The organism is Paenibacillus sp. DMB20 (assembly GCF_000987955.1).
Lineage (GTDB): Bacteria > Bacillota > Bacilli > Paenibacillales > Paenibacillaceae > Paenibacillus_AQ.
This window is the reverse complement of sequence record NZ_LAZU01000037.1, coordinates 461,374-519,044: the sequence shown is the minus strand read 5'-3', so window position 1 is coordinate 519,044 and position 57,671 is coordinate 461,374. Positions and strand designations below refer to the sequence as shown.

Sequence of the window (57,671 nt, the reverse complement as noted above, 5' to 3'; positions counted from 1 at the left end):
CGACCGTCTGCTTGCTTTCCTTATGCCGATGAAAGACAGCCTGTGTTCGGACTGCCAATCCCGCATGGAGCGGAACCCGCTGCGCGTGCTGGACTGCAAAAAAGACCAGGACAAGTTTGGCGGAGCGCCTTCCATCCTGGACAGCTTGGATGAAGAGTGCAGCACCCATTTTGAGAAGGTCAAGGCGTACCTGGATGCCATGGAAGTTGAATACGAAGTAAATCCGCGCCTTGTCAGAGGTTTGGACTATTACACGCACACTGCCTTTGAATTTAAGGCCCAGGGCATCGGAGCAATCGATACCGTTGGCGGCGGGGGCCGTTTTAACGGCCTCGTGGGCGAGATTGGCGGGCCGGATCAGCCGGGCATCGGTTTCGGTATCGGGATGGAGCGGATCATGCTTATTCTGGAGCACCAAAACATCGAACTGAACGCCGTGAAACCGCTGGATGTCTATCTGGTGGGCTTGGGCGAGGCAGCCGATCGGGAAATCACGAAAATCCTCTTCAAGCTGCGTTCCGAAGGTTTCTCCGCGGAGCGGGACTACCTTGGCCGCAAAATGAAAGCCCAGATGAAATCGGCGGATCGCCTTCAGGCACGCTATACGGCGATTCTCGGAGACGATGAGCTGGCTCGCGGAGAAATCGCCTTGAAATCGATGGAAACCGGCGAGCAGCGCACGGTAAGACTGGATGACTTGGCGAAGGAATTGGGTTTATAGGCCGGATCGGCTGAATAGAGACTAATAATAACAAAGGGGTATGATGAAACCATGAAAAGGACGCATCATTGCGGTCAACTCACGACCGCCAACATTGGAGACACCGTAACGCTGAACGGATGGGTGCAGACCCGCCGCGACCTGGGAGGCGTGCTTTTTATTGATCTGCGCGACCGGAGCGGCATCATGCAGGTCGTATTCAACCCGGATTTTTCCGGCGAGGCGCTGGCTGTTGCGGACAAAGTCCGGAGCGAATATGTCATCGCGGTATCCGGCCAAGTGGTGCAGCGCGCCCCGGAAACGGTCAACCCTAACCTGCCGACCGGCGACATCGAGGTCCGCGTAACCGAGATCGAAGTGCTGAACGGAGCAAAGACGCCTCCATTCTTCATCGAGGACGGGGTAGAGGTGGATGAGCAGCTGCGCTTGAAATACCGCTATCTGGACCTTCGCCGTCCGGAAATGCAGAAGACGCTGATGCTCCGCTCCAAAGCGTCCAAAATCTTCCGTGACTTCCTTGACGGGGAAGGCTTCGTGGATGTGGAAACCCCGATCTTGACGAAAAGCTCGCCGGAGGGAGCCCGCGATTATCTGGTGCCGAGCCGCGTCCATCCGGGCGAATTCTTCGCTCTGCCGCAGTCTCCGCAAATTTACAAGCAGCTGCTGATGGTCAGCGGTCTGGAGCGTTACTACCAAATTGCGCGCTGCTTCCGCGACGAAGACCTTCGCGCCGACCGCCAGCCGGAATTTACGCAAGTCGACATCGAGACTTCCTTTATGGACCGGGACGATCTGTTGTCCATGATGGAGCAGTTGATGGTGCGGCTCTTCAAGGAAACGATCGGCGTCGAGCTGGCAACGCCGTTCCAGCGTATCAGTTATGCGGATGCCATGGGCAAATACGGCTCGGACAAGCCGGACCTTCGCTTCGGTCTGGAACTGATCGAGATGAACGACATCGTGGCCAACAGCGGCGTTAAAGTGTTTGCTTCCGTCATTGAAAAGGGCGGCGAGGTGAAATGCTTGAACGCTAAGGGCTGCGGTACCTGGACCCGTAAGGAAATCGATGACCTGGGACCTTACGCGGCGCGTTACGGCGCAAAAGGCCTGGCATGGATTCAGGTGAAGGAAGGCGAGTTCAAAGGACCTATCGTCAAATTTTTCACCGAGCAGGAAATCGAAGCGATCAAGGAACGCACCGGAGCCGAAGAAGGCGACCTGCTGCTGTTCTCCGCGGACAACAAAAAGGTTGTCGCTGACGTGCTTGGTGCGCTTCGCCTTAAAATCGGACGCCAGCTTGGCTTGATCGATGACAAGGAGTACAAATTCGCGTGGGTGATTGACTTCCCGCTGCTGAGCTATGACGAGGAAGCCAAACGTTATGTGGCGGAGCACCATCCGTTCACCCGTCCGAAGGACGAAGATGTGGAGCTGCTGGACACCGATCCGCTTGCCGTACGCGCTCAAGCTTATGACCTTGTACTGAACGGTTATGAAGTCGGCGGAGGCTCCATGCGTATCTATAAACGCGAAATTCAGGAAAAAATGTTTGCGGCGCTCGGCCTGTCTCCGGAAGAAGCCTATAACAATTTCGGCTACCTGCTGGATGCATTCGAATACGGCACGCCACCGCATGGCGGAATGGCCTTCGGCTTTGACCGTCTGGTGATGCTGCTGTCCGGCCGTACCAATCTGAGAGAGACGATTGCCTTCCCGAAAACGGCAAGCGCAACCGACCTAATGATGGATGCGCCAGCGAGGTGGACGGCGATCAGCTGGAGCAATTGCATATCAAGCTGGCGAAAAAACCTGCCGACGAGAAGAAGTAACTTTTAGAAGATATTTAAGACATAACATTTTCCAAAGAAACGGCGAACCATATCTTGAGACATGGAAAGCCGTTTCTCTCTTCGAAAGGAGGCATTTTTCCAAATGCTGCATCAGTTTTCCCGCACGGAACTGGCCATCGGGCCCGAGGGCCTCGAGGTGATGAAGAACAGCACGGTAGCGGTGCTCGGCATCGGCGGAGTCGGCTCCATCGCGGTCGAGGCGCTCGCGCGTACCGGCGTCGGCCGGATTATCCTGATCGACAAAGACGTGGTGGATATCACGAACATCAACCGCCAAATCCATGCCTTGACGACGACCGTCGGCCAGAAAAAGGCGGATTTGATGGTGGAGCGCGTGAAGCTCATCAACCCGGAATGCGAAGCGATTGCGCTTAATATGTTTTACACGGAAGAGACGTATGAAGAGCTGTTCAAGTATGAACTGGATTATGTACTTGATGCTTCGGATACCATCATGTACAAGATCCATTTGATCAAGGAATGCTTAAAGCGCGGGATTCCGATGATTTCGAGCATGGGAGCCGCCAACAAAATGGATCCGACGAAGTTTCAGGTGGCGGACATATCGAAAACGACCATGGATCCGATCGCAAGGGTTATCCGAACGAAGCTGCGGAAGGAAGGCATCAAAAAGGGCGTGAAGGTTGTGTTTTCCACCGAAGAGCCGATGAAGCCGCGTCAGGATGTAACGGATAAAATCGTGCCGGGGAACGCGCCGGATATCCGCAAGGCAAAGCAGCCGCCGGCAAGCAACGCTTTTGTTCCGCCGGTGGCCGGACTGATCATGGTGTCGGTTGCCGTGCGCGAACTGCTTGAAAAGGCGGGCCTCTCCTCATAAAACCGGGACAAGGGCCCGGAATGGATTACACGTGAGGACATCGGAAGGACCCGGATGTCAAAACGTTTGAAAAACTAGAGCTTGGTTAAAAACACCTTCCGTAAAAGTTCAAATCTTTCAAGACGCAAAACCGGATAGTAGCCGGGGCTGCGTCTTTTTGTGCTGTATATAAATTCCAGTTTATTATATTTGTAGTTTTTGGAAGCGTGTGCTACAATGGATATCCTTTTTGTTTCTCGGATGCTCTATATATGACGGCGGCGAGGCAGAAAAATAATTCTTAGGAGGTAACTGAAATTGATGGATTCTTTTCAAAGTGCCTATCAAGAAGAAGAACAACGGTTAAACGAAACGATTGCCGAAATCGACCGGCAGCTGGAGCGGCTTCGAAGCATACCGGTATACACGGGGCATGATTTCACGGAGCAAGTGCTGGAGGCAGGAAGAGAGGAAAGGCGCCAGGCATTGATCAAAGGCCAGCCCGAGCCTTACTTTGGAAGACTCGATTTCCAGGAAAACGGGAAAGCGGACCGGACGCCGCTGTATATCGGCAAGGTGGGTTTCGACCGCGAGGAAGCCGGAGAGCATCCGATGGTGATCGATTGGCGTGCTCCGATAGCCAGCTTGTTCTACTCTTTCACAGGCGGTGCAGATCCCGCTTCCTATGAGGCTCCCGAGGGGCTGGTCGAAGGCCTGGTTTATTTAAAAAGGAACGTGGTGATCCGAAAGCGGATCTTGGAGCGGGTATCGGATACGTACAACCGGGATAGCGGCGGCCCCGCCGTATCGGACGAATTTCTCGTCTACCGGCTTGGCGAGAATAAGGACAACCGGCTGAGGGATATCGTATCGACGATCCAGGCGGAGCAGGACAAAATCATCCGTGCCGCCAAAAATACGGCTTTGATCATCCAGGGGGTGGCAGGAAGCGGTAAAACGACCGTGGCGCTGCACCGGCTGGCTTTTTTGCTGTATCAATACAAGGAACAGGTATCGGCGGAGAAAATGATCATTTTTGCCCCGAACCACATGTTTTTGGACTATATCTCCGATGTGCTGCCTGAGCTCGGCGTGGGGGACATTCAGCAGAGGACGTTTGCCGACTGGGCGGCGAAGAAATTGGACATCAGCCTGACGCAGAACGATGCGGCGGAAACCTTGGCTTACTGGTTCGAGAACGAGCCGGGCCGGGGAACGCCGGATATTCATGATGATGTCAGCGGGCGGTACAAGGGTTCCCTAAGATTGATGAACGTGATCACGCGGTGCGTCGGGCTGCTGGAGCAATCCGCACTGCCGGAAGGGGACTTTTCTCCTTGGGATGGTGCGGTTCTGTCCAGGGAAACGATAGCCGAATGGTTCAACCAGGAATACAAGCCTTATCCTTTGGCGAAGCGGAAGGAGCGGGTTCTGGCTAGGCTGCACCGGTGGGTCGAAATGGAGCTGAAAAAAGTCGCCGTCCCAGGCCGCGTTAAAGGACAGAAAGAAAAAAAGCGGCACAGCGGGAAAAATCCTATGCGGGCAAATGGCCGAAGTTCGAGCCGGTGACGCTGTATAAACAGCTGTTCGGAGCCGTGAAGGGAAGCGGGATTTGGCCGGATGAGCTCACGGCGGAAATACCGAAAGCGGTGCTGCTTTCTACTCGCAAGGATTTGAAAAAAGGCATGATCCGGGAAGAGGATCTAACCCCGATCCTTTATTTTTATTGCTTGCTGAATGAAATTACGGGCGAGGAAAAGTTCGATCATATCGTGATCGACGAGGCGCAGGACTTTTCCCCGTTCCAGGTGGCGCTGCTGGACCGGTTTGTCAGGGGACATTCATTTACGATATTGGGCGACTTGTCTCAAGGCATTCATGCCTATCGGGGGGTTCATGCCTGGGAAGAGATGAGCTCGCTTTTTGAGGAGGAAAATCGTGCCTATTTCGCGCTCACGCGAAGCTATCGTTCCACGATGGAGATTATCGAATTTGCCAACGGCATATTGGAAAAGGGTGTTGGCAGCGATCTTCTGGCCGTTCCGGTATTCCGCAGCGGGGATGCGGTTCGCCTGATCCCATACGAAGTCCCCGCGAAGCGGGAACGGGATCTGCGCCGGGCCCTTCGCCATCTTCAGTCCAACGGAAACTACCGGACGTTATCCATATTGACGCGGACGCTACGGGAAGCTGCCGAACTTCATGCGTCGCTCTCCGCGGAATGGCCGGATCTCCATCTGATCGACGGCAGCAAGCAGACGTATCAGGGAGGTTTGTCCATACTGCCGGTGTACCTGTCGAAGGGCCTCGAATTTGATGCGGTCATCGTTGCCGATGCGGACCGAAACCATTACGCGGAAAAAAATTGGGACGCCAAGCTGATGTATGTCGGCTGTACCCGGGCTCTTCACGAGTTATGGCTGCTGTATGACGGAGCGCTGCCTTCCTATGCCGTTACCTATCAGCAGGAGGTTGCCGTACAGGGGTGGCCGGAAGGGGCAAACCAATAATTGATCATTATTGTACTCGACATCAAGATGATTTGGAAAAAGATGACGAAGGCAGTTTTTGCAAAGGAGCCGTGGCATATGCCACCGGCTCCATTTGTTTATCCCAGCCGATCTGCCGATGCGATTGGTTAAGATTTTGAACGAAGCGATATACCGTTATCCCGATCAAAAGGACCATTGCAACAAGGACGAATACAATCACTAACCGTCTATTCATGTAATTTATTTTTCCTCCTTGTGAAACATCCGGACTTTAAGATGTGTTTTTTTGTTTGCTCCTTTTCATTATCAACACTTTAAAAGGTCATAAAGTTGTGCTCGTTTCGACAATTTTTTTTCAAAATATAAGAAATTTTAAAAATTTTCCTCAAAACTTGGCTTGTATTTTTTTCGCTAGAAAGCCATTGCTTTTTGGGAAGGGAGGCGTATCTTTCAACGTTCGCGTTCCGCATTACAGTCCGGCAGATGCGAAGTGAGCGGCGGAATGTGATATGATAGAAGCTGCAAAAAGGATTATATCTTTGACGACGATGCAAGGAAGTGTAACGATGGATTTATTTTCTTTTGGCCAAGAAGAGGAACGCGATTCCCGGCTGTTGGCAGACCGGATGCGCCCCCAGAGCCTGGACGAATATATCGGACAAGAGCATATCGTAGGTCCAGGGAAGCTGCTCCGCCGGGCCATTGAAGGAGACCAGGTATCCTCCATTTTGTTATATGGTCCGCCCGGCTGCGGAAAAAACGACGTTGGCCCACATCATATCCAAACAAACGCAAGGAGCCTTTGTCAGATTGAATGCGGTGGATGCGTCGGTTAAGGATGTCCGCGAAGTCATCGAACAGGCGAAGAGCAACAAATCCCTGTACGGGACCAAAACGATTCTGTTTCTGGACGAGGTTCACCGGTTCAACAGCTCCCGCCAGGATGCGCTGCTGCCGGCGGTGGAGAAGGGGACGATCATTTTTATCGGGGCAACTACCGAAAATCCCTTCCATTACGTGAACGGGGCTCTTATGAGCCGTTCAACCTTATTCCAGCTGCAGCCGCTGACGAAAGAGCATTCCATGACAGCCATGAAAAGGGCGCTGCTCGATGAGGAGAAGGGTCTCGGATTCATGCAGCTGCAGGTGGAAGAGGAGGCGTTGGACCATATCGCCACCATGGCGAACGGCGATATCCGCCGGGCTTTGAATGCCCTGGAGCTTGCCGCCATGACGACGCCTCCGGAGAGTGACGGAACCGTTCATATCACGCTGGAGGTAGCTGAGGAATCGATCCGGCGGCCTACGGTACGCGCGGATGAATCCACGCAGTACGATGTGTTGTCCGCCTTTCACAAAAGCATACGGGGCTCCAGCGACGCGGCGTTATTCTGGTTTTTGTATGCGGTGGAGAAGCTCGGCATGGATCCGATGGTGTTCATCCGGCGTCTGATCGCCGCAAGCAGCGAAGATATCGGCCTCGCGAACCCACAAGCGATGGTACAGGCCGTCAGCGCTTTGGAGGCATACCGGAACAACGGCTGGCCCGAAGCAAAGCTGAACATTGCGCAAGCCATACTATTTGCAGTGGAAAGCCCGAAATCGAATGCGGTCTATACGGCGATATCCCGGGCTATGTCGGCCATGGACGATATCAAGTCGGCTGAAGTACCGCTTCATCTGCGCGATACGCATTATCAGGGAGCCGTGAAGCTGGGACACGCGGGATACAAGTATCCTCACGATTTCCCCGGGCATTACGTCAAGCAGGATTATTTGCCGAAAGAGCTGTCGCGCCGTTCATTCTATCAGGCAACGGAGCAGGGAAACGAAGCGAAAATCGCCCATAACCAGCGTCTCCGCAGGGAAGAGTAGGAGCGGGTGAGGCGATGGGAAAGAATCTATTATACGTAGGCGCGGGAGGGTTTGCCGGTACGATAAGCCGGTATGGCCTGGACGCCGTCATACCTTATCCGGAAAGCGGGCTGCCTGTGGGCATATTGATCATCAATCTTTTGGGATGTTTGTTTTTAGCCTGGTTCTTGACCGGCGGGGCAGGTTTGCTTAAGCTTTCCGCGGAAGCGCGGCTCCTCGTCGGAACCGGATTTACGGGTTCCTTTACAACGATGTCGACGTTTACCGTGGGTACCTTAAAATTGATCGACAGCGGTCAGACCGGCACAGCCGTGCTTTACGTGCTGCTCAGCGTGGCCGGCGGCCTGCTGATGTCCTGCGTTGGGGTGTGGCTGGGCCGCCGCCGGGCTTCGGAGCAGGAAGGTGAAGCATCATGATCACGTGGATCGGTCTCGGCGGCGTGATGGGGGGCCATGTCCCGCTATGCTATCGGGTGGTGGCTTGGCAAGAAGAGCGGGCATTTTCCTTGGGCGACCCTGCTGGTGAATGCGTCAGGCTCCTTCCTGCTCGGCTGGCTGTCATCTCAGCAGAGCCAGCTTCCGGCATCGGTTTACGAGATCTTGGGCATCGGCTTTTGCGGGGCTTTCACGACCTTTTCGACATTCGGTTACGAGTCGATCGCTTTAGCCGGGAATAAGCGGTACCTTCATGCTTTTTTTATATATAATGATAACGCTAGCGCTTGGTTTTGCAGGCGCATGGGCAGGATTTTATATGTCGGAGCTGATGAAATAGCAATTTCCGCGAGCGAAAAAAAAGGAACATTAATGGGGAGGTAACGGATGATGGGAAAAGGAAGGTTTGCCGTATTATTATTGTCCGCCGGTCTGCTGCTCGGCGGCTGCGGAGCCGAAAAGGCGGAAGAGCCCCCTGCCGGGGGAACCGGCGCGGGAGCGGCCCATGTGCATGACTCGCAGAAACAGCTTGCCAATGGGGATCTGCGGGAGGTCACGGCTTCGGCAGACGTGTTGCCTACGTTTTTAGACGGACAAACCAAGGAAATACGCACGGTATATGCCCTGGCTGCCCAGGTAAGCGATGTGCTGCCCTGGATTCCATGCTACTGCGGCTGCGGGGAAAGCGCCGGGCATAAAAGCAACCTGAACTGCTTCATCAACGAGGTTCGGGAGGATGGAAGCATCGAATGGGACGATCACGGCACCCGCTGCGGGGTATGCCTGGATATCGCGGTGGAATCCGCCAAAATGAAAAGCGAAGGCAAAAGTTTGACCGAAATTCGTCAAACGATTGATGAGAAGTATAAAACAGGCTATGCGAAGCCGACTCCGACGCCGATGCCAAAAGAAGCAAATTAACCGCCTGTGATTTTTGTTACAGTGAATATCTATATATTGTTATATCTTTTTGATATAACAACTACATATAGTGCATAATGGGATGCGGAGCAAGTCCCGCCAAACAGGGAAGCCGGCGTAAATCCGGCGCGGTCCCGCCACTGTGACAGCTGTTATGAGGAAGGAGCATTCGCGCTCCTTGTCATGGCCAATCGATTCAGCTGAAGCCAGATACCTGCCATTATGACGACTACTTGCAAGCCTACGGTCGATAGGGGAGCGTTTCAAAAAATGGTATGTGTCCGGTTTTACAGGGGATATACCTTTATGAAGCATGTTATCCGTTAAAACCAGCGGATGCATGCTTTTTTAATGCAAGAAAGGTAGGCAGCGCTTGGTCGTATGTAGTGAGTATGCTAAACGCCGGACAGGCGGTTATCGGAGGAAAAAACATGATCGTAGTAAAGAGAGACGGTTGCCGGGTAGAGTTTAACGCGAACCGGATCATAAATGCGGTGAACAAGGCGTTTCAAGCGGTGGAAGGATCGCCAAACCAGGAGGCTTCGGGCCGGATCGGGGCGATGATTGAAGGGAAAGCGGCGGATATGGAAAAGGTGTCCGTTGAGGAGATACAGGATCTCGTCATTCGTTATCTGGACCAAACCGGTTACGGGCGGGTGGCCTCGGCATACAGGCAGTACCGGGAATCCCGCGATCTGGAGCGCGTGAAGCGCGGGGAGCTGTACAAGATCAGCAGCGATGTGATCGGAGCCCGGAACCTGGACCTGCTGCGTGAGAATGCGAATCTGAACGGAGATTCGTTCAGCGGGAAAATGAGCCGAATCGGCTCGGAGTACGCCAAATGGATGGCAAGCAGCTTTATGCTTCCGAAAGAGCTGAACGAGTCCATAAGGGACGGATACGTTTACGTACATGATTTGGACCAGTATGCGCTCGGGACGACCAATTGCATTTTCATCCCCTTTGGCCGGCTGCTCGCGAGAGGCTTTAATACGGGCAACGGTTCGGTTCGCCCGCCGCAGAGCATCATGACCGCCATGGCGCTTGTCGCGATCATATTCCAGTCCCAGCAGAACAGCCAGTTCGGCGGGGTATCCGGCAACAAAATCGACTGGGACCTGGCTCCCTACGTCGGCAAGTCCTTCCGGAAGCATTTCCGCAAAGGGCTGGCTTATCTTGGGGAAGGCGGATCCGGGCAGGTCGGCGACCTATCCGACGAGGAACTGAATCTGGATAACCTGGAGCTGAAGGAATCGTTCCCGCGGACCTATACTTTCGCTTATGACGAAACCGTGGGCGAGACCAAACAGGCCGCGGAATCGCTCATCCACAATCTGAATACGATGAGCAGCCGTGCGGGCGGGCAGATTCCGTTCACTTCGCTCAATTACGGCATGTGCACTTCCACGGAAGGAAGAATGGTTTCCCATGCGCTGCTGGATGCCACCATCAGAGGTTTGGGCCGGGGCGAAACCCCGATATTCCCGCAGCATATTTTCCAGTGCAAGCAGGGAGTGAACCAGGAGGAGGGGGACCCGAACTACGATTTGTTCCTAAAAGCGGTGGAGTGCTCCAGCCGGCGGATGTATCCGAACTTCGTCAATGTGGATGCCTCGTTCAACCTTCCATACTACCGTCCGGACGACCCAGACACCATTATCGCGACGATGGGCTGCCGGACGCGAACGATCTCGGACCGTTTCGGAAGAAACCGCCTGAGCGGAAAAGGCAATCTGTCGTTTAACACGCTGAACCTCGTACGTTTCGGGATTGAACACGGAATTGCCTGCGGGCAGAGATCCGAGCCGGATTTGGACGGATTTTTCCGAAAGCTGGACCATTACATGAACATCGCGGTAGAAGGTTTGATCCATCGTTATGAAATCCAAGCGTCCCAGCCGGCCAAGGCCTCAGATTTCATGATGCGCGAAGGGGTATGGGAAGGCGGGAACGAATTGTCGCCCGAAGACCGGGTCCGGGATCTGATCAAACACGGTACGCTTGCGCTTGGATTTATCGGTTTGGCCGAGTGCCTGAAAGCGCTCATGGGCGTGCATCACGGGGAGGATGAGCAGGCACGGCGTTTGGGGCTTGAGATCATCACCCGGATGAGACGCCATTGCGATGAAGCGAGCGAAGGGTACAACCTGAACATTACTTTGTTCGCTACGCCGGCGGAAGGGTTATCCGGGAAGTTTACGAAGCTGGACCGCGAAACGTTCGGCGTCATTCCGGAAATCACGGACCGCGAGTATTATACGAATTCTTTTCACATTCCCGTGTATTATCCCGTCGCGGCCTTTCAAAAAATACGTTGGGAAGCTCCGTTCCACAAGCTCTGCAATGCAGGAGCCATCTCTTACGTGGAGCTGGACGGCAATGCGCGCCAAAATACGCCGGCCTTCCTCAGCATTGTCCAGTATGCGTTAAAAGAGGACATCGGCTATTTTTCCGTCAATCATCCGTTGGACCGCTGCCCGGCCTGTCATTATGAAGGCATCATCGGCTCGGCCTGTCCCCAGTGCGGCGGAGAGGAAGAGAACATACCATTCCAGCGGCTGCGCAGAGTGACGGGTTATCTGACAGGGAACTACACGGAGCGCTTTAATTCCGCCAAACAGGCTGAAGTTAGGGATCGGGTGAAACATCTGTGAACCTGTGCGGATACATACCCGAAAGCATTAATGAAGGTCCGGGCGTGAGAGCCGTGCTGTTTATCAGCGGCTGCCGCCATGCCTGTCCCGGATGTTTCAATCCGGCCTCATGGGATTTCGAAGCGGGAGAGCCTTTTACGGAGACCAGGAAGCAGGAAATCCTGCGAGAAACCGCGGACAACCCCCTTCTGGACGGCATTACGCTGTGCGGGGGCGATCCTTTCTTTTCCGCGGAGGAGTGCGTTTCATTGGTCAAGGAATTCAGGGTCCGCTGTCCCGGAAAAAACGTGTGGGCTTACACCGGGTTTACATTCGAAGCCATAATGAGGCAGCCGAAGCTGCGGGAGCTGGCGCTTCTGTGCGACGTGATTGTCGACGGCCGGTTCGTCTTGGCCGAAAGGGATGTCGCGCTTCCGTTCAGAGGAAGCCGGAATCAGCGTCTCATTGATGTGAAGGCCAGCGTGGAAAAGGGCCGCAGCATCGAGGTTGCGTTGTAGCATGAGCGTCCGATATACCGGCCAAGCATAAACGCGAAGAATACATGGAATTTCTCATTTTCTTATATTCACAAAAAAAGAGCACGTTCCGGCAGGTATTTACCTGACGAAACGTGCTCTTTGGCGTTCCGACGTTTAGCCTTGAATCAATAAGGCACTTTTTCCGCGTATTCGATCGTTCCGCCGCCAAGGCATTCCTCGCCTTGATAGAAGACGACGGCTTGTCCCGGCGTGATGGCCTTTTGCGGCTTCGCAAACGCCACGTGCATCGTTCCGTCCTCCCTGCGAGTCAGGGTAACGTCTTGATCGGGCTGACGGTAGCGGAACTTCGCGGTGCAGGTGAAGGAGTCCTTGGGCATGGCTTCCTCTCCCGCAATCCAGTTGATCCCGGAAGCAACCAGGCCTGTGGAATACAGGCTCGGATGGTCTCCCTGCACGACATACAGAATGTTTTTCTCCAAATCCTTATCGGCCACGAACCAGGGTTCGCCGGAGCCGGAGCCTCCGATCCCGAGACCTTGGCGCTGTCCAAGGGTATAATACATCAAACCGTCATGACGGCCTTTCACTTCCCCGGTTACAATGTCCACCATATCTCCGCCTTGAGCGGGAAGGTAGTGGCTAAGGAATTCTTTGAAATTCCGTTCGCCGATAAAACACACGCCGGTGCTGTCTTTCTTTTTGGCGGTGTACAGTCCGGCTTCTTCGGCGAGGCGGCGGACTTCCGGCTTAGGCAGGTGCCCGATCGGGAACATGGCCTTTGACAGCTGTTCCTGGTTAAGGGCGTTCAGGAAATACGTTTGATCCTTGTTGCCGTCCACCCCGCGAAGAAGCCGGAACATGCCGTCCTCCTCCACGACGCGGGCATAGTGTCCGGTTGCGACGTAATCGGCTCCGAGGTCCATCGCCTTGTTCAGGAATTCCCCGAACTTGATTTCACGGTTGCACATGACGTCCGGATTCGGCGTTCTTCCTGCCTTATATTCATCAAGAAAATAGGAAAATACTTTATCAAAGTATTCCTTTTCGAAATTGACGGTATAGTAGGGAATATCGAGCTGCTCGCAGACGCGGCGGACATCCTCGGCGTCCGCTTCGGCCGTGCAATAGCCAAGCTCATCGGTGTCGTCCCAGTTTTTCATAAAGATGCCGATTACTTCGTAACCCTGCTGCTTCAGCAGCAGCGCCGTTACGGAGGAATCGACGCCCCCCGACATGCCGACAACGATACGGGTGTTTTGTTTATCTTTTGACATCGTCATCACCATTTTCGTATTGAATTGTGCCCATGGACGTATTTTAACACAACAAGCCAAACTTCACACGTTTCGTTTGTCCACCGCAGAAGAACAATTTTCGTAAATTCGTCCCGGAAAATTACCCAAATGGACCGTGATTATGTTACCATATGCAGAGGGGATTGATCGGAATAGAGAGAATACTTAATGTAACCCGGTTTTTAACCATCGATTTGGCCGATTTCCCCCGTATAACACGGAAACTGAAGAAAGACCACATAAGATAAATTGAGAGAGGTGTCACCTTTGAAGATATCGACAAAAGGAAGGTACGGATTAACCATTATGATGGAACTGGCGGCCAAATACGGCGAAGGCCCGACGTCCCTCAAAAGCATCGCCGAGAAAAACCAGCTTTCGGAGCATTATTTGGAGCAGCTGATTGCCCCGCTCCGCAATGCAGGGCTCGTCAAAAGCATCCGCGGCGCGTACGGCGGCTACATTTTGTCCCGCGAACCGGCTAGCATTACGGCAGGGGATGTGATCCGGGTGCTGGAGGGGCCGATTTCTCCGGTGGATTTTACGGAAGAAGACGACCCGGCCAAGCGGGATCTGTGGCTGCGCATCCGTGACAGCATCGCCGAGGTGCTGGATTCCACGACGCTGGATAATCTGGTCAACTACCAAGAACAGTCCGCCGTGGACAATTATATGTTTTACATTTGACAGGGATTAGGAGTTGTTGAGGAAAAGTTATACCCACATGTTACCCGCAGGGCTTTAATTGTTGATAGCCCATTAAAATCGTCTGTGATTTTTAGCTTGCGATTTTGGGAGACGTGCAGATAGATAAGTTCTGTAGTTTTGGAGTTTGAAAAAGCTCTGCACCTCAAAAATTGCCGAAGAGTAACGTACAGGAGATCATTTTCCGCTGGATCTCTCCGGCGTGGCATAAATATCACAGAGAGGGAAATACGCAAAGAAAAGAACATTTCATAATCTTGCGAATCACCTGCGGCGAGCTCCCGGCATTCCAGAAGAACAAAACACAGACCCTACCGGCTTTACGTGCTGGTAGGGTCTGTGTTTGAGAATAGCAAAATACCGGGTCCGCCTGGTCCGACGGCCGGTGTTTCGTTCCGCCTGATTAGCTTTTGGCATGGGCTGAATTCATTCTTCAGGAGGATACCGCTCTCCTGCCGCAGCCGTTTGTTCGACTGGGCAGGTTTCCCTATTCTAAATAGGAAGCGATATTTCAAGGAGGAGTTTGATTATGGAGCAATGGATACAAATCGAGCGCGTTAGCGAGCTTGCCGATGAAACGGTCCGCATTTGTATTGGAGGATTGCAGGCAGGGCGCCGGTATACGATGTATGCCCGCATGTCGGACGACTTCGGAAGAGAATGGGAATCATACGCCGAATACCGTGCAGACGAGTCGGGATTTATTGCGGTCGCGAATCAGGCGCCGATCTCCGGGACGTACGAGGGTGTGGACGCGATGGGATTGTTTCGGTCGTTGAGGCTTCAAAATAATCCGCCTGGAATGATGCCGTATTTCCACAAGTTGAATACCGAGCCTCATACCGTAACGCTTGCGTTGTACGAAGGCGAGTCGAAGCTGGCGGAACAGACGCTCTCCCTTGCCTTCAAGAGCCGGGAAATCCACGAGGAGCTGGTAACGGACGGATTCGTGGGGAAATATTTCACTTCGGAGCACGGAACGAACTTGCCGGCGCTTATCGTGGTTGGCGGCTCAGGGGGCGGCTTCGCCTGGTCTGAACAGATCGCTTCACTTCTGGCTGCGCGCGGGTTCGCCGCGTTGGCGGTTGCCTACTTCGACTACGAGGGCCGGTACGGGCTACCTTCCGGTCTGGCAGAGATTGAGCTGGAAGCGTTCGAGCGGGCGGCGTTATGGCTGCGGGAGCGGAAAGAAACGGATGCCGGCCGCGTAGGGGTCATAGGCATATCCAAAGGTGCAGAGCTAGCGCTATTGTTAGGCTCTTACTTCCCGAATGAGGTAAAAACCGTCGTGGCTTTCGCGCCGTCATTGTATGTATATCAGGGCATTCGCATTGGAGAGGAAGATACGGTTTCGTCATGGTCCTATCGCGGGAAAGCGCTGGAGTATGTATCGTATCCGCCGGAATATAAGTCCAGCATGGACTTTGATAAGGCGACGCTTCGCGATATGTACATCCGTACGTTAGCGGACAAGGAGGCCATCTCCGGGGCGCGGATTCCGGTCACTCAAATGCAGTGCAACCTTTTGCTCGTTACGGGAGATTTGGATGCGCTGGGACCAACTTCGGAAATGGCGATTGAGGCGGTTGAAATTTTGAGGGGATGCAATTATCCGTATGAGATCGAGCATTTGCGCTATTCGAAGGGAGATCACAGTTTCTTTATCCCGAATTTACCGCCTAACGTTATAAGCCATCATGCGCATGCATCCGATATTGCTGCGGCAGAACGGGATGCATGGGGGAAAATGATCCAGTTTCTAAAACGATAAATAGCAACCAAGAATATGTCGAATAATTTTCTGGAAAGTGAATTGTTTGAACCCTGTAAATAGCGGGGTTCTTTTTTTTAGAGATAAGAAAGTATAAGCTTCGGAGACGCGGCTTCCTTGTATCGCAAAAAAAACTTCCGCTATATGCGGTCTGTCTTCTAAGAAATTACGTCGGTAGGCGTTTTTTTATGTTATGAGAGACTCATATTTGGTTATGATGCGAATGAATGTTTTTTTGAGGCGAACATGGTGGATAAATACATCGGTCGGATCGTCGAAATCATCTATTTAGATCGAAAAGAGGTTATCAAGCAGCGGAAGATTGAAGTGCTTGGAGTGCAGGAGGGACGGGTTAGAGTCTGGAGAGCAACGGGTATACGAAGAACGATGAGGATTCGCCGCCGATTCCGACGAGAAGAGAGGGCGGCGTTGATTATTGGACATTATATTGACAAATACCGTCAAGGCAACGGCTTCCCAGTGAGGCGTCGAATAACCGTCACTTGTGGAGGACTAGCCAATAAACTGCCTCAGCAGCCGGTTAAACTTATCGCGTTCTTCCCAAAATGCGCCATGACCGCTGTATTGGAACGGAACAAGCTGTGAATTTCTTATTTTTTGATTGAGCTCCTGAGCTTGCGCAAATGGAATCACTTTGTCGTGAATGCCGTGAACAATGAAAGTGGGGACAGATATTTTGGGCAGGTCAGAATATACATTCTCATCCCTTAACATAACTACTATTGCCGCGTTTGACCAACCTGCTGCCTGTAATCCCAACTGAAAAAACCAGTCTGAGAATGGACCTGTTGTATATTGAAAGAAAAAGGTGTCCGTTACTTCCCGCATCATCCGAGGGCGGTCATTTAATGCTTCATTTAGCAATCGATTTGCGGTATCTTTTTTAAAACCTACGGGAGCTGCAGCGTCTATGAGGACAAGTTTAGATACACCATGACCTTGATGCCGGGCCATATAACGGACGGCGATCGCTCCACCCGTGGAGTGACCCGCCAGCGTAAAGTTGCTTAGATGAAGTGCGTCGACTACGGAGCGAATATCGTCTGCCAGCCGGTCCAATGTATAGCCGTGAAATGGTTTATCCGAATTGCCGAAACCTCTCCAGTCTATTCCTATACAGCGGTAACCCATTGCGGGAAGAACATTAAACTGATATTCAAACTGTTTATGGCTTAAGGGCCAACCATGCAAAAAAACCACGGTCTTGCTGCCCCCAGGATTTAAATCCTCCACATATAAATTTACGCCTGGTTCTACATTAACATAATATCCCACGCCGTTTCCCCCAGTATTATTAAAGTGGCTTCAACAATAAGATACTCACTAGGCAAAAATAGGTGAAAACCCATTCTTGCCTTAATTTTCGAATTCTAATTCAAGCCTTTCATAGCTCCCAATTCCATAACTCGACAGCACGTTGACGCCGCATATGACCGGGGCGTGCCTCTTTCCGTCTTTCCTGCTACACGGCAAGTTTGTTCATTGAGAAACGGTTCCGCAACACCTCTTGTTCGCATCCTTTGGACATCTGTCCTGATCAAAATTGCCGAAATGCCCTGTCACAGGGCATTTATGTACATAAACTGTATCATCCATATACAAGGAGGAATGAACAGATGAGTTGCGTTAAATATGGTTACGGATATGGAAGTTCTGCGGCTATCGTTCTGGTGTTATACATTCTGTTGGTGATTGTGCTAAGTGCATTTTGGATTTAAGTAGCTATTTACTAAAAGCAGTTTGAACTAAAAATATATTTTTTTACCTGTGCAGTGGCTCACTTCGGAATGTCATTGTGAGCATTGATGAAAGGGCAGCGAGAAGGAATCGCCGCCCTTTGTGCTGCATTCCAGCAATTCCAGCCCCCATAATAAGCGCACTGCCCAGCTTGTACCATGTCCTGCTGACCAATAGATCCTTACGGAAATAAAACAGAGCTATCGCAGAGGCTGATACCGTAACAGCAATGGATAGACAAAATTGGTGTTGTTGTATGTAATTCCAATCATCTAGCTTCCATGCCAACATAATGCATGCCTGATATCCCTAACGTCATCAGCAAACCAGATAGAGCGAGTTCCATGATGCCGATCTTCTTTCGGTAAACAAAGAAATGCTAGATACAGATATATTAATTGGTGAACATTACCATTTATGCAAGCGATACTTATCGTGTACAGTTAGGAGTAAGTATGTTTATTACCGTACAACATGCCCGCAGCGGCCTTTTTCAAGGCTGCTTTTTTTTACGTATGTTCTGATGAACTATCACAAGGAGGACACCATGAATATTCTTGTTGTGGACGACGAAGAGAGCATCTTGAATCTCATCCGTCTCAATTTAGAAATTGAAGGCTTTACGGTACATGCCGCTGCTAGCGGACGCGCTGCACATGAACAGTGGCGGACACAGCAAATCGATTTAATTATTCTCGATGTGATGCTGCCTGATACAGACGGGTATCAACTGCTGCGCGAGTTCCGAAACAGCAACCCAGACATCCCTATCATTATGCTTACCGCCAAGGGGCAAATTAATGACAAGCTGCTTGGATTGCAGCTAGGTGCGGATGATTACCTGGTCAAGCCATTTCATAGTACGGAGTTGCTGCTCCGCATTAAGGTAATTGAGCGCAGACTTAATAAGCAAACGCAAAAAGACGGCAGCACTTCCTTAATCCAAACCGGACCGTTCCGAGTAGATCAAGCGAAGCGTGCTATTTACGTGCAGGACGAACCATTGACACTAACCTATCGCGAATATGATTTGCTTTTGCTGCTTTTAACGAACAAGCAACGTATCTTTACCCGCGACGATCTTCTGATGAAGGTATGGAAGCTCGATTATCCTGAAAATACGAGAGCCGTAGATATTATGATTCAACGACTTCGGAAGAAGCTCGGGGATGAAGGCGAACGCATTAAAACGATTTACGGTGTCGGCTATAAAATCGATTGCTGAACAGCCTATTGAATAAGGTGGAACACGGATGACTTTACAAAAACAAATTTATTTGGCACTACTATCTCTTTTTATTCCCGTCATGCTGTTTCTCTATATTGTGCTCGACATATCGTTGCAGAACAATATTTATCAATCCGCTGTACATTCCCTGCAGAAGCTGAGTATAGAGGCTCAAATTTATACGATCAATTATGTGGAACGCGAGCAGCAGGGCGAACCAAAAGAAACGCTTCAAAAAGGAGCTCCACTCATTGCCTCTTACTTGTCCAAACGGATGGGTGTCCGGGTTCAGATCATGAATATGCATCATCACGTCCTTGCGGATACAGAACGAGGTTCGCTGTCTTATGTCAATCAAGATGCGGAGCAAGCATTGCAGGGCACGAAATCCTATATGATTCAAAAAGCCTCTCCTTCGCCGCTGCTCCTATTCTCGAGTCCAATCTATGTGGACAATCAGGTCATCGGCTTGATTCGTTTCCTTCTACCGTTGAAAGAAGAGGCTCAATTGCTGAATCGAATGAATGCAACCTTTGCTATTACTTTTCTTCTTATTCTTGTCGTTGCTGTATTTATTGCAAATCGCTTCGCGAAATCGTTAAGCAAACCAATTGAGCAGCTTCGAGACATGGCGAAGAAGCTTGCCAGCGGCAACTATAGTACTCGCATTGAATTAAGCGCTTATGAAGAAATCAGCCAGCTCGCTCAATCCTTTCACGCAATGGCGGACGCAATCGAGCTGCATGTGGAGCAATTAAGCCGCGAGAAGGACAAGCAGCGCGACTTTCTAGATCGAGTAACCCACGAATTAAAGACACCGCTTACCGCGATTATGGGGCACTCGAATTTAATTCCACGTCTGAAAACAGCCGAGGATGTAGAACAGAGCTTGCATCATATATCCGTTGAAAGCGAGCGTATGCTTGCACTTGTCGAGGAATTGCTGACACAGTCCAAGTACGGCAGCTGTCCGTTCTCAGTATCTCCTACGATCTGTGATATTGCTTCGATTACAGAAGAAGCGGTGTATGTGGTTCAGCCTCGATTAGACAAATATCAGATTCAGCTTCACAATCAGCTTGTGCCTATGATGGTAGTGGCGGATCCTGACAAGACGAAACAAATCTTGTTGAACCTGCTTGATAATGCAATTAAGTATAGCGATGCTTCTGAACTAACAATTGAACATCATTTAAGCGAGCAGTATGTGTCGATCACATTCCATGATGATGGGTTAGGACTTAGTCATGAGCTTATTGAACGGTTCGAGAATGCTTCAGCAGATGATACGCTAAGCTCCAGCAAAGGCAATGGCTTCGGTCTGCTCATCTGTAAACAATTAATGGCCCAGCAAGGCGGAAAAATGTCTATCTATTCGGAGGAAGGGATTGGAACGACGATAACCCTGGCTTTTCGGTCACCGGCAGCACTAGATAAACATCCGCTTTCGATTTTCACGAAATAATACATTTACGAAACAATTACGAGGCGATTATGAAATGTTAATCGTTTATCCTATCCAAGGAGAATAAAGAAGGATGAACAAGTTGTTAAGGAATGCCTTTCTATTCGGAGGTGTCATTCTGGTGCTGACTATCGCCGGCTATTACTTGAATGAACAAGTCTATCAAAAAGTCGGCCTAATCCATGATAAGCATGAAGTACTGCAAAAAGTAAGCGATTCCCTTCCTGTGCAAGCAACTATCTTCCATAGGAAATGGGGAACTCTCCAGGTCGATGACGAGGTAAGTCTGCATGCTTTTGTATCCTATGTCGATCGCATCAAGCAGCAGTATGAACCGAAACAGATAAGGACGGAGAGAGATGAAGGACAAGCCATGTTCTCCGGGCGAATTCGCTATTTGAACGGAAATGAGCAGACCTTCTCGCTCGAGAATACCTTTACCCTTGGCAAGTGGTCTTACGGCCCTGGACACGAGACTCCAATGCTTTCTGCTATGCAGACACAGCTGTTAAGTTTGTTCTATACGCCGGAGCATTATGCGGAATTTATTCGCACATCCAAAGAGCTTACCTACCGTATAGATGGTGTTCAGGGAAGTATGCAAGATCGTGAAAAGGGTTACTTGGTATCTCATATCAGGCAGGCATCTGAAATGAAAGATCTGGTTGAAATTAAACAGCTGCTGCTGCGCAAGCAAAAGCCGCTTGGTTCTATTACCGCTTTCAAGCAGGATAATGAGATGCTGAATGAACGCAACAATCTGCTGCATATGGTCGTGTACGCTGATTATGTCGTCATGGAATACATGGGGGATGACAACGGCAATTCGATCTATTTGCGGACTGAATTGGAAACGCTACTTCACGGAATGAAAATAGGAGCACAATCAAGATGACACGATTCCTCTACCTTCTATTATTTATCTGCCTATTCACGCAGGCCGGCTGTACTAAAGATCAAAATACGATCACCGTAGATGAGCAAGGCGTGCCCCAGCTCAATGGGCACCATATCGTTGCATACGTCGCCGCTCGTGAGGAAGTCGGAAGCGCGTTGTTATCCTCCTTCTGTCAACAAACTGGCTGTACGTACGAGTACATCCGTTTGTCCACAGAAGAAATATTGCGCCGTGTCACACAGGAATCTGCCAAGCCGCAAGCGGATCTTGTTATCGGCGGAACGATTGACGCACATATGACAATGAAGCAGGAGGGTCTTTCCTCCCCTATCCGCAGCGCGAATCTCGCTGCCATTCCTAGCTCCTTTAAGGATGAAGACGAGTATTGGGCAGGATATGAAATCGAACAATTGTCTATTGCTGTCAATCGTGACCGTTGGAATAAGGAATTTGCGCCACTGGGCTTAACGATACCGACGAAGTGGGAAGATCTTCTGCTTCCTGCTTACCAAGGGAAAATCGTCATGCCCGACCCGAACTACTCCGGAACGGCGTATACATTCCTTTCCTCGTTGTACGAGTCATGGGGCGAGCAGAGGACAACGGTCTTTATAAAAGGGCTTATCCGAAATGTTGGACTTCTCACAGTGAACGGTTATATGCCAGTACAATATGTAAGTTCAGGCGAGTATGTAATCGGTATCAATTTCCTTGGAGATCAGCGTAAGCTACGCGATGCAGGATTCGATCTTGTTAGCAGTGTTCCGAAGGATACGAGCTTATCTGTGAATGGGATCTCTAAAATTCGGAATGCGCCTAATGAGACCGCTGCGGACTGGTTCATAAATTACAGTTTGTCCCAAGAGGCGGCAACTGTTCTGGAACAAGTATCGTTCGGCACTCCTACCGTTCATCAGAACGAGCGGGATATTTCGAATTCGGCTGTACTTCCCGTACACAGCTCACTACGCAGACATGAACAAATTTTGAATCAATGGAACAACTTGCGTGCGGACACAAAAGCTCAAGGAGAATGAGAAATGTTTGGATGGTTGAAAAAGGCTCCCGCCATACCTCGATTGCCGGAGCACATGATTGCGAAGATGTACAGAATGTTTCGTATTCGTACATTGATCGGCATTTCTGTCGGTTATGCAGGTTACTACTTAGTACGTAGCAACTTTACGTTATCCACACCTTATTTAAAGAGTGAGTTTGGGTTCAGCCCTTCTCAAATTGGTTTGTTGAGCGCGGCACTGGCCGTCACTTACGGGATAAGCAAGTTTTTCATGGGGAACTTGGCAGATAAGGCCCATACGCAGCGCTTTATCGCTGTTGGTTTGTTTTTGTCTGCCATAATTAACCTTATCATGGGGTCTTCTTCCACGTTCGGTCTCATCTTCATGCTGCTTATCGCGAACGGGATGTTCCAAGGCATGGGTGCCCCTCCTTGCAGTATCGTTCTGGCAAACTGGTTCTCGAAGAAAGAGCGCGGTACGTATATGGGAATCTGGAATACGTCGCATAATATCGGCGGAGGCCTCATTGCGCCAATCGTCGGTGTTGCATTAGGGATTCTCGGCTCTGCTTACTGGCAATCCGCAATTTTCGTCGTTCCTTCGATTATGGCCATGATTATCGCCGTATTCGTATGGTTCTCAGGCAGAGATACACCACAATCGATCGGCCTTCCTCCAATTGACGAATATCGCAACGATTATGATGATGTAGAACGCAATCCAAATGGCGACAAGCTGTCCATGTCAGCAATCTTGATTAAATATGTACTTAGAAACAAATTCATCTGGTACCTGTGCTTGGCGAACGTATTCGTGTACTTCATTCGCTTCGGCGTCTTGAACTGGGTACCATTATACTTGACGGAAGAAAAAGGCTTCACGCAATCGCAATATCATGTTGCATTTGCTGTATTCGAATGGGCAGCCATTGTGAGCTCGCTCGTTGTCGGTATTCTTAGTGACAAGTTGTTCAAAGGCAACCGGATGCCGCTCTGTATTATCAGCATGGTCGGCGTCGTATTGGCTACGCTCGTGTATTGGCAGTCTTCGAGCGTCCTCGCAATTACGATCGCCGTATCCGTTATCGGCTGTCTCATCTATGTACCGCAGTTCTTGATCGGCCTTAGCGCAATCGACTTCGTACCGAAGTTCGCTGTAGGTACAACGGTTGGTTTGACTGGTTTGTTCGCTTACCTGTTCGGTAACTTGACTGCAAGCGCACTCGTTGGATTCATCGTCGAATCCTCCGGTTGGAACGGTTGCTTCCTGATGCTGCTTGCAAGCGGTGTATTGGCAACACTCTTCCTGACGATGATTCAAATCGGACGTAAGAAGCACATGCAAAAAATGGCTGCTCAATCGTGAATGAATTAAAGCATAGTTACGAAATATGAACAAAAGATACCCACTGCTGGCGACTATTGAGCCTCGCCAGCAGTGGGTTTTCTGTAAGAATATAACGTGCTATTGTTCCGGTTATTTCCTCAGAAAAAATAATGATCCTGCGGCACATCGATCCATAGGAATGATAGTGGCCTGTCAAAAGTGCAGGCAAGTATACAAGGATTGCAAAGTACAGAAAGAAATACAAGAAGCTAAGAATGAGAATTCCTCTGCCTGCAGAAAGACAACAGATATCACAGCAAGGATCCAGAAGATACCGGGATAACTGTACCTTTCCCCGATAAAGCCGCCAAGTACCCGTGCATCTGCAGGGGCAATGGACAGCAGCATCTGATAAGTTCCCATCTCGCTTCCTCGTCCTGCTCCATGAAACAAGTTACCGATTGTCGCCGCCGCAATCAATGGAATCGCGGCTGTTCCGACGGCTTGCAATGCTCGAAACATCAAGAACCAAGCAAAGTCCTTCGTAAACCGCACAACCAATGCTGGCAGTTATGGCAATGACAATACTAGGCATCAGAATGAACCGCGCCTCCTTGTAAGATAGGACATAAAATAATATACTAAAGGATGCAACGTTTGCACTAATTGCAGCCGAGTTGCTGAAGTTCTTTCAAAAACTACGCATAAAACCGGCGATTATTAGCAAACGAGCATGTGATTTATAATAGGATAGGGTACGCAGCAAAAATCCACAGAATAAGGTGAATGAATCATGATGGCAATCAACAAATTTACAGACAAGATGTTCTATATATAGGTGAAATCCATGAAATCAATCTATTTGGACCATGCCGCTTCCACGCCGGTTCATCCGGAGGTTGCGGAAGAGATGCTGAAGGTCATGACAAGCCGTTTCGGGAATGCCTCAAGCGTTCACGCATACGGCAGGGAAGCGAAAAAGATCGTGAACGGGTCGCGCGACAGAATGGCGGCCCTTTTGGGGTCTGCACCGGATGAACTGGTATTTACTTCCGGCGGGACCGAGAGCGATAACCTTGCGATTTTCGGCACGCTGGAGGCTGTCGGCCTTGAAGGCAAACACGTGATCACTTCGGCCATCGAGCATCATGCCGTGCTGCATACCTGCAAGGAGCTGGAGCAAAGGGGCTGCGAGGTTACCTATGTCTCCGTGGACCGCACGGGCCGTGTATCCGCTCAGGAGATTGCGGACGCCATCCGCGAAAATACCGTACTGATCACCATCATGTTCGGCAACAACGAGGTAGGCACCGTACAGCCGATCCGGGAAATCGGAGAGCTGGCAAAAAGCCGCGGCATCGTATTTCATACCGACGCCGTGCAGGCCTTGGGAACGGAGCCTATTTCCTGCACGGACTTACCCGTGGATTTATGGAGCTTTTCGGCTCACAAAATCAACGGCCCTCAAGGGATGGGCGCGCTCGTCGTCAAGAGTGGACATGCCTTGTCCCCCCGTCAGTTCGGCGGACTGCAGGAGAAAAAAACGCCGTGCAGGAACGGAAAACATGGCGGGCATTGCCGGTTTTGCCAAAGCCGTTGAACTGGCCGTCAATGGACTGGATGAACGAAGAGATTATTACGGCAGCCTTCGGGACGCGCTTGTCGGGGGACTGATGGAATCGGCCGGGGAGGATTCTTTTGTCATTAACGGGAACCCCGAGTTCTATATGCCGCATATCGTTAACATCAGCTTTCCCGGTACCGATACGGAGACGATGCTGATGAATCTCGATATGGAAGGCATTGCTGCCGCAAGCGGTTCGGCCTGCACCTCGGGCTCGCTTGAAATATCGCATGTGCTGCAGGCGATGGAGCTTCCCGAAAATGTTTTGCGTTCCGCGATTCGTTTTAGTTTTGGTTTGGGTAATACTACTCAGGAAATGGAGTACACGGCCCAAAAAAATTGGAACCATCCTGAAACGGCTACGTAAATAACAGTTAAAGGATTTTCTCCTGTACGAGATTGGGGGTATGAGTAGTTCCATTTCATCCTTTCGAAACCGGCATCGTTCGCTGCATGCATTTGATGAATAGGCGTAACGGTTTCAATTGAATTGAGGATGGGGAGGCGTCCATACAACATGAAACTTCAAGAAATGATCGGACTGGCTGTATTCGACGTGGAGAATGGCAAGGAAATTGGCAAAATCCACGATTTTATACTAGATGAGAACTGGATCATTACCGGATTGGAGCTTGAAGGGAAGGCTCTTTTTTCCTCATATGTGAAAACCGTAGCATGGGAAGATGTTGCTGCGTATGGAGAAGACGCCGTCATGATCCGGAGTGAAGAGGCCGTTCAAAAAACGGAAGCCGATAAGATACCATTGACGTACATCTCAGGCCGGCGGAAATTAAAAGACATGCAGGTACTGACAGGGGACGGTGTTTTGCTCGGACGCATCTCGGATGTTTATTTTGAGCAGGAACAGGGCAATACAATACTAGGATTGGAGATTTCCGACGGTTTTGTATCGGATTTGATCGAAGGCCGTAAATGGCTGCCTTGCACCACTGAAATGGTAATCGGCGCGAGTGCCGTCATGGTGCCTCCGCTGAGTGAACAGCGTCTGGAAAAAGCCATTAATTCTGCGAACGGATAGGGTGTGTTTAGGATATGAAATGTCCAAATTGCAGTTCCAAAGATATTGGGAAAATTGGTTCCCACCAGTTTTACTGCTGGGGATGCTTTATCGAACTGACGGTCAACGGCGAGAAAATGTCAGTCTACCAGGTTGAGGAAGACGGTACGCTCAGCTCGCTTGACGATTTGTTTTTCGGTGATGAATTCCAGCAGGATTTCCCTCATATGCACGCATCCAGTTAAGAAAGCGTACATATTATAAGGAAACGAAAAGAGACTTTTGCTTTTGCGGTTGCAGCAGAGCGGGGGTCTCTTTTTTTTCGCATAAAGCCGTTCAGGAACGTTCAAACATCCAATGTAATCGGCACCTGCAGGTTGTAAGATTAATTTTGGGGGCTCGTACATATACTTACAGGGTAAGCCAGTCCGAAAGGAGAGATTGCCCTGTGGAACAGCTGACGGCAAACAAGTGGTTCCGATTTTTGATCTGGCTGCTGCTGGGACTTATCGCCCTCTATTTTGTGTGGCTGCTGCGGCCGTTGTTTTTGAATGTGTACCGGTTTGCAAATGCGGTCTTGGCCCCTTTTCTCGTGGCTATGATCATATCCTATGTGCTGAATCCGATCGTATGCATGCTCTCTGACCGGAAAGTGCCGCGAAGTATTGCCGTGCTGTTGATATATGCGGTCTTTTTTGACTTGTCTTGCCGTGATCCTCATGAACATGATCCCGATGCTGATCCGTCAGCTGGAGGAATTAAACGAACATCTGCCGGAATTTACGATGCATGCGCAGAGCTTGATGACGAACCTGGACAGCAGGCTGCTGCCGCCGGGCGTCCGGACGGGGATGAACAGCTGGTTTTTTCAGATGGAGACAAGGCTTGCCGACGGCATTTCTTCTTTCATGGACAATATCGGGGCGACCATCAACGTCCTGTTTAACGTGTTTATCGTTCCTTTTCTGATATTCTACATTTTAAAAGACTTCGATGTGTTTCAGCGGACGGCGGTATCTTATCTTCCCCGGAACAAGCGGAAAGCCATTGTTACGCTGCTGAGGGAAATCGATACGGCGCTTGGCAATTATGTGCGGGGACAATTCCTGGTGTGTCTCATCATCGGGGTGTTTGCCTACATCGGTTACATCGTGATCGGGATGCCCTACGCTCTCCTCTTTGCCAGCATTGTGGCCATATTCAACATCGTTCCTTACCTGGGGCCTTTTCTCGGCGCCGCTCCCGCGTTATTGATGGCCTCGACCATTTCATGGAAAATGATGCTTCTCGTTGCCACGGTCAACCTGATCTGCCAACTGCTCGAGAGCAACGTCATTTCGCCTCAGGTGGTGGGTCGCAAGCTGCATATGCACCCGCTGCTGATCATTTTTGCGCTGCTTGTCGGAGGCCAGCTCGCGGGAATGGTGGGACTGATTCTGGCTGTCCCTGTCTTTGCCGTAATCAAGGTGCTGCTGCAGCACTTTTTCGCCTATTACGTAAGACGGAAAAGCGGCTGAACCAAGCGTCCCGACACGCATTGACATATAGTTTAGCCATAGATATACTTGAAAATATTGAGGTTTATATGTTTGCAAATCGATGAGGAAAACAAGTAGGCAGGCGTTCCTTTCCCAGAGAACAGGTTCCATTGGATTTTTAGACCGATGGCTGCGAGAACCTGAAAGCGTTGCAGGCTGAAATGCTGATTTCCGAGTGTGAGACAAACTCACCGGGTGGCCCCCGTTATCGAGCCGATACAAGGCGATCAACTGACGGGCCGGCCATTCTTTGAACATGGGGAATTACGGTCTATTAACAGGGGATAACCAGGGTGGTACCGCGAGACAATCGTCCCTGATTTTATTCAGGGTCTTTTTTTTTGTCCGAGACCTGCTAAGGCAGCCGGACTGCATATTGAGACTGGAGGCTATAATCATGAAAGCTAGTGAAATCCGCTCCAAATGGCTGGAGTTTTTTGCGGAGAAAAGTCACAAAATCGAACCGAGCGCGTCGCTCGTTCCTCACAACGACCCGTCTCTTCTGTGGATCAATGCGGGCATGGCCCCGCTTAAGCCATATTTTGACGGCCGGGTGAAGCCGGAAAATCCGCGCCTTGCCAATTCCCAGAAGTGCATACGTACCAATGATATCGAAAACGTCGGAAAAAACGCGCCGGCACCATACTTTTTTTTGAAATGCTGGGCAACTTCTCCATCGGCGATTATTTTAAGGAGGAGGCCATAATCTGGGCATGGGAATTCCTGACGGACAAGAAATGGATCGGGTTCGATCCGGAACGCCTGTCGGTCACGGTTTATCCCGAGGATGAAGAAGCGTTCAAACTTTGGCATGAAAAGGTCGGCCTTCCCGAAAACCGCATCGTGAAGCTTGAGGATAATTTTTGGGATATCGGCGAAGGCCCGTGCGGACCGTGTACCGAAATTTTCTACGACAGAGGCGAGGCCTACGGCAACGACCCGTCCGACCCGGAATTGTATCCCGGGGGCGAGAACGAGCGTTATTTGGAAGTATGGAACCTAGTGTTCTCGCAGTTCAACCATAATAAGGATGGCAGCTATACGCCGCTTCCCAACAAAAACATCGATACCGGGGCGGGTCTTGAGCGTTTTGCTTCCATTCTGCAGAATGTGGAATCCAACTTCGATACGGACCTGTTCCAGCCCATCATTCAGCAAACGGCGGCATTGGCCGGCGTAAAATACAATGAGAAGCCTGAGTATGACGTTGCGCTGAAGGTTATTGCCGACCATATCCGCACGGTTGCTTTTGCGGTAGGGGACGGCGTGCTTCCGTCCAATGAAGGCCGCGGTTACGTCATCCGCCGCCTGCTGCGCCGCGCCGTCCGTTACGGCAAGGTGCTCGGACTGGACAAGCCGTTTATGTACAACCTGACGAAAACCGTCGGCGACATTATGGGCGTGTACTATCCGGAAGTGGTGGAAAAGCGCGAATTCATCGAGAAGGTTATCGCAACCGAGGAAGAACAGTTCCACAAAACGCTGTCGGACGGCCTGAACATCCTTGCGGACATCAGCGCGCAAGCGAAGGAACAAGGGCGTACGGAAATCAGCGGCAGCGATGCGTTCAAATTGTACGACACGTACGGATTTCCGTTCGACTTGACGGAAGACTATGCCTCCGAGCACGGCCTGACCGTGGACCGCGAGGGCTTCGACGCCGCCATGAAAGAGCAGAGAGAGCGTGCGCGCGCGGCCCGTCATGAAACGGAAAGCATGAAGGTTCAGGGCGGCGTTCTGTCCGATTATACGGTTAAAAGTGATTTTGTTGGATATAATGACACCGTCCACGAAGCGAAAGTGCTGGCGATCGTGTCAGGGGACGGTTTCGTGGATCAGGCGGGGGAAGGCCAGTCCTGCCAGGTGATCCTGGATGCTACGCCGTTCTATGCCGAAAGCGGCGGACAGGTTAGCGATCAAGGCATATTTGAAGGAAACGGCGTCCGCGCACGGGTCGAGGGGCTCTTTAAAGCGCCTCACGGACAGCATGTCCATCTGGTCATCGTGGAAGCCGGGGAACTGAAAGTCAATGATACCGTAAAGGCTGAAGTGGATCGCGAGAAGCGTCAAAGCATCATCAAAAACCACACCGCGACCCACCTGCTCCATAAGGCGCTCAAAGAGGTCCTCGGCGAGCATGTCAACCAGGCGGGTTCCCTTGTTGAGCCGCAGCGCCTGCGTTTCGATTTCTCGCACTTCGGAAGCATTACGCCGGAAGAGCTGGCCAATATCGAACGTCGGGTAAACGAGCAGATCTGGAAGGGAACGGCCGTGGTGATCGAGCATAAATCGATCGACGAAGCGAAAGCCATGGGGGCCATGGCGCTGTTTGGCGAAAAATACGGCGACATCGTCCGTGTCGTTCAGGTTGGAGATTACAGCTTGGAGCTTTGCGGCGGCTGCCACGTCGAGAATACGTCCCAGATCGGAATATTCAAGCTGCTCGGCGAGAGCGGCATCGGCTCCGGCGTTCGACGGATTGAGGCCGTGACAGGCCGGTACGCTTACGAGTTTACAGAAGGACAGGTTGACCTGCTCAAGCAGTCTGCCGGACTTCTGAAAAGCAACCTGCAGGATGTGCCGAAACGAATCGAGGCCTTGACTCAACAGGTGAAGGAGATAAGCCGCGAGAACGAGTCGCTCCAGGGCAAACTGAGCGCAATCGAGGCCGGACAGCTTGCCGACCGCGTTGTTACTGCCGGGAATACGCGGCTGCTAGCGGCAGAGGTACAGGCCGGAAGCATGGATGCCCTGCGTACGGTGGCGGATGAGCTGAAAGGCAAAATGCCCGACACCGTTATCGTTTTGGGCGCAGTTACGGGAGATAAAGTGAATTTTGTCGTGGCCGTTCCCCAGGAGCTGGTCAAGCAAGGCCTGCATGCCGGAAAAATCGTTAAGGAAGTGGCAGCGGTTTGCGGCGGAGGCGGCGGAGGCCGCTCGGATATGGCGCAGGCCGGCGGAAAGGATGCATCCAAGATAGCGGATGCTCTGAAGCGAGCGGAAGAACTCGTGGCTGAGGCCGTGTAATTCTGCGCTTACCTGTTTATGGACATTAAAATTTCGCTTCAGATTTCCTTAGTGGATGATGAATATGTTATGATAGAAGCAGATCAAGCTGGTAAATATTTATTCGACGAAGCATGTCTATCAGTAAATGTTCAAAAAATCGGTTTTTTGAACAACCTCTATAACATGTTCTTTGAAGAAGCGAGGTGTCACACATGGACTCCATGGATAAGACAGTCAAGTTCAATGTAAAAGGTGATGAGAAGGAGGCTTCCGCCCGGGACATTATTTTGTCGGTATACGACGCATTGGTCGAGAAGGAATACAATCCGATCAACCAGGTTGTCGGCTATCTGCTGTCCGGGGATCCCGCTTATATACCTCGGCACAACAATGCCAGAAGTTTGATCCGGAAGAAAGAGCGAGATGAATTGATTGAAGAACTGGTCCGGTTCTACCTAGCCAGTCACCGTTAGGAGTGCAAGGATGAAGATCATGGGATTGGATTACGGGGACCGTAGAATTGGTGTCGCGCTTAGCGATGCGTTCGGTTGGACGGCTCAAGGGCTGGAAGTGATCGAACGCCGCAGGGAGGGCATTGAATTGGAACGGATCACCGCCCTGGTGAAAGAACACGAGGTAGGTGAGATCGTGGTCGGACTGCCTAAGAATATGAACGGCAGTATCGGTCCCCGGGGTGAAATCTGCATGGAATTCGCGCAAACGCTGCGAGACTCCCTGTGCTTACCCGTTCACCTTTGGGATGAACGGCTTTCCACGGTATCCGCTGAACGGGCGCTGCTGGAAGCCGATGTCAGCCGGAAGAAGCGCAAGCAAGTCGTTGATAAGATGGCTGCAAGCTTGATTTTGCAAAACTACTTGGATTCTAAAAGGTAAAGGTGAGGGTGATAGCAGATGACAAACGAACAGATTGGCATGGAAGAGGAACCGGAAATTATTTATATTCCAGATGACGAAGGCAACGAAGAGGAATTCGAAGTCATTATGAAGTTTGAAGTGGACGGATCCGACTCGAAATATATGATGGTCGTTCCGGTGGAAGCTGCGGATGAAGATACCGACGAGGTATACGCCTTCCGTTATGAGGAAGACGGCGACGATTTGAAATTGTATATGATTGAGGACGACGAGGAATGGAGCATCGTGGAAGAAACGTTTAACACCCTCGTTGAAGAACTGGACGGGAGCCAAGGAAATGACTGATTTTTCTGCTGATCAGGTGGTATGGACCCAGGCTTTGAAGGAAGCCTTTGGAGAAAGCGTGGAGCTTCGGGACGAGAAGGGAAACACCGATGTTTACGATATTGCCGCCGAGTTTGAGGTGAATGGTCAGGGATATGCCATTCTGGTGCATCCTGACCGGAAGCATGAGGAGTACGAAGTTCTTCGGATCGTGAAAGCCCAGGATGGAAGCCTGGAACTTGCGACGATCGACGATGATGAGGAATGGGAAAATGTCTCAGAATTGTACGATGAACTAACGTTCCCTGAAGAAGACGAGTATTGATGATCGTTCTTCTTCAAAGCGGGTAATTTCAAATGTAGTCAGGAAAGGGCGGAGCAGTCCGCCCTTTTTGGTGTGAAGGGGATGAATGCATGAAGAAACTGATCGTGGCGGCTTTGGTGCTTATCTTGATCGCCGGTGGGGCCGGATTCTACGTCTGGAACGGGATCAAGCCCGTCCAAAGCTCGGACCAAGCGGTTGAATTTACGATAGAACCCGGGATGAGAACGGCTCAAATAGCTGAGCTGCTGGAACATAAGGGACTTATCAAGGATGATTTCCTGTTTAAGGGTTACTTGAAACTGAAAAATGAAGGCAGCCGGTTCATGGCCGGTACGTATGAGGCGAAACCGGGCGTAACTTATGACGAGATTATAGCTAAGATGAACAACGGCGAGGTAAAGCCCGAGGAAATGGTTAAGTTTACCATTCCGGAAGGATACACGGTGCTTCAAATGTCGGAAACCATCGCGAAGGAGAGCGGTTTGAACGCTCAAAAAATCGTGAAGCTGGCAGATCAGGCCACCGGCTGGGAAGCGCCCATTGTCCAGGAAATTCCGGAGGATGCCGCTTTGCGCCACCATCTGGAAGGCTATCTGTTCCCATCTACGTATGAGCTTCCCAAGGATAGCACCGAAGAGGACGTTATACAGGTCATGCTGGGCCAGATGGAAAAAAGACTGAAGGACATCCCGAATTGGGAAAGCTTATTGAAAGAACGCGGCCTTACTCTGCACGAGTTGATTACCGTCGCGTCGCTGGTGGAGCGGGAGGTCGTGGCGGATAAGGAACGCGGGCTGGTCGCCGGCGTAATCTACAATCGTCTCGAAAAAGACATGAAACTCGAGATTGACGCGACCGTACAGTATCTGCTCGACAAGCCCAAGGAACGTCTGCTCTATAAGGACCTTGAGGTTGACAGCCCATATAACACATACCGGAACAAAGGGCTGCCCCCGGGGCCGATTTCCAGTCCTAGCCTGGCTTCGATCGAGGCCGCTTTAAAGCCGGAAAAATCCGATTATTTATTCTATGTGACGAAAAAGGACGGCACCCAGGAGCACCTGTTTGCCAAGACCTACAAAGAGCATTTGAGAAATATTGAAAAAAGCAAGAAAATGGCACAATAGCAATAGGGGGAACTCACATGAGTAATACACCTGAGCTTCTGGCAGCCGCCGGATCTCTGGAAGATGTGCAGTCTTATCTGAGCGCGGGAGCAAATGCCGTTTTGGTCGGCGATGACCGGTTCGGGATGAGGTTGCCGGGCAGCATGCCGCTGGAGGAGATCCGAAAAGCAGCAGCAGCGGCCCATGATCGCGGAGCCAAAATATATGTCAGCTTGAACAACTTGATGACGAACGACCTGCTTGAGGAGCTTTCCGTTTATGTGAAGGAGCTTGGCGGCATCGGCGTGGATGCGGTGGAATTCAATGATCCTTCCGTTCTGTTTGCCGTAAAAACCCACGCCCCGAATGTAAAGCTGCACTGGAATGCGGAAATGACGTCGACGAACTATTCCACCTCGAACTACTGGGGAAGGAAAGGAGCAACGCGTGTCATTCTGGCCCGGGAACTGAACATGGACGAGATTACGGAGATGAAGCCAAACCTTGAGATTGAAGCCCAGGTCCAAGTACACGGCATGACCAACATTTATCACTCGAAACGGAGCCTGGTTCAAAGTTATATGGCCCATCAGGGCCGTCCCGTAACCGGAAACCTCGGGAAAGAGCGCGGATTATTTCTGATTGAGGCGGAACGGGCGGAGGAAAAATATCCAATTTACGAGGATATGAACGGCACTCACATTATGAGCTCGGATGATATATGTATTTTGGAGGATCTTCATATCCTCATGAATGCCGAAATCGACAGCTTTAAGGTAGAGACGTTGTTAAAACCGCGTTCTTACAATGAAACCGTACTGCGCGTTTACCGTACGGCCATCGATTCTTATATGGCGGATCCGGAAGGATACGTCTTCCGCGAGAAGTGGATGGACGCCATCCGAAAGATTCAGGATCCGGAGCGGGAGCTGTCGTTCGGATTTTTCTACAAAGAGCAGGTTTATTGATCAGGTGGTTCAGTTGATGCAGCCTGAATACCGGACGGCTGAGTCTGCATAACAAGGAGTGAACAAGATGGGAGTTATCGAACAACCAGCCTACAAGGGCAAACGATACCGTTTGGACAAGCCGGAATTGCTTGCACCGGCGGGCAACCTTGAAAAATTGAAATTTGCCGTCCACTACGGTGCGGATGCGGTATATATCGGCGGGCAGAAATACGGCCTGCGTTCCAACGCGGACAATTTTACGTTTGAGGAAATGAGAGAAGGCGTTGAATTCGCCAAAAAATACGGGGCCAAGGTGTTTGTGGCGACCAATATCTATGCGCATAACGAGGATCTTGAGGGAATCGAGGAGTATCTGCGGAACCTGTATGACGTCGGCATCGCCGCGATTATTGCAGCAGACCCGACGATTATAGAGATTGCGCGCCGTGCGGTACCCGGGCTGGAGGTTCACCTCAGCACGCAGCAGTCGACGCTGAATTGGCAGGCGGTCAAGTTTTGGAAGGAAGAAGGTCTGCCTCGCGTCGTCCTTGGACGGGAAACAAGCTTGAAGGAAATCGCGGAGATTAAAAATCACGTCGATATCGAAATCGAGGCGTTTATTCACGGAGCCATGTGTTCTTCCTTCTCCGGGCGCTGCGTATTGTCAAACCACTTTACGGACCGGGATTCGAACAGGGGCGGCTGCTGCCAGTCCTGCCGCTGGAAGTACGACCTGTTTGAGGATACGCGCGAAGAAAATTGGATGTCCGAGGAACAAGCCGAGCTTATCCGGACCGAAGCTTCAGTTCCTTCGCCGTTTAAACCGGGCGTAACCCAAATTCCGTTGTTTCAACAAGAGGATAACGCCTTTACGATGGGCTCCAAAGACTTATGCATGCTGGAGCATATCCCGGACCTGATCGAGGCGGGGATCGACAGCTTCAAAATCGAGGGTCGGATGAAATCGATCCATTACGTGGCCACGGTCGTGAACGTCTATCGTCAGGCAATCGATTCTTATATGGCCGATCCTGAAAACTACGTGTTGAAGCCGGAATGGATCGATGAACTGAACAAGGCGGCGAACCGTCCCCTGAACACCGGATTTTTCTACGATACGCCGGATCATGAGGACCATATCTACGAGCCGGAGGAAAAAGCTGCGCCATATGATTTTGCCGGACTGGTTATGGACTATGATGCGGCAAGCGGTACAGCCCTGATACAGCAGCGAAACCACTTTAAGCCGGGACAGGAAATTGAATTTTTCGGTCCGGGGGGAACGTTCTTCAAGCAAACCGTTGGCGATATCACGGATGAAGAGGGACAGCCGCTTGATGCGGCCCGTCATCCGTTGCAGCTGATCCGCATGAAGGTGGAGCAAGCGGTTAAACCTTTTGACATGATGCGCAAACGAAAATGAATAGGTATATATTCTTATGAAACACAGAAACCCAAGCCTTCATTCGAGGCTTGGGTATTTTTTTGTGACAATAAAACTAGGTCGTTTGAATTATTTTTTTGCAAAAAGCCAAAGGAAATGCTACCCATCTGTCGAAATAAGAAGTAGTGGTTATTAGATGAGGAAAACTTCCGCAAAAAGCGGCCTGTTTCTTAGAAGTACGTCGAAGGACGTTATCTCTACAAAAAATTGATAGTGGTGGGTGACGCAGCAATGGGTGAGGTTCAAAAGCAAAATGACAAACCGAAGAAAGAAAAGAAAATAAAAAGAGCAGAGGAGGAAAGACCATAAAGCGACGCCGGAGAGCAAGGGGGAGCATTCCGGCGCGTCCAAGCTGGTTCAAATCGGAAGAAAGGCCAGGGAGATGCGGGTCAACCCGGCGAAATCGGTCGGCATAAGGTTATTTTTAATTTTTTTCATTGCTATCGTTACGTTTGTCATCGTGCTTGGTCTGATGTCCTATAGCAAGGCCAAAAGCACCATCGAGCAAAATGCGGCTAGATCCAATCAGCAAACGATTATCCAAACATCCGAGAAAATCGATATTATCCTGTCCAAATACGAAAATATGAGCAGACAAATCTTCTATGATAAAGAGCTTCAGTCCATGCTCACATCGTTTACGAGCGGTTCTCTAAGCGATTATGAGCGGTTTTCAACCGAGAAGGACATTCGGGATAAATTAACGAATCAAATCACGTCGGATTCCTATATTAGAGCCATTTCCATTATTACGCCCAAAAAAGACAAACTGATTTCAGCCGGAAGCACGGTAAAAGATATCGGTCAAATGGTGAAAGAACCATGGATGATCGAGCTGGATAAGGGAGTCAAGGCTTTGTGGATCCCGACAAGAACCGACGGAGCCTCGCCTTATTTCTCGATTGCCCGTACCCTCGGCTCAATGAACAATTTGAACGAGACGTATACCTTTATCATTGACTTGAATTCAACGGTGATTAATCAGCAGCTGAAGGGTGTTAATCTCGGATCCGAGGGTCAAATTCAGCTGATATCGAGTGATCAGAAGATTGTTTCCGCGAACAATGAAAGCCTGAACGGCTCCAATTCCCTTTGGACTTTCATGAAGAAGGAACCCGAGAACAAAAAAACAGGCAGCCTGTCGGCAATGGATGCAAACGGAAGAGACGTATTGGCCGTATACAATACATTGGACGTTAACGATTGGAAGCTCGTCGGCACGGTGCAGACGGAAGAGCTCACGAAGGATGCCAAAGGCATTTTGCAAATTACGCTGTGGGCCGCTTTAGCGGATGCGCTGATTGCCATCCTGATCGGCGTCTGGATGGTCCGCATGATTGCCAAGCCGCTTGGAAAACTCAGCCTTCTTATGAAGGAAGGGGCAAAAGGAAATCTGAACGTGCGGACGACGCATCAGTCCAGGGACGAAATCGGCCAGTTGTCCGCCAGCTTTAATGAAATGATGGAGCAGATTACGGAACTCGTTCAGCAGACGAACAATACGGCGCAGGACGTTTTGAATACGGCGGCAGAACTGAGTGATGCCTCCAAGAAAACGGCTCTTTCCGCGAAGGAAATCGCCGTGGCCACCGAGGAGATCGCCAACGGGGCAAGCAGCCTGGCCGTGGAAGCCGAGCGCGGAAGCGATCTGACAGGAAACATCTCGAGACAGATGCAGGTCGTGGTGGCAGCGAACGACGAGATGGGCAAATCGGCCCGTCATGTCGAAAGCTCGAGCGAGCTCGGAACGAAGCATCTGAGCGACCTGCTCGATAAAACGCATCAAACCGAGGACATGACCCGTGCGATGATGAAAAAGGTTGACGGATTGAAGGAAACGACTTCCTCTGTCGTGAAAGTGCTGGATGTGCTGCAGAACATAACGAAACAGACCAACATTCTGTCACTTAACGCAACGATTGAAGCGGCTCGCGCCGGCGCGGCAGGCCGCGGATTCATGGTCGTCGCGGACGAAATCCGCCAGCTGGCCGATCAATCGCGCCAGTCCATCGATATGGTCAGCCAGATTACCGAGCGGATCATGACGGAAATGAATGAAACGGTCCAGGTTCTTCTGGACGCTAACCCGTTGTTTAAAGCGCAGATGGATTCGGTGAAAGAAACGAATGATATATTTGTATCCGTTCAGCAGCAGATGGTCGAGTTTATTGAGCGGCTGGATTCCGTGACCGATTCCATCGAAGGCTTGAACCAGTCGCAGCTCGTTCTCTCCGAAGCGATGAGCAACGTAAGCGCCGTAGCGGAAGAGTCCTCGGCGACTTCGGAAGAAGTTGCATCCTTGAGCAGCGAACAGCAGAGTGTCAGCAACCAGCTTGTAAATCTGTCCACCAAGCTCGAGAATGTATCCAATGAACTGAAAGAAACGTTATCCAGGTTCACATTGTAAGTCGCGTTTATAAGGGGCTGTCCCTCTGGTCAATGGACCTTTTGGGACAGCCCCTTCGTATTATTAGGTCAACCAGAGTTTACTGGTTGGTCTTTTTTATTGGTTGCTTTACGATGGTGGTAGCCGGGAGAACGTGACAGCCCCTGGGGGGGAACCCCGTGAAAAAAAACAGTTCTCTCACTATCGCCTTCTACCATGTTTGAGCTGGTTGAGGCAAATGACCTCGTATAACAAGCATTTTTAAAGCGAAATGTTCCCTATGGCCGAGATCAATTGATTTTGCATTCACCAAAAGGATTTGAACGATTGTTTCAAACTTTAATGGAATTAGAAGTTAAGACAAATCGGAAGCCCGTTGTTATCTTGGAACCAACAGGGCACTACCATCGTGTCCTTGTTAACTATTTACAAAGCGTAGGATATGAGACCATTCTCGTTAATCCCCTGCAGGCACAACGCGCTCGAAGAACGAATCTACGTAAAGTGAAGACGGATGCATCAGACGCTTGGCATCTGGGGGATTTATACTACCAGGAGGAGAGTTGGCTTGTTCATCCGAGTCCTAAAGAATCGTTAATGGACTTACAGTTCATAACTAGACAACACGAGTTTATTACTAGTCTTTACCTTCAAGCGAAGTTGAATACGCGGACGCTGGTCGATCAGGTATTTCCAAGCTATGAAGGTGTATTTAAAGATCTATTCTCAAAAACGTCATTAAACTTACTAGAAATGTGTCTCTCGCCAAAAGGCATTGAGGAGCGAGACCATAATACTTGGGCTGCGGTCGTAAGAGAATCCACTAAAGCTGCTCGTTCTGAAGATTGGATGAACCGTAAGATTGAGCATTTAAACGTAGCTATAAAGGATAATCCTGTTATGCATGTCCCATATGGATTAGAAATGGCTCTACGCAGTATGCTAACGGTTATCCGTGACTTGCAAAACCAACTAGCTGAACTAGAAAAAATCATATTAGAACTGTCTGAAACGATAGCAGAAGTTCAACTTTTAGAATCCATTCCAGGAGTAGGTACAAAGCTGGCAACCTCTATTGCTGCTGAAATTGGTGATGCTTCGCAGTTTCGGCATCCGAAGCAACTAGTAGCTTATGCTGGCCTTGATCCCAGTGTCTTTAGTTCAGGCAAGTTTGTAGCAACGCAAAACCGAATAACAAAACGTGGCTCCAAACGATTAAGACGTGCAGTTTATTTAGCAGTAACCTGTGGTCTACGAGGAGATCTAAATCTCCGTATCAGAGAGTACTATGACAAGAAAAAAAAGTGAAGGGAAGCCCCATAAAGTAGCTGTGATTGCTTGCGCCAACAAGTTATTACATCACATCTACGCTATGCTCAAAAAAGGCAACCCTACACTTTATAGTCCCGAAATCCATAAACTTCCATTTATATGGAGGTTTATTTCGTATGCTTTCTTACAGTATAACAAATTTCTTTCGCTTCAAATAGCTTGACTTGACAAACCATTAGCTGGTTTTTTGCTCAAGCGATAATCTTCGTCTTTTTCGCGTTGTCCGAGGAGCGCTTGATCAAGCTGCTAAGCGGCTTCTTGAGGGCAAGCGCGATAAACAGATTGATGGCGATAAACCCAGCCAGGAATAAAATATCTTTTATCGCTGTTTGCCACAATATGCCTCCAACCGCCTCGCGCAGGAGGCTGATGGCATATGTAAACGGCATGAAGGGATTAATCGCCTGGAAGAACGGCGAGGTCATGCTGACCGGGAATGTGCCCCCGGAGCTGGAGAACTGGAATACCATGAAGACAATCGCGATTCCTTTACCCGCATTGCCGAATACGGACAGCAGTGTGTAGGTAATGGTCACGAATACCGTGCTCACCAGCATGGCGAACAAAACAAACCATAATTTATCCGCCGCGTAAGCCTTCAGAATGAAAATATTTCCGAGGGATACGCATAACGCCTGCATTATGCCAATGGACAGGAAGGTTGCCAGACGTCCAAGGTATAGCTGATAGCCGCGGTAACTTCCGGTCGGATTATCGGCATCGGGACGAAACAGCGAGATTAACAGGGTGGCGCCTACCCATAAGGCAAGCACGCAATAAAACGGCGACATGGCCGATCCGTAGTTGGGGATGGGATATAACTGATTCTCTTTAATCTTCACCGGACTGGCTAAAAACTCGCTTTCCTTCCGAATGTCACCGCGGAGCAGCCTTGCAAGCTCGGCAAAGTTGTTGCTGTGCTCGACCTCCCTAAGCTTATCGGCCGCTTTGCGGACAGCCGATTCCAGTTGCGGCAGATCATCGCGGACAAGTCCCGCAACATGGTGAACCCCTTGCTCCACCTGAGGCAGCTGATGTTTGACGAAATTGGACGCTTTTACGATCTCGGCTTCAGCCGCCGGTAGATCTTTCTTCACAAAAGCAGCGGCTTTATCAAGCTTCTCCCCAATTTTAGGCAGATCATGGCTTACGAAAAGGGCTGCTTTATCGACCGCTTTTTCAAAAGCTTCCGCTTTTCGCTGCAAGGTTTCCGCAACTTCGCGGAACTTGGTTTTTGCCGCCGGCAGTTCCGCTTGCAGACGTAAAAGCTCTTCCTGGCCGAATTCAAGCCCTTCCTTAGCCGAATTCAAAATTACGGCTATCTCTGGCAGCCTGTCTTTGGCGGATTGAAGCGTTTCAGACGAGACCGAAGCCGCCATTCGAAGTTTCTCGAGCGCCTGGTTGATTGCCGGGACAAATTCGCTGTCATACCGCCCAAGCAGTTGATCAAGAAAACGGGAGACTTCGGCAGATGCCGCATGCAGGCGTTCCACAATTTCCCTTGGCGGCGTTTCATTCCTCAGCATGGCTTCTTTCACGATGGCAAGCAGCTGGAGTTGGGTGTTCAGTTTTGCGGATATGGCGTCCAGCCGATCGATCTTATCCTGCAGGAGCCTGCTTGGCAAATAGCCGTTAAGCCTGTCAAGCAGATTTCCTAGGTGATCCACGATCCGAAGGGCAATGGCAAGGCGGTCCGATATCCTTTGCAAATCCTCCGGGGTAGGGAGCGATTCCCAATCGACATTCGTCAGTCTGGATGATACATGCTCTACCGCATCGGCAATTTGTTTCAGCATCGTCAAGTTTTCCTTGACTGCCGGAGCTATGGATTGGAAGGCCTCCTGATTCGCTTTCAGAAAAGCCGACAGCTCGTCCGCAAATTCCACTCCATTTGAAGCCATGCTATCTAAATCCGTTAACCGGCCTTGGGCGGCCGATACGATTCCCAGCGCTTTATAACTTCTCTCAATCGCTTCATCGAAGGTTTGGCTAACCTTGTCAAAGTGGCCGTCCGCTGCCTGAATCCGGCCGACAGCCTCCTTCATTTGCGGAAGCTTTTGCTGTATGACCAGCACTTCTTGGGCGGCACTGCTGATTTGGGGCCAATACCGCTGAAGTTTTACCACATATTGGGCAGCCTCCGTTATTTCGGGCAGCTTCTCTTCCAACTCGACGATGCGCTGAGCTTTGTCCGTAATCTCCGGCAATTTGCTCTCTACTTCAAGGACTTTCTGACCTGCGGCATGAATGGCCGGGAGCTTGCTCTCCAAAGCGAAGATGCCGCTTTCGATTTTTCGGATCGTAGGGAGCTGTTCCTGAAGCTCTACGCCTGCCTCCTTGAGCCTTTTCAGCACGGATTCGCTTACGGCCTCCGTAAAGTTCTCGTTAATCTGCTTCGTAATCGCCGAAATGCCGGAGCCCGTGATTTTGGGAGCAATCGCATTTATTTTTTCATTGACCGTATAGATGACTTCGGGGCGATCCAATCTCCCCTCGATGATTCCCGTAATTTTAGCCGAAAAGTCGGGGGGAACGAGCAGGCTTGCATAATAATCTCCCTTCTCGACTCCTCTCATCGCTTCTTCCTCGGTAACGAACTTCCACCCGAGCTTCGTATTCTTTTTCAGATTCTCCACAAGGTCCGTTCCAATATTGAGCGTCTTGCCCTCGACAACGGCGCCCTTGTCAAGACTCGTTACCGCGACCGTAATTCCCTGCGTATTCTTGTAGGGGTCCCATACGGACTTGATATTGATCCAGTCGTACAAGCCAGGTAAAAGAATAATGGCCAGCACCAGTAAAATTCCGGTTGGAACGCGTAAAATATTTACCCAGTCTGTCTTGAAAATTTGCCAAATGTTTCGCATCGTTATACCGCCTATTCTTGACGTTGGTTATCGAAAATCAAAGTATAGTTTAGCATTAAAGGAAAAGAAAATGGAAGATGCCGCCGGCTCATAAATATTTTATTTTTTTTTAAATAGTAATTCAAAGCTGTTTTACCCCAGCAAGGGAGGATTAAACATGAAGAGGTGCTGAACATGGCTTCATCCCTCCGAATGTCAAGTTGCTTAGGCACGAACCGTTTTTTTCGGAGGGGGATAAAAACAACTTGTTCCTTTCGCTTCCTATCGTGAGTGAATGCTGAAATAGTACAAATCATTGGATACATTGTACATGGTTCATTCGCTATTTTTACGGCATATTTATCTGTGTTAGTGATTGAATCCGTAGGAGATGAGTACAAATTATGAGCATAGAAAAAAAATCAGGACACGTATATTCAGCAAATGTTCTCGGACCGCATCGGCGGTTCGAATTACGGTAAAGATACCGCCATCTATAAATTCGAAAAAATCAAAAGAGCCAAGGCGGCGGCCAAAAGGGACTTCCCGAATATCGAGTTGATCGATATGGGGGTGGGCGAACCGGACGAAATGGCCGATGCCGGAATTGTGCGGAAGCTGGCTGAGGAGGCGGCCAAACCGGAAAACCGGGGGTATGCCGACAACGGGATTCCCGAGTTCAAACAGGCGGCCGTCCGGTACCTGAAGCGGGTGTTTGACGTTGACGGCTTGGATCCGGACACGGAGGTTTTGCACTCGATCGGCTCCAAACCCGCCCTGGCCATGCTGCCCTCCTGTTTCATCAACCCGGGGGACGTGACGATTATGACGGTACCGGGGTATCCGATTCTCGGCACCCACACCAAATACCTGGGCGGGGAAGTCTACACGGTGGAACTTAAAAAAAGAAAATGCCTTTTTACCGGACCTGAGCTCCATTCCGGAGAATATAGCGGAACGGGCAAAGCTGCTGTACCTGAACTATCCCAACAATCCGACCGGGGCGAGCGCTACGGTGGAGTTTTTCGAAGAGGTTGTGGCATGGGCTCGCAAATACCGTGTGGTGGTGGTGCATGATGCGCCTTACGCCGCGCTTACCTACGACGGCCTGAAGCCTTTAAGCTTCCTCTCGGTTCCGGGGGCGATGGACGTCGGCGTCGAACTGCACTCGCTTTCCAAATCCTATAACATGACCGGCTGGCGGATCGGCTTCATTGCCGGAAACCCGCTTGTCGTCAAAGCATTCGGGGACGTGAAGGACAATAACGATTCTGGGCAGTTTATCGCCATTCAGAAGGCGGCCGCTTGGGGGCTGGATCACCCGGAGATTACGGAAAAAATCGCGGAGAAGTACTCCCGGCGCCACGATATGCTCGTATCGGTATTGAACGAAATCGGCTTCAAGGCCGAGAAGCCGAAAGGATCCTTTTTCCTCTACGTGGAAGCTCCTAAGGGCATTAAAGGAGGCCGCCGGTTTGAATCCGGCGAGGATTTCTCGCAGTATCTCATCCGGGAAAAACTTATATCGACGGTACCGTGGGACGACGCGGGGCATTTCGTGAGGTTTTCCGTAACATTTCTCGCTGATGGGGAAGATGACGAGAAGCGGGTGATCGCGGAAATCCGCAGGCGCCTCAGCGATTTGGAATTCGATTTTTAACCATGTCGAGCTTTGGCGATAATAATGCTCACCATGCTTGACAACCCGGATGGGGTCTGTCATAATGCAAGTAATCGAATAGCACCTTTAAATCAGTCCCGTGAGGCTGGCAAGGTAACGTGAACCGAGGTTCATGACATGGAAGCATCTTTTTGTCTGAGGACAAATAGATTGTACTTCGCCGTATTTCTCTGTGTACATGAGATCAATACTCCTTGCCAACGCGGCAAGGAGTTTTTTAGTACATGAAACGCCGCCGCCCCTCCAAGGACGACGGGCGTTTTTTTCTTGGCCTCATACAGAGATTGATGGATAAGGGCTATATCACAAGGAGGGTTAGACGATGAGTAACGAACAACATGTGATTATGGATGAAACGGCGATCCGCCGTGCCCTGACAAGGATTGCCCATGAAATTTTGGAAAAGAACAAAGGGATTGAGGATTGCGTCCTCATCGGGATCCGGACTAGAGGCGTATACCTGGCCCAGCGGATCGCGGAACGCATCAACGAGATTGAGGGCACGCCGATCCCCTGGGGGGAAATCGACGTGACTTCCTACAGGGACGACCGCAAGGCTGCTTCCGGCGAACATGCCGAAGGAGCAAAGCTGACTCCCGAGCATCTCAACGTACACGACAAGAAAGTCATCCTGTTCGATGACGTTTTATACACGGGCCGCACGATCCGCGCCGCGCTCGACGCTTTGATGGACTGCGGAAGGCCGCGGATGATCCAACTGGCGGTGCTGGCCGACCGGGGACACCGGGAGCTGCCGATCCGGCCTGACTTTATCGGCAAGAACGTGCCGACCTCCAAACAGGAGGAGATTATGGTTGCTCTTTCGGAAATCGACGGCAAGGACGAAGTAACCATCTCGCAAAGAGAGGAACGATGACAATGATGACCGCAACCTCCATTAAAGAAAGAAGCCTCCTTGGACTGAAGGACCTTAGCCGGGATGAAATTTTGTCGATTTTAAACCGCGCGGCCTACTGGGAAGGACAGAACCAAAAAGTGGTCCCGGCCTTGAACCAAAAATTCGTGGTGAACATGTTTTTTGAAAACAGCACAAGAACCCGCTTTTCCTTCGAGATGGCCGAAAAACGCCTGGGAGCCGAAGTGATGAACTTTGAAGCGGGAGTATCCAGCGTGGAAAAAGGGGAGTCCATCTACGATACGGTACGGACTCTCGAATCTCTCGGCGTAGACGCGGGCGTCATTCGGTTAAAGCCGGTCGGCGTGCTGCAGGAGCTGGCCCAGTCGATCTCCATACCGCTGGTCAATGCAGGAGACGGCAATAACGAGCATCCGACGCAAGCGCTGCTGGACCTGTACACGATGAAGAAAACATTCGGCGATTTAAAAGGGCTGACGGTATCCATCATCGGAGACATCAGGCACAGCCGGGTCGCAAGATCGAACGTATGGGCCCTGCATAAGTTTGGAGCGAAAGTGCAGCTCTGCGCCCCTGACTCGATGGTATCCAACACGCTCAAAGAGCACGCAACCTATGTCAGCATGGATGAGGCGTTGAAGGCGGATGTGGTCATGATGCTCCGCGTTCAGCTCGAGCGTCACAACCAAGGGCTGTTCAAATCAACCGCCGATTACCGCCAGCATTACGGTTTGACGGAAGATCGGGCTGCAAGCCTGTCCGGACATACAATCATTATGCACCCGGCTCCGGTGAACCGGAACGTGGAAATCGATGATGCGGTCGTGGAGTGTCCGCGGTCGATGATATTCCAGCAGATGACGCACGGAGTTCCGATTCGGATGGCGGTTATGGAAAGGGCCATGAAGGGCTGATTCAACTTTTTGGCCTCTTTGTTCTGAGAAAATTTTAATAAATATACACAAAAATGAATTATTATTATACAATATACAAGAAGCGGTGCTTCTGCAGCGGGAGGGATATAAAGTGCTACAAATCATAAAGAATGCCAATGTGATCAACGAGCAAGGACAGCTGGAGCGCAAACATATCGTTATCGAGGACGGCGTCATCCAATCCATCGCTGGCGTAGAGCAGGAACTGCCCGAAACCGTCGGCTCCAGCAGCATCGATGCCAAGGGAAAGCTGGTCACACCGGGATTCATCGATATGCATGTGCACTTGAGAGAGCCGGGTTTTGAGCATAAGGAGACGATCGAAAGCGGAAGCCGCTCCGCGGTGAAGGGCGGATTTACCACGATCGCTTGCATGCCCAATACCAAGCCGGTGACGGATAACCCGGAGACCGTGGCCCTGGTTCTGGAAAAAGCGAGGCAGGCAGGGCTTGCCAAGGTTCTGCCCTATGCGGCCATCACGAAGAACGAGCTTGGTCGCGAACTCACCGATTTTGAGGCGCTGAAAGCAGCGGGAGCGATCGGGTTTACCGATGACGGCGTAGGCGTGCAGAACGCCCAGATGATGAAAGATGCGATGAGAAAAGCGGCCGCTCTCGGCATGCCGGTCATCGCGCACTGCGAAGACGAGTCCCTGGTGAAGGGTGCCTGCGTAACGGAAGGGAAATTCGCCGAGCGCCACGGCCTGAAAGGCATTCCGAACGAATCCGAAGCGATCCATGTCGGACGCGATATCCTTCTGACGGAAGCAACCGGAGTCCATTACCACGTATGCCACGTCAGCACTGAACAATCCGTACGGCTTATCCGCCAGGCCAAAGCCATCGGGATTTCCGTAACGGCGGAGGTATGCCCGCACCATCTGGTCCTCTCGGATGAGGACATTCCGGGCCTGGACGCCAACTGGAAGATGAATCCGCCGTTGAGATCTCCGCGGGATGTGGAAGCTTGCATTGAGGGTTTGCTGGACGGAACGCTCGACATGATCGTGACCGACCATGCGCCGCACAGCGAGGAAGAAAAAGCAAAAGGGATGGAACTCGCGCCGTTTGGAATCGTCGGGTTCGAAACCGCCTTTCCGCTGCTGTACACCAAGTTTGTGGCTACCGGTAAATGGGAGCTGTCCATGCTGGTCAAGCGGATGACCAGCGATCCGGCGCGGGTGTTCGGGCTGGATACCGGGGTTCTGAAGGCGGGGGCTCCGGCGGACCTCACGCTGATCGATCTGGAGAAGGAAAAGGAAGTCGATCCGGGCACCTTCGCGACAAAGGGCCGCAACACGCCATTCACGGGCTGGAAGCTGAAAGGCTGGCCGGTGATGACCTGGGTGAACGGCGAGGTGAAATGGTCCGAAGGAAACGGATTTGAGTAGAGTAACGTTTAGGCACATGCCGATATAAAATATTTTACACATAGATGACAGGAGTGAGTGGAATGCAGGCACAGGCTAGATTGTTGCTGGAGGACGGCACGCTGTTCAGCGGAAAGGCCTTCGGCGCGGATGCCGAAATGACCGGCGAGGTAGTTTTCAACACAGGAATTACGGGATATCAGGAGGTGTTGTCGGATCCGTCCTACTGCGGACAGATCGTCACGATGACCTATCCTCTGATCGGCAACTACGGCATCACGCGGGATGACTTTGAGGCGATCCGGCCGTTTGTGCACGGTTTCGTGGTCCGCCGGCATGAGCCTGTACCAAGCAACTGGCGCGCCCAGTACAGCGTGGACACTTTATTGAAGGAATACGGTATCCCGGGCATCAGCGGCATCGACACGCGGATGTTGACGCGGATTATCCGTCACCACGGCACGATGAAAGGGATCTTGACGACCTCCGCCAAACCGGTTGAAGAGCTGATGGAAATGCTGAACGATACATCGATCCCGCAGCTGCGAAACCAGGTTGCACGGACGTCCACGCCGCAAATGTTCGCAAGCCCTGGTGAAAAAGAGCGCATCGTTCTCGTTGACTTCGGGGCGAAGAGCGGAATCCTGCGGGAGCTGACGTCCCGCGGCTGCGACGTCATCGTTGTGCCCCACGACACGACGGCGGACGAAATCCGCGGCCTGCATCCGGACGGCATTCAATTATCCAACGGGCCCGGGGACCCGAAAGACGTTCCTTACGCGGTGGAGATGATCAAAGAGCTGCTCGGCGAATATCCGATCTTCGGCATCTGCCTTGGCCACCAGCTGTTTGCGCTCGCTTCCGGCGCCGATACGGAAAAGCTGAAATTCGGCCATCGCGGCGGAAACCATCCGGTCAAAGAACTGTCCAGCGGACGCTGCTATATCACTTCGCAAAACCATGGGTACACCGTAAACGAGGAATCCATCGCGGGTACGGACCTTGAAATCACCCATATCAACAACAACGACAAAACGATCGAAGGACTGAAGCATAAGAAATACCCGGCCTTCTCGGTGCAGTATCATCCGGAAGCCGCGCCGGGACCGCACGACAGCAGTTACTTGTTCGATGAATTCCTCGCCATGATTGAACAGCACAAAAAAAATGAAGTACGGAAGCCGCGTCAAGCGGTTCTGGCCGCAGCCGTGAAAGGAGCTCGCTAACATGCCTAAAAATGATAAGTTGAAAAAAATTCTGGTCATCGGCTCCGGCCCGATCGTCATCGGTCAGGCGGCGGAATTTGACTATGCCGGAACGCAGGCCTGTCAGGCCTTGAAAGAAGAAGGCATCGAGGTTGTCCTGATCAACAGCAATCCGGCCACGATCATGACGGACACGAATATGGCGGACAAAGTGTACATCGAGCCGATCACGCTCGAATTCGTCACCCAGATCATCCGCCAGGAGCGTCCTGACGGACTGCTTCCGACACTGGGCGGACAAACGGGCCTGAACATGGCCGTCGAGTTGGCCCGCGCGGGGATTCTGGAGCAGGAAAACGTGAAGCTGCTCGGCACGCAGCTGGATTCGATCGAAAAGGCGGAGGACCGCGACTTGTTCCGCGAGCTGATGCGCGAGTTGGAGCAGCCCGTGCCCGAGAGCACGATCGTAACGACGCTGGAGGAAGCGCTCGATTTTGCCGGGGAGATCGGCTATCCCCTCATCGTCCGCCCTGCGTACACGCTCGGCGGCACCGGCGGCGGCATTTGCGCGAACGAGGAAGAGCTGCGCGAGACGGTATCCTCGGGGATCCGCTACAGCCCGATCAATCAATGCCTGATCGAAAAGAGCATTGCCGGCATGAAGGAAGTCGAGTACGAAGTTATGCGCGATGCGAACGACAACTGCATTGTCGTGTGCAACATGGAGAACTTCGACCCGGTAGGCGTGCACACGGGCGACAGCATCGTCGTGGCGCCAAGCCAGACGCTCTCCGACCGCGAGTACCAAATGCTGAGATCGGCTTCGCTGAAAATCATCCGCGCCCTGAACATCGAGGGCGGTTGCAACGTACAGTTTGCGCTGGACCCGAACAGCTATCAATACTATGTCATTGAAGTAAATCCGCGGGTAAGCCGTTCTTCGGCCCTGGCTTCGAAAGCAACAGGCTATCCGATCGCCAAAATGGCGGCCAAAATCGCCATGGGCTACACCCTTGACGAGATCGTAAACCCGGTTACGGGACAAACCTACGCATGCTTTGAGCCGACACTGGATTACATCGTCAGCAAAATCCCGCGCTGGCCGTTCGACAAATTCATTTCGGCCAACCGCAAGCTCGGAACGCAGATGAAAGCGACCGGCGAAGTGATGGCCATAGGCCGGACCTTCGAGGAATCGATCCATAAAGCGGTCCGCTCGCTGGAGATCGGCGTGCACCGCCTTGATCTGAAAGGCGCGGAGGAATTAAGCGACGAGGTGCTGAAGCAGCGCCTGGTTCAGGCCGACGACGAGCGGATGTTCCTGATCGCCGAGCTTTTCGCCGCGGGTACGAGCTGCAGGAAATCCAAGACCTGACCAGCATTGATTGGTGGTTCCTCGACAAGATTGAAGGCCTGATCCGTTTTGAGAACCATATCCGCAGCGAAGCCGCCCTGACGTATGAAACCTTGTACGAAGCCAAACGTCTGGGCTTTACGGACCGCGCGATCGCGGAGCTGAGAGCCGAAGCCAAGGCATCCACGCATAAGACGGAGGAATCGATCCGGTTCCTGCGCCATGAACACGGCCTGCGTCCGGTGTACAAAATGGTAGATACGTGCGCGGCTGAATTCGAAGCCTCCACGCCTTACTATTACTCCACATACGAGACTGAAAACGAAGTGATCGAGACGGCCAAGGAAAAGATTATCGTCCTCGGCTCCGGTCCGATCCGGATCGGCCAAGGCATCGAATTCGACTACTCCACCGTGCATGCGGTGTGGGCGATTCAAAAAGCCGGTTATGAAGCGGTCATCATTAACAACAACCCGGAAACGGTATCGACGGACTTCAACACCTCCGACCGTCTCTACTTTGAGCCGCTTTTCTTCGAGGATGTCATGAACGTCATCGAGCAGGAGAAGCCGGTTGGCGTCATCGTGCAATTCGGCGGACAGACGGCCATCAACCTGGCGGCTCCGCTCAGCAAAGCAGGCGTGAACATTCTTGGAACAAGCCTGGAAAGCATCGACGAAGCGGAGAACCGGAAGAAGTTCGAAGCGCTGCTGTCCCGCCTGAACATCGCCCAGCCGAAAGGCAGCACGGTAACGTCCGTGGATGAAGCGGTGGGAACGGCTCAATCGCTCGGTTATCCGGTGCTGGTGAGACCTTCCTACGTGCTCGGCGGACGGGCGATGGAGATCGTATATTCCGACAGCGAGCTGCTGAGCTACATGGAACAGGCCGTGAAGATCAATCCGGAGCATCCGGTGCTGATCGACCGCTACATGCTCGGCAAGGAAGTGGAGGTTGACGCGATCTGCGACGGAGAGACGGTGCTGATCCCGGGCATCATGGAGCACGTGGAACGCGCAGGGGTTCACTCCGGCGACTCCATCGCGGTTTATCCGCCACAGTATCTTACGGATGAGCTGAAAACGAAAATTACGGAAATTACGATCAAGATCGCCAAAGAGCTGAAAACCTACGGTCTTGTGAACATCCAGTTCGTGATTTACAAAAACGAAGTGTATGTCATCGAGGTAAATCCGCGTTCCTCCAGAACGGTTCCGTTCCTGAGCAAAGTAACGGGCATCCCGATGGCGAACCTGGCTACCCAGGCCATTCTGGGTACGAAGCTGAAGGATCTCGGCTACGAGGAAGGCATGTGGCCGGAAAGCGAGCATGTATCGGTCAAAGTGCCGGTGTTCTCCTTTGCGAAGCTGCGCCGCGTGGAACCTACGCTGGGTCCTGAAATGAAGTCTACGGGCGAGGTTATGGGACGCGACGTGAAGTACGCCAAAGCGCTGTACAAAGGGCTCATCGGCGCCGGCATGAAAATTCCGTCGACAGGCGCAATCATCGCGACGATCGCCGATAAAGATAAGGCAGAAGCCGCAGAGCTGCTGAAAGGATTCCACAAGCTGGGTTACAAGATTATTGCTACCGGCGGTACCGCGGCCGCGCTCAAGGAAGCGGGCCTCGACGTTACGACCGTCAACAAGCTGTCCGAAGGCACGCCGAACATCCTCGATATGATCCGGACGGGCGAAGCGAACTTTGTCTTCAACACCCTGACCAAAGGAAAAACGCCTGAGCGCGACGGCTTCCGGATCCGCCGCGAAGCGGTGGAGAACGGCGTCGTCTGCATGACCTCCTTGGATACGGTACGCGAGCTCCTTACGATGCTGGAGACGATCAACTTCTCCTCCGAAGCCATGCCGGTATAACCAAAAAGGGGAGGGGTATGATGAACACCGCTTATGAACGAATGGCGGGCCGCCTGATGGTGGCCCTGGATTATCCGGATGCCGGTCAGGCATCCGCTCTGGTCCGCCAGCTTACGGGCATTCCGTGTTACATGAAGGTCGGAATGCAGCTTTTTTATGCGGCAGGTCCTGATTTTGTACGTGATTTGAAAGAAAGAGGTTACTCCGTTTTCCTTGATCTGAAAATGCATGACATCCCGAATACGGTGAAGGGCGGATCGCACAGCGTGACCCGGCTCGGCGTGGATATGTTCAATGTCCATGCCGCAGGCGGCCTCGATATGATGCAGGCAGCCAAAGCCGGGGCAGAAGCCGCCGTGGCGGAAACCCCGGGCCTTGCCATGCCCGTGATCATTGCGGTAACGCAGCTGACAAGCACCAGCCAAGCGGTAATGAATGAGGAAATCGGCATACCCGGTTCGGTTGAAGACGCGGTCGTCCGATACGCTTCGCTTGCCAAAGAAGCGGGACTGCACGGGGTCGTTGCTTCCTCCCTGGAGGTGGGAGCGATTGCTGCCGCATGCGGTCCGGACTTTAAAACGGTAACCCCGGGCATCCGCCCCTCAGGGAGCGGGGCGGGAGATCAGGCCCGGGTCCTGACGCCGGGACAGGCTATGGAACGAGGAAGCCATTACCTGGTGGTCGGCCGCCCGATTACGGCGTCGACCGACCCGAGACAAGCGGCGGAACAAATCATAGAGGAGATGATGTCGGTATGAGTACATTGAACGAGATTCCACAACAAATTGCATCCTACCTGTTAAAGATTGAAGCGGTGGCCCTGCGGCCGCACCAGCCGTTCACATGGACTTCGGGCATCAAATCTCCTATCTATTGCGATAACCGGCTCACGATGTCCTACCCGGAAATCCGCGATTATATTGCCGAATCCTTCGCATCCGTCATCCGCGAGTCGTATCCGGATGCCGAGGTGATTGCCGGAACGGCAACCGCCGGCATTCCGCATGCAGCCTGGGTGTCCCAGAAGCTGAACCTGCCGATGGCCTATATCCGGGATAAAGCGAAGGGCCATGGCAAGGAAAATATGATCGAGGGCCTGATCAAGCCGGGACAAAAAGTCGTCGTGATCGAAGATTTGATCTCCACGGGCGGCAGTTCCATCAAAGCGGCGCAGGCGGTACAGGCTGCGGGGGCCGAGGTTTTGGGCGTCCTGGCGATTTTCAGCTATCAGCTGGACAAAGCGGTCCAAGCTTTTGCGGATGCGGGGATTCCGCTCCAGAGCCTGTCGAATTACACGGCTTTGACCGAAGTAGCCGTAAAAGAAGGAATCATCCGGGAGGATGATCTGGAGCTGCTTCAATCCTTCAGAAAAAATCCGGCCGCTTACGGAGGGCAATAAATATTAGCGTGTTTGATGGCTAAGGTTTCATCGGCTAGGTTCGATGAAACCTTGGCCTTTTTTTTCGGGCAGTTTGTCTTCTTCCGTTACTTGCCGGGCATGGGGTGAGCAGTGCATCGTCGGCTAAAAATCGATCCGTGTTTTTGTTTCCAATGCAGTCTTTGGTTTTATTCAATATACTTATTTCTGTAATTGAGTATAAAATATTCTTGACTCTCTGCGGAAACAGAGGAATAATACGTACTATAAATTAGATTATAGTATAAATGGGGTGTCCCTATGTTAGCAGTAGAAGCTATGGGAATAAGTAAGATGTACGGGACGAAACGCGGCGTTACCGACCTGAACATGGAGGTGAAGCAGGGAGAAGTTTTCGGTTTCATTGGACCGAACGGAGCCGGAAAGTCCACAACAATCCGGATGATCATGCAGCTGTTGTATCCCAACTCAGGAAAATTGAAAGTACTTGGGACGGAATTGGATCGGGAAAAGCCGGAGCTGCGCCGACGGATCGGATATCTTCCTTCCGAAATTGTGTTCTATCCCCAAATGAGCGGCAAACAGGCGTTGGAGCTTACGGCTCGGGCTCACGGACTGAAACTTGCGAACACGCCGGCGATGGAATATGCGGAGAGGCTTCAATGGGATCCGGAGCAGCGCGTGAAGTCGTATTCGCTCGGAAACCGGAAGAAGCTGGGCATTATCCTTTCGCTGCTTCACCGGCCGGAGCTTCTTATTTTGGACGAACCGACCTCGGGATTGGATCCGCTTGTACAAAGAGAGCTGTTTTCATTGCTGTCGGAGTTGAACGCGCAGGTGGGCATGACGATTTTTTTTCTCGACCCACGTCCTGTCCGAAGTGGAAAAACTCTGCGACCGTGTGGCCTTTATCAAGGAAGGGCGGCTTCTCCGCGTATCCGGTTTGGAGGAGCTGGCCAAGGATCGGAGCCATAAAATTTCGGTTCAGTTTGCAACCCCCGGGGACCAGCGCGACCTATACGGTTTACGAGACCTTGATCCCTTGATCGAATATGACGGGACCCACCATTTTTTTTGACGCCGGAAACTCGCTGCAGGCCGTACTGTCGAAGCTGTCGGAACTTCCGGTCATCGATCTTACGGTTAGGCGTCCGACCATCGAAGAACTGTTCATGAGCGATTATCGTTCCGTTGACGGAGAGGAGAATGGACAATGAATTGGAACATGGTTTCCCATGAGCTTCGCCAGAACCGGCGGCCCTTTTTGACCTGTCTTGCGGTTACGCTGATCTTCATCCTTCTGCTGCTGGGAAAAGCGGACGCCTTCGTAAATAATCCGGAAATGGAACAGCTGATCAAGGGATTGCCGAACGGATTGCTGAAGGCATTCGGAATCAAACCGGAGAGCTTTCAAACCTTTGAGGGTTACCTAGCCACGCAGGTATTTCCTTATTTTATGGTCATCCTTTCATCCTTTGCGGCGGCTTGGGCTGCCGGCAGCATTTCCAAGGAGAGGGAACGGGGAACCGGGGAATATTTGTTTTCCCTGCCTTACAGCAGAGCCGTCATTTTCTGGTCCAAGGCAGTGGCTCACTGGCTGCATATGACACTCGTATTCGGGGCGGGCACCGGGCTGTTGTTTCTCCTTGCAGGGACGTCGGGCTTATCGGTCGAAACCGGACATATGCTGGTATTGTTATTTGCGGGTTATCTTTTGACCTTGTCGTTTATGGGCATTGGTTATGCCCTTACATCCTGGCTGCCTTCCGATCGGACCGCCGTGTCGCTGGGCGCAGGAATCGCGGTCATGGCATTCCTGCTTAATCTTTTATCCGGAAGCAGCGAGATGATGCACAAGCTTTCGGCCATATCGCCTTACCGGTTATTCGATACGCTGGAAATCGTGAAAGGGAGCGGGTTGACAGCCGGAGGGTGGATCGTTACATTAGGTCTGTATGCGGCCGGAACAGCCGCAGGGGTACTTACGCTGAAGAGAAGGGATATTGGCTGAAACATGAACGGTAAAAAAGAAGCTGTACTGGCAGCCGGAAAAAGGCTGTTTTTAGAGCAGGGAATACTGCAAACGAGCATGGAACAGATTGCGGAAGCGGTACCGGTCTCCAAGATGACCATTTACAACTACTATCAAAGCAAAGAAGGGCTTCTTGACCAAGTTGTGGACCAAATGCTGGAGGAAGCTTGGGCTTTATACCGGGGAGTCATGGACAGGGCTAAAGATCCGCTCGACGCGCTTGCCTTGTTCCATAAAGAGCAGGAGAGTTTCTCCCTTCATGTGACCCAGCAATTTATAACCGACCTGGCTAAATTCCCGGAGCAGATGGAGAAGATGATGGCGTTTAACAGGGAAAAGATTCTCCCCGAGTTTGAAATGATGATTTTCAAAGGACAGCAGCTGGGTCAGATTCGCAAGGATATATCTCCTCATCTGTTGGTAGCGTTTCTTACGTTCATCAAGGAGTTTAGCGCCCGAACGGAATGGTATGACGGCCTCGGCAGCTTGAGCTCCGTGGGCGAACAGCTGATGACTATTTTGTACCATGGCATTATTCAAAAGGATCAAAATTCCGAGGATTTTTCCGCCGAAGACGACGAATAGAAGTCTATGCGCGAATCGGCGGAGGCTTAACGTTCAAAACTTCCAGTTTAATTTTCGCTTGGATCAGACGAGAATCGCGGAAATTTTCAGCGGCGAGTCTCCAAGCCGGAACGGAGGAACTCTCGAAGTGGTTCCGCCTCCTGAGGGTTACCCGCTGCCGTATATGCCCGAATTGTCGAATGAGCACAGTCCGGGATTGTCTGATTTAAATTCGTAAATGAAAATGCTCCTGGACCGGGGGATTAGGGCCAGGGGCGTTTTTATTCAACTGAAGGAAAGCCTGAGCTACGTTGGGGCTTGTATTATTAGCAGTATCTTCAGACATTTCGATTACCCCAAGCCATGCGGAATTATTATTGAGTCATTGGGCATAATAAGCCGCGGATGAGATCATTTGCCTGAAGGGAGTTTTTCTTCGTGAACTGGGTATATTACGGAAAACTGTATACAACCAAATTTCAAGCGGGTTGTTTCGCCAAAAGGCTGGAGCAAGATGCCTGGCTGTTCGGTTACGGGGATCCGCAGGTCGTGGAGGTTTACCGTTCCCGGAAGGGACGATACGGAGTCAGATACATCCCTTAACATGTTCCCAAAAATTCAGGCTTGACTTGATCCCATCATATGCTGTATATTTATTGTTGTCGCTGTTTAAGACACTTAATGACGCGGGGTGGAGCAGTCCGGTAGCTCGTCGGGCTCATAACCCGAAGGCCGCAGGTTCAAATCCTGCCCCCGCAACCAATTATTTTTGGAACGTCCTCATTCAAAAATTGTATGTGATCAGGGCCCTTAGCTCAGTTGGTTAGAGCGGTCGGCTCATAACCGACTGGTCGGGGGTTCGAGTCCCTCAGGGCCCACTTGATGAAAACCCTTGCGTAGCAAGGGTTTTTTGCTGTTTATAAGGCGTGGTCAGGGTAGACGATTCACTTGTTTTTGTAGTGGAACAATGGATTTGCTAACCGCAGCTATATAGGTCTCCAGTGGAGGGCAATCCTCCCCAACTTAATTAAACAGTTTCATGGTCAAACGAGGGAGATATAGTGCAACATCAGATACCAGTGCGACGATACTTGACGCATTTTCTAGTTTTGTTCTTCCAGGCCGCATTATCTTCTTCACGATATCGACCTGATTTCAAAAAAAAGTCCCTTCTTGAATTCAGAAGGGACTATTGCTTTTAAAACTTATTAGTTGTTTATTCTAGCTGAAATTAAACGTTATGGTTTATTTCTTTTTGATAAAAGTCATATAATTGATTAACGGAGGAACTTGACAAGATATGACTGACCTGCTCAATTTTCTCGCGTTCCCAATCGAACCAACGCATTTCCTTTAACTTTTCAATTTCTTCGTCTGTAAAGCGTTTCTTGATCTGTTGAGCAGGATTACCGCCTACGATAGTATATGGTGGGACATCTTTTGCTACAACCGAACCAGCCGCAACAATGGCGCCCTCACCTATTGTCACACCTGGCATAATCATTGCATTCATTCCAATCCATGCATCACTTTCGATGACAGTATCGCCTTTTGGCGCGTAAGAAGTTTCAATCTGCTCCACAAACGGATACACGGTTATCCATTCAGGATGATGATTGTGATTCCCACCCATTAAAATAATTACGCCACTTGCAATACATACGTAATTTCCAATAATCAATTTATCTATATGCCAACCATGGTCTTCGATGGGGTTAAACAACTTTCTGGATTTTTCATCCCCCCATAGGTATCTAACACACCCATCTTCAAAATCATGATTATCGTAATAACCGGAATAGTATGAGTATTCCCCTACTTGAATCATTGGGTTCTTGACAATATCCTTTAAATACTTAATTTCGGACCAGTGTTCAAATTGATGTTGTTTCATTCTCTTTCCTCGCTTCTAAGTA

At 51.1% G+C, this 57,671-nt stretch carries 43 protein-coding genes, 2 tRNA genes, 9 pseudogenes and 1 riboswitch (1 of these 55 running past the window's edge); of the genes and pseudogenes, 48 read left to right on the top strand and 6 right to left on the bottom strand.

Going from position 1 to position 57,671, the window contains the following annotated elements; translation table 11 throughout:
* The 4 genes and pseudogenes from hisS to XI25_RS36475 form a co-directional block, all read left to right on the top strand.
* On the top strand, nucleotides 1–721 hold the 3' portion of the coding sequence (hisS, locus tag XI25_RS23065) for a histidine--tRNA ligase (RefSeq protein ID WP_046680464.1). Its footprint begins 527 nt before the window's first position; the window shows 721 of its 1,248 coding nt (coding positions 528–1,248); its start codon lies off the left edge, out of view; the stop codon is at nucleotides 719–721.
* A gap of 51 nt (nucleotides 722–772) precedes the next feature.
* Nucleotides 773–2,550, top strand: a pseudogene (aspS, locus tag XI25_RS23060) (aspartate--tRNA ligase).
* Between the two features lie 103 nt (nucleotides 2,551–2,653).
* Nucleotides 2,654–3,409, top strand: a complete 756-nt coding sequence (locus XI25_RS23055) for a tRNA threonylcarbamoyladenosine dehydratase (RefSeq protein WP_046680390.1) — start codon at nucleotides 2,654–2,656, stop codon at nucleotides 3,407–3,409.
* Between the two features lie 297 nt (nucleotides 3,410–3,706).
* A pseudogene (locus XI25_RS36475) lies at nucleotides 3,707–5,898 on the top strand (HelD family protein).
* Between the two features lie 22 nt (nucleotides 5,899–5,920).
* Here the strand turns inward: XI25_RS36475 and XI25_RS23045 are convergent.
* The gene (locus tag XI25_RS23045) at nucleotides 5,921–6,115 is read right to left on the bottom strand and encodes a hypothetical protein (RefSeq protein WP_152669198.1); all 195 of its coding nucleotides are present in this window, start codon (nucleotides 6,113–6,115) and stop codon (nucleotides 5,921–5,923) included.
* A 331-nt stretch (nucleotides 6,116–6,446) separates the two neighbouring features.
* On the opposite strand from XI25_RS23045, the pseudogene XI25_RS23040 reads away from it, so the two are divergent.
* The 6 genes and pseudogenes from XI25_RS23040 (at nucleotide 6,447) to nrdG (ending at nucleotide 12,261) form a co-directional block, all read left to right on the top strand.
* A pseudogene (locus XI25_RS23040) lies at nucleotides 6,447–7,755 on the top strand (replication-associated recombination protein A).
* A 14-nt stretch (nucleotides 7,756–7,769) separates the two neighbouring features.
* A complete protein-coding gene (crcB, locus tag XI25_RS23035) occupies nucleotides 7,770–8,171 on the top strand; it encodes a fluoride efflux transporter CrcB (RefSeq protein WP_046680388.1) in 402 nt (133 codons plus the stop codon).
* A gap of 36 nt (nucleotides 8,172–8,207) precedes the next feature.
* On the top strand, nucleotides 8,208–8,573 hold the full coding sequence (locus XI25_RS31570; protein ID WP_052759718.1) for a FluC/FEX family fluoride channel: 366 nt from the start codon (nucleotides 8,208–8,210) through the stop codon (nucleotides 8,571–8,573).
* A 3-nt stretch (nucleotides 8,574–8,576) separates the two neighbouring features.
* Nucleotides 8,577–9,110, top strand: a complete 534-nt coding sequence (locus XI25_RS23025; RefSeq protein WP_046680387.1) for a PCYCGC motif-containing (lipo)protein — start codon at nucleotides 8,577–8,579, stop codon at nucleotides 9,108–9,110.
* 61 nt (nucleotides 9,111–9,171) lie between these two features.
* Nucleotides 9,172–9,346: riboswitch (cobalamin riboswitch) on the top strand.
* A gap of 195 nt (nucleotides 9,347–9,541) precedes the next feature.
* Complete coding sequence (locus tag XI25_RS23020) at nucleotides 9,542–11,764, top strand: anaerobic ribonucleoside triphosphate reductase (RefSeq protein ID WP_082112473.1); 2,223 nt, start codon at nucleotides 9,542–9,544, stop codon at nucleotides 11,762–11,764.
* Nucleotides 11,761–12,261: an anaerobic ribonucleoside-triphosphate reductase activating protein gene (nrdG, locus tag XI25_RS23015; protein ID WP_046680386.1), complete on the top strand. Its 501-nt coding sequence runs from the start codon at nucleotides 11,761–11,763 to the stop codon at nucleotides 12,259–12,261. Before XI25_RS23020 ends, nrdG begins: the two co-directional genes overlap by 4 nt.
* Before the next feature lie 146 nt (nucleotides 12,262–12,407).
* Here nrdG and mnmA read toward each other — a convergent pair whose 3' ends face one another.
* Nucleotides 12,408–13,523: a tRNA 2-thiouridine(34) synthase MnmA gene (mnmA, locus tag XI25_RS23010; protein ID WP_046680385.1), complete on the bottom strand. Its 1,116-nt coding sequence runs from the start codon at nucleotides 13,521–13,523 to the stop codon at nucleotides 12,408–12,410.
* Between the two features lie 282 nt (nucleotides 13,524–13,805).
* On the opposite strand from mnmA, the gene cymR reads away from it, so the two are divergent.
* Entirely contained in the window at nucleotides 13,806–14,225 is a 420-nt protein-coding gene (gene cymR, locus XI25_RS23005; protein WP_046680384.1) for a cysteine metabolism transcriptional regulator CymR, read from the top strand.
* A 547-nt stretch (nucleotides 14,226–14,772) separates the two neighbouring features.
* Entirely contained in the window at nucleotides 14,773–16,014 is a 1,242-nt protein-coding gene (locus tag XI25_RS31565; RefSeq protein ID WP_052759717.1) for an acyl-CoA thioesterase/BAAT N-terminal domain-containing protein, read from the top strand.
* A 513-nt stretch (nucleotides 16,015–16,527) separates the two neighbouring features.
* Here XI25_RS31565 and XI25_RS22995 read toward each other — a convergent pair.
* Complete coding sequence (locus XI25_RS22995; protein WP_046680383.1) at nucleotides 16,528–17,310, bottom strand: alpha/beta fold hydrolase; 783 nt, start codon at nucleotides 17,308–17,310, stop codon at nucleotides 16,528–16,530.
* A gap of 341 nt (nucleotides 17,311–17,651) precedes the next feature.
* On the opposite strand from XI25_RS22995, the gene XI25_RS35165 reads away from it, so the two are divergent.
* The 6 genes from XI25_RS35165 (at nucleotide 17,652) to XI25_RS22965 (ending at nucleotide 23,747) form a co-directional block, all read left to right on the top strand.
* Nucleotides 17,652–17,753 (top strand): YjcZ family sporulation protein, encoded by a 102-nt coding sequence (locus tag XI25_RS35165; protein ID WP_152669197.1) that lies wholly within the window; start codon nucleotides 17,652–17,654, stop codon nucleotides 17,751–17,753.
* Nucleotides 17,754–18,319: 566 nt separating this feature from the next.
* The gene (locus XI25_RS22985) at nucleotides 18,320–18,997 is read left to right on the top strand and encodes a response regulator transcription factor (protein WP_046680381.1); all 678 of its coding nucleotides are present in this window, start codon (nucleotides 18,320–18,322) and stop codon (nucleotides 18,995–18,997) included.
* A 28-nt stretch (nucleotides 18,998–19,025) separates the two neighbouring features.
* Nucleotides 19,026–20,465, top strand: a complete 1,440-nt coding sequence (locus tag XI25_RS22980; RefSeq protein ID WP_046680380.1) for a sensor histidine kinase — start codon at nucleotides 19,026–19,028, stop codon at nucleotides 20,463–20,465.
* A 73-nt stretch (nucleotides 20,466–20,538) separates the two neighbouring features.
* Nucleotides 20,539–21,360 (top strand): DUF3919 family protein, encoded by an 822-nt coding sequence (locus XI25_RS22975; RefSeq protein ID WP_046680379.1) that lies wholly within the window; start codon nucleotides 20,539–20,541, stop codon nucleotides 21,358–21,360.
* Nucleotides 21,351–22,400 (top strand): ABC transporter substrate-binding protein, encoded by a 1,050-nt coding sequence (locus XI25_RS22970; RefSeq protein ID WP_442950428.1) that lies wholly within the window; start codon nucleotides 21,351–21,353, stop codon nucleotides 22,398–22,400. Before XI25_RS22975 ends, XI25_RS22970 begins: the two co-directional genes overlap by 10 nt.
* A gap of 3 nt (nucleotides 22,401–22,403) precedes the next feature.
* Complete coding sequence (locus XI25_RS22965; protein ID WP_046680377.1) at nucleotides 22,404–23,747, top strand: MFS transporter; 1,344 nt, start codon at nucleotides 22,404–22,406, stop codon at nucleotides 23,745–23,747.
* A 174-nt stretch (nucleotides 23,748–23,921) separates the two neighbouring features.
* Here the strand turns inward: XI25_RS22965 and XI25_RS32420 are convergent, their stop codons facing one another.
* Entirely contained in the window at nucleotides 23,922–24,230 is a 309-nt protein-coding gene (locus tag XI25_RS32420) for an MFS transporter (RefSeq protein WP_442950427.1), read from the bottom strand.
* A 325-nt stretch (nucleotides 24,231–24,555) separates the two neighbouring features.
* Here XI25_RS32420 and XI25_RS22960 point away from each other — a divergent pair.
* From XI25_RS22960 to XI25_RS22895, 14 genes and pseudogenes are all read left to right on the top strand, one after another.
* Nucleotides 24,556–25,703: pseudogene (locus XI25_RS22960) on the top strand (cysteine desulfurase family protein).
* A 146-nt stretch (nucleotides 25,704–25,849) separates the two neighbouring features.
* The gene (locus XI25_RS22955; protein ID WP_046680376.1) at nucleotides 25,850–26,371 is read left to right on the top strand and encodes a PRC-barrel domain-containing protein; all 522 of its coding nucleotides are present in this window, start codon (nucleotides 25,850–25,852) and stop codon (nucleotides 26,369–26,371) included.
* Nucleotides 26,372–26,385: 14 nt separating this feature from the next.
* The gene (locus tag XI25_RS22950; protein ID WP_046680375.1) at nucleotides 26,386–26,595 is read left to right on the top strand and encodes a hypothetical protein; all 210 of its coding nucleotides are present in this window, start codon (nucleotides 26,386–26,388) and stop codon (nucleotides 26,593–26,595) included.
* Between the two features lie 203 nt (nucleotides 26,596–26,798).
* Nucleotides 26,799–27,867, top strand: a pseudogene (locus XI25_RS22945) (AI-2E family transporter).
* A 418-nt stretch (nucleotides 27,868–28,285) separates the two neighbouring features.
* Nucleotides 28,286–30,915: pseudogene (gene alaS / locus XI25_RS22940) on the top strand (alanine--tRNA ligase).
* A 194-nt stretch (nucleotides 30,916–31,109) separates the two neighbouring features.
* The gene (locus XI25_RS22935; protein WP_046680374.1) at nucleotides 31,110–31,370 is read left to right on the top strand and encodes an IreB family regulatory phosphoprotein; all 261 of its coding nucleotides are present in this window, start codon (nucleotides 31,110–31,112) and stop codon (nucleotides 31,368–31,370) included.
* Between the two features lie 10 nt (nucleotides 31,371–31,380).
* Complete coding sequence (gene ruvX, locus XI25_RS22930) at nucleotides 31,381–31,791, top strand: Holliday junction resolvase RuvX (protein WP_046680373.1); 411 nt, start codon at nucleotides 31,381–31,383, stop codon at nucleotides 31,789–31,791.
* Between the two features lie 18 nt (nucleotides 31,792–31,809).
* Nucleotides 31,810–32,118: a DUF1292 domain-containing protein gene (locus tag XI25_RS22925; RefSeq protein ID WP_046680372.1), complete on the top strand. Its 309-nt coding sequence runs from the start codon at nucleotides 31,810–31,812 to the stop codon at nucleotides 32,116–32,118.
* The gene (locus tag XI25_RS22920) at nucleotides 32,111–32,422 is read left to right on the top strand and encodes a DUF1292 domain-containing protein (RefSeq protein ID WP_046680371.1); all 312 of its coding nucleotides are present in this window, start codon (nucleotides 32,111–32,113) and stop codon (nucleotides 32,420–32,422) included. Before XI25_RS22925 ends, XI25_RS22920 begins: the two co-directional genes overlap by 8 nt.
* Before the next feature lie 89 nt (nucleotides 32,423–32,511).
* The gene (gene mltG, locus XI25_RS22915; protein WP_046680370.1) at nucleotides 32,512–33,549 is read left to right on the top strand and encodes an endolytic transglycosylase MltG; all 1,038 of its coding nucleotides are present in this window, start codon (nucleotides 32,512–32,514) and stop codon (nucleotides 33,547–33,549) included.
* Nucleotides 33,550–33,566: 17 nt separating this feature from the next.
* The gene (locus XI25_RS22910; RefSeq protein ID WP_046680369.1) at nucleotides 33,567–34,496 is read left to right on the top strand and encodes a peptidase U32 family protein; all 930 of its coding nucleotides are present in this window, start codon (nucleotides 33,567–33,569) and stop codon (nucleotides 34,494–34,496) included.
* Between the two features lie 67 nt (nucleotides 34,497–34,563).
* A complete protein-coding gene (locus XI25_RS22905) occupies nucleotides 34,564–35,901 on the top strand; it encodes a peptidase U32 family protein (protein ID WP_046680368.1) in 1,338 nt (445 codons plus the stop codon).
* Between the two features lie 403 nt (nucleotides 35,902–36,304).
* Nucleotides 36,305–38,329 (top strand): methyl-accepting chemotaxis protein, encoded by a 2,025-nt coding sequence (locus tag XI25_RS22900; RefSeq protein ID WP_235440085.1) that lies wholly within the window; start codon nucleotides 36,305–36,307, stop codon nucleotides 38,327–38,329.
* Between the two features lie 306 nt (nucleotides 38,330–38,635).
* Entirely contained in the window at nucleotides 38,636–39,616 is a 981-nt protein-coding gene (locus XI25_RS22895; protein ID WP_235440084.1) for an IS110 family transposase, read from the top strand.
* Nucleotides 39,617–39,831: 215 nt separating this feature from the next.
* Here the strand turns inward: XI25_RS22895 and XI25_RS22890 are convergent, their stop codons facing one another.
* Complete coding sequence (locus tag XI25_RS22890) at nucleotides 39,832–42,507, bottom strand: YhgE/Pip domain-containing protein (protein WP_046680367.1); 2,676 nt, start codon at nucleotides 42,505–42,507, stop codon at nucleotides 39,832–39,834.
* A gap of 423 nt (nucleotides 42,508–42,930) precedes the next feature.
* Between XI25_RS22890 and XI25_RS22885 the strand changes: the two are divergent.
* The 16 genes and pseudogenes from XI25_RS22885 to XI25_RS22825 all read left to right on the top strand — a co-directional run bounded on the left by XI25_RS22885 (nucleotide 42,931) and on the right by XI25_RS22825 (nucleotide 56,633).
* Nucleotides 42,931–44,146, top strand: a pseudogene (locus tag XI25_RS22885) (LL-diaminopimelate aminotransferase).
* Nucleotides 44,147–44,489: 343 nt separating this feature from the next.
* Nucleotides 44,490–45,044, top strand: coding sequence for a bifunctional pyr operon transcriptional regulator/uracil phosphoribosyltransferase PyrR (gene pyrR / locus XI25_RS22880; RefSeq protein ID WP_046680366.1), 555 nt, complete (start codon nucleotides 44,490–44,492; stop codon nucleotides 45,042–45,044).
* 2 nt (nucleotides 45,045–45,046) lie between these two features.
* On the top strand, nucleotides 45,047–45,958 hold the full coding sequence (locus XI25_RS22875; RefSeq protein ID WP_046680365.1) for an aspartate carbamoyltransferase catalytic subunit: 912 nt from the start codon (nucleotides 45,047–45,049) through the stop codon (nucleotides 45,956–45,958).
* A 112-nt stretch (nucleotides 45,959–46,070) separates the two neighbouring features.
* Nucleotides 46,071–47,369 (top strand): dihydroorotase, encoded by a 1,299-nt coding sequence (locus XI25_RS22870; protein ID WP_046680364.1) that lies wholly within the window; start codon nucleotides 46,071–46,073, stop codon nucleotides 47,367–47,369.
* 62 nt (nucleotides 47,370–47,431) lie between these two features.
* The gene (locus XI25_RS22865) at nucleotides 47,432–48,574 is read left to right on the top strand and encodes a carbamoyl phosphate synthase small subunit (RefSeq protein WP_046680363.1); all 1,143 of its coding nucleotides are present in this window, start codon (nucleotides 47,432–47,434) and stop codon (nucleotides 48,572–48,574) included.
* Between the two features lies 1 nt (nucleotide 48,575).
* A pseudogene (carB, locus tag XI25_RS22860) lies at nucleotides 48,576–51,781 on the top strand (carbamoyl-phosphate synthase large subunit).
* 20 nt (nucleotides 51,782–51,801) lie between these two features.
* Complete coding sequence (gene pyrF / locus XI25_RS22855; RefSeq protein ID WP_046680362.1) at nucleotides 51,802–52,539, top strand: orotidine-5'-phosphate decarboxylase; 738 nt, start codon at nucleotides 51,802–51,804, stop codon at nucleotides 52,537–52,539.
* Nucleotides 52,536–53,180, top strand: a complete 645-nt coding sequence (gene pyrE, locus XI25_RS22850; protein WP_046680361.1) for an orotate phosphoribosyltransferase — start codon at nucleotides 52,536–52,538, stop codon at nucleotides 53,178–53,180. Before pyrF ends, pyrE begins: the two co-directional genes overlap by 4 nt.
* A gap of 297 nt (nucleotides 53,181–53,477) precedes the next feature.
* Nucleotides 53,478–54,134 (top strand): ABC transporter ATP-binding protein, encoded by a 657-nt coding sequence (locus XI25_RS22845; protein WP_160308949.1) that lies wholly within the window; start codon nucleotides 53,478–53,480, stop codon nucleotides 54,132–54,134.
* Nucleotides 54,135–54,211: 77 nt separating this feature from the next.
* Nucleotides 54,212–54,376, top strand: a complete 165-nt coding sequence (locus XI25_RS33495) for a hypothetical protein (protein WP_160308948.1) — start codon at nucleotides 54,212–54,214, stop codon at nucleotides 54,374–54,376.
* The gene (locus XI25_RS22840) at nucleotides 54,373–55,170 is read left to right on the top strand and encodes an ABC transporter permease subunit (protein WP_046680360.1); all 798 of its coding nucleotides are present in this window, start codon (nucleotides 54,373–54,375) and stop codon (nucleotides 55,168–55,170) included. Before XI25_RS33495 ends, XI25_RS22840 begins: the two co-directional genes overlap by 4 nt.
* Before the next feature lie 3 nt (nucleotides 55,171–55,173).
* On the top strand, nucleotides 55,174–55,776 hold the full coding sequence (locus XI25_RS22835; protein WP_046680359.1) for a TetR/AcrR family transcriptional regulator: 603 nt from the start codon (nucleotides 55,174–55,176) through the stop codon (nucleotides 55,774–55,776).
* A gap of 37 nt (nucleotides 55,777–55,813) precedes the next feature.
* Nucleotides 55,814–55,993, top strand: a pseudogene (locus XI25_RS35155) (manganese catalase family protein); the annotation flags it as partial.
* 200 nt (nucleotides 55,994–56,193) lie between these two features.
* Nucleotides 56,194–56,358, top strand: a complete 165-nt coding sequence (locus XI25_RS33795; protein ID WP_200901466.1) for a hypothetical protein — start codon at nucleotides 56,194–56,196, stop codon at nucleotides 56,356–56,358.
* A gap of 82 nt (nucleotides 56,359–56,440) precedes the next feature.
* Nucleotides 56,441–56,517: transfer RNA gene (locus tag XI25_RS22830), tRNA-Met, on the top strand.
* Nucleotides 56,518–56,559: 42 nt separating this feature from the next.
* Nucleotides 56,560–56,633 (top strand) — tRNA-Ile (locus XI25_RS22825).
* Between the two features lie 353 nt (nucleotides 56,634–56,986).
* Here the strand turns inward: XI25_RS22825 and XI25_RS22820 are convergent.
* Entirely contained in the window at nucleotides 56,987–57,649 is a 663-nt protein-coding gene (locus tag XI25_RS22820) for a CatB-related O-acetyltransferase (RefSeq protein WP_046680358.1), read from the bottom strand.
* Nucleotides 57,650–57,671 lie beyond the last annotated feature (22 nt).

Bases quoted from the DNA above. Each gene is read 5' to 3' on its own strand.
- XI25_RS22835 (WP_046680359.1), top strand. From the start codon at position 55,174: ATGAACGGTAAAAAAGAAGCTGTACTGGCAGCCGGAAAAAGGCTGTTT.
- pyrF (WP_046680362.1), top strand. From the start codon at position 51,802: ATGAACACCGCTTATGAACGAATGGCGGGCCGCCTGATGGTGGCCCTG.
- XI25_RS23055 (WP_046680390.1), top strand. From the start codon at position 2,654: ATGCTGCATCAGTTTTCCCGCACGGAACTGGCCATCGGGCCCGAGGGC.
- XI25_RS22890 (WP_046680367.1), bottom strand. From the start codon at position 42,507: ATGCGAAACATTTGGCAAATTTTCAAGACAGACTGGGTAAATATTTTA.
- XI25_RS22980 (WP_046680380.1), top strand. From the start codon at position 19,026: ATGACTTTACAAAAACAAATTTATTTGGCACTACTATCTCTTTTTATT.
- mnmA (WP_046680385.1), bottom strand. From the start codon at position 13,523: ATGACGATGTCAAAAGATAAACAAAACACCCGTATCGTTGTCGGCATG.
- XI25_RS22845 (WP_160308949.1), top strand. From the start codon at position 53,478: ATGGGAATAAGTAAGATGTACGGGACGAAACGCGGCGTTACCGACCTG.
- XI25_RS32420 (WP_442950427.1), bottom strand. From the start codon at position 24,230: ATGTTTCGAGCATTGCAAGCCGTCGGAACAGCCGCGATTCCATTGATT.
- XI25_RS22975 (WP_046680379.1), top strand. From the start codon at position 20,539: ATGAACAAGTTGTTAAGGAATGCCTTTCTATTCGGAGGTGTCATTCTG.
- pyrE (WP_046680361.1), top strand. From the start codon at position 52,536: ATGAGTACATTGAACGAGATTCCACAACAAATTGCATCCTACCTGTTA.
- XI25_RS31565 (WP_052759717.1), top strand. From the start codon at position 14,773: ATGGAGCAATGGATACAAATCGAGCGCGTTAGCGAGCTTGCCGATGAA.
- XI25_RS22865 (WP_046680363.1), top strand. From the start codon at position 47,432: ATGCAGGCACAGGCTAGATTGTTGCTGGAGGACGGCACGCTGTTCAGC.
- XI25_RS22875 (WP_046680365.1), top strand. From the start codon at position 45,047: ATGATGACCGCAACCTCCATTAAAGAAAGAAGCCTCCTTGGACTGAAG.
- XI25_RS22935 (WP_046680374.1), top strand. From the start codon at position 31,110: ATGGACTCCATGGATAAGACAGTCAAGTTCAATGTAAAAGGTGATGAG.
- ruvX (WP_046680373.1), top strand. From the start codon at position 31,381: ATGAAGATCATGGGATTGGATTACGGGGACCGTAGAATTGGTGTCGCG.
- XI25_RS23045 (WP_152669198.1), bottom strand. From the start codon at position 6,115: ATGAATAGACGGTTAGTGATTGTATTCGTCCTTGTTGCAATGGTCCTT.
- XI25_RS22925 (WP_046680372.1), top strand. From the start codon at position 31,810: ATGACAAACGAACAGATTGGCATGGAAGAGGAACCGGAAATTATTTAT.
- XI25_RS22950 (WP_046680375.1), top strand. From the start codon at position 26,386: ATGAAATGTCCAAATTGCAGTTCCAAAGATATTGGGAAAATTGGTTCC.
- crcB (WP_046680388.1), top strand. From the start codon at position 7,770: ATGGGAAAGAATCTATTATACGTAGGCGCGGGAGGGTTTGCCGGTACG.
- XI25_RS22905 (WP_046680368.1), top strand. From the start codon at position 34,564: ATGGGAGTTATCGAACAACCAGCCTACAAGGGCAAACGATACCGTTTG.
- XI25_RS22955 (WP_046680376.1), top strand. From the start codon at position 25,850: ATGAAACTTCAAGAAATGATCGGACTGGCTGTATTCGACGTGGAGAAT.
- XI25_RS33495 (WP_160308948.1), top strand. From the start codon at position 54,212: ATGACGGGACCCACCATTTTTTTTGACGCCGGAAACTCGCTGCAGGCC.
- XI25_RS23020 (WP_082112473.1), top strand. From the start codon at position 9,542: ATGATCGTAGTAAAGAGAGACGGTTGCCGGGTAGAGTTTAACGCGAAC.
- XI25_RS22985 (WP_046680381.1), top strand. From the start codon at position 18,320: ATGAATATTCTTGTTGTGGACGACGAAGAGAGCATCTTGAATCTCATC.
- pyrR (WP_046680366.1), top strand. From the start codon at position 44,490: ATGAGTAACGAACAACATGTGATTATGGATGAAACGGCGATCCGCCGT.
- XI25_RS22820 (WP_046680358.1), bottom strand. From the start codon at position 57,649: ATGAAACAACATCAATTTGAACACTGGTCCGAAATTAAGTATTTAAAG.
- XI25_RS22920 (WP_046680371.1), top strand. From the start codon at position 32,111: ATGACTGATTTTTCTGCTGATCAGGTGGTATGGACCCAGGCTTTGAAG.
- XI25_RS22965 (WP_046680377.1), top strand. From the start codon at position 22,404: ATGTTTGGATGGTTGAAAAAGGCTCCCGCCATACCTCGATTGCCGGAG.
- XI25_RS23025 (WP_046680387.1), top strand. From the start codon at position 8,577: ATGATGGGAAAAGGAAGGTTTGCCGTATTATTATTGTCCGCCGGTCTG.
- XI25_RS22900 (WP_235440085.1), top strand. From the start codon at position 36,305: ATGCGGGTCAACCCGGCGAAATCGGTCGGCATAAGGTTATTTTTAATT.
- XI25_RS31570 (WP_052759718.1), top strand. From the start codon at position 8,208: ATGTCCCGCTATGCTATCGGGTGGTGGCTTGGCAAGAAGAGCGGGCAT.
- XI25_RS22840 (WP_046680360.1), top strand. From the start codon at position 54,373: ATGAATTGGAACATGGTTTCCCATGAGCTTCGCCAGAACCGGCGGCCC.
- XI25_RS35165 (WP_152669197.1), top strand. From the start codon at position 17,652: ATGAGTTGCGTTAAATATGGTTACGGATATGGAAGTTCTGCGGCTATC.
- XI25_RS22910 (WP_046680369.1), top strand. From the start codon at position 33,567: ATGAGTAATACACCTGAGCTTCTGGCAGCCGCCGGATCTCTGGAAGAT.
- mltG (WP_046680370.1), top strand. From the start codon at position 32,512: ATGAAGAAACTGATCGTGGCGGCTTTGGTGCTTATCTTGATCGCCGGT.